The sequence below is a fragment of the Gemella bergeri ATCC 700627 genome (assembly GCF_000469465.1).
GTDB classification, from domain to species: domain Bacteria; phylum Bacillota; class Bacilli; order Staphylococcales; family Gemellaceae; genus Gemella; species Gemella bergeri.
Genome location: NZ_KI271855.1, coordinates 1 through 43,219 on the forward strand (window position 1 = coordinate 1; position 43,219 = coordinate 43,219).

A 43,219-nucleotide genomic window follows, 5' to 3' on the forward strand; every position below is an offset into this window, starting at 1 on the left:
AATAGTTTATAAAATACTGCTTTTTTACGCTTTTATTACATTAAATATATAATTTTATCCATTAGATTTAGATTAAAAAATTTATGAATATCTATATTGAAAAATTAAAGTAAAATATTAAAGTAAAATTAAGTTATTTTTATTAGAATAGAAAACAGGATCGATTCACCGGAAACGTAGTTATATAATTCTATGTTTTTAAATCTAGTTTAAGGAGGATAGTTAAATTTACTAAGTCTTAATTTATTGAAGTCATGGTATATAATTTGTGATTAATTATAATCAAATAAAAATTTCATAAATAAAAATTATTAAGAAAGGAACATATATATGTCAATTACAAAACGCGCATGGAATTATATCAGTAGAAAAAAAGTAAAAACTGTACTTATATTTCTGATATTAACATTAATTTCCACTGCATTATTAAGTAGTTTTTCTATTATGTTTGCTACTAATAAAATTGAAAAAAAAATATATGAAATATCTAATACAGGATTTACTGTAGTTAGCAAAAATGTTGAACAACCTATAACATTAGATGTAGCTAAAAAATTTTTAGAAAATAAAAAAATTTCTAAATACAATTTTAAATATGATACTTTGGCAAAGCTAACAGATAAAAAAGTTGTTGATGTTAAACAAAATGTAACAATAGATGAATCAAATTCTAAACTAAGCAATTTAGTATCTATATTTGGTTCAACAGATACAAGATTAGAAAAAGAATTTACAAGTGGAGTTTTTAAATTAGAAAAAGGTAATCCTATTACCGAAAAAGACAATTCAAAGGTTCTTATACATGAGAAATTAGCACAAAAAAATAATTTAAAAGTAGGAGATAAAATAAAACTACGTGGAGTTGCTTTAAAGGAAAAAAATACACAGGAGAGTAGTGAAGTTGAACTTGAAGTATCGGGAATTTTTTCAGGGCAAAAAAATGAAAAAAATACTGGTTTAAGTTCAGATGCTACGGAAAATACTATTTTTACAGATTATAATTCCAGTCAAAAATTATGGGGTTATAAAACCAATGACTACAAGGTAACAACGGCAGTATATTTTTTATCTAATCCTAATGAAATTGATAGTGCAATAGATATCGCTAAAAAAACACCAATAGATTGGAATGGTATTGATATTGTGAAAAATAATAAAGATTTTGAAGCAGTTTCTTCATCCATTACAAATTTTAAAAATATTATAGACGTATTAACATTGGGTATTATAATAGGAAGTGTTGTTGTTTTATCACTTATATTAATGTTTTGGCTGAGAGAACGAATTTATGAAATCGGAATTTTATTATCGTTGGGTATTTCAAAAATTAAAATTATTGCTCAGTTTATTATAGAGTTAATAATAATTTCAATATTTAGTATAATTTTATCCTTTGCCGGCGGTGATATTGTCGCAAAATATGTGTTTAAAGAATTTATTAACAACGGACAACTTGAAGATGGATCTACATCCATATTTGAAAGTGTTATACCGAAATTAGATTTTACAACTGTTATCTCAACGTATGGGATACTGATTCTTATTATACTACTATCAGTAATAGGTACTTCGTATATTATTTTACATAAAAAACCAAAAGATATTTTATCAAATATGAGTTAAGGAGATATTAGACATGACAATATTAAAAATTAATAATGTGAGTTATAACTATAATAATTCCAGAGAAAGTGTATTAAATCGTATTAATTATGAATTTGAAAGTGGGAAATTTTATGCAATTATCGGGAAATCCGGTGCAGGAAAATCAACATTATTATCACTTTTAGCCGGGTTAGATACTCCTACAAAAGGAGAAATATTATTCAACGATAAGGATATTGCCGAAAGTGGGTATAATCATCATAGAAGCAAACAAATTTCATTAGTTTTTCAAAATTATAATTTAATTGATTATTTAACACCACTTGAAAATATTAAATTAGTTAATAAAGAAGCCGGTAAAGATATATTATTACAATTAGGACTTGAAGAAAAAGAAATTAATCGTAATGTTTTAAAATTATCAGGTGGACAACAGCAACGTGTAGCAATAGCAAGAGCGTTAGTGTCAGAAGCACCTATTATCTTAGCCGACGAACCTACAGGAAACTTGGATGAAAATACGGCTATGGATATTATTGAAATTTTAATCAGATCAGCAAAAGAGAGAAACAAATGTGTTATAGTAGTAACTCATAGTAATCAACTAGCAAGTAAAGCAGATATTGTTTTAGAGTTAAAAAAACAAAAATTAGTAGAAATTAATAAATAAAAATTTTAATTTTATATATTTATTAAGCGTAAGGAGTAAAAATATGTCAATTATAAAAAATGCCATTGCATATGTATGGCGTAAAAAAATAAAAACACTTATTATTTTCTGTATTCTTTTATGTATGTCAACTCTAATATTGAGTAGTGTTTCTGTAAAGAATGCAACAGATACGGCTTCAAAGGAAACTTTAAAAAATATAACAAGCAGTTTTTCTATGCAAATCAACCGTAGAGTTAATCAAGGGACACCAAGAGGTGCCGGTAATCTTAAAGGAAAAGATATAGAGAAAATAAAAGGAACTGAAGGAATTACAGGTTATGTAAAAAGAACGAATATAGTAGCAGATCTGGTAGATCATAAAATTATAGAAGTGCCCGGCGGTTCTAACAATCAAAGTGAAGAACGAAAGAAAAATTTCGGTAGTGCGGTTATGGTAACGGGAATAAACGATTCATCTAAAGATGATAAATTTGTTGCCGAAACATTAAAATTAGTTGAAGGTCGCCATATTAATGAATCTGATAAAAATGTTACTTTAGTTCATAAAGATTTTGCACAAAAAAATAATATTAAAGTCGGCGATACTATAACATTAAAATCAAATGTTCATGATGCTGATAACGTTAATAAAGCAAATGAAACAACTAAGGTAAAAGTTGTAGGAATTTTTGATGGTAAAAATAAAACATCAGTAACTTATTCACAAGAATTATATGAAAACATTTTTGTGACAGATACAGAAACTACCAAAAAATTATATAATTTTACAGATGATACTGCAATTTATCAAGATGCCACTTTCTTTGTTAACGGTGGGCAAAACATAAACAAAGTAATGAACAGAGTAAGAGGAATATCTGATATTGATTGGCAATCATATACCCTTATAAAAAGTAGTAATAACTTCCCTGCACTTCAATCATCAATTAATGCTATTTATGGTGCAACAAACAATCTATTAGTTGGAGCACTTATATTCGGAGCATTGGTTCTTACCTTGGTTCTATTCTTATGGATCAACGGTAGAAGAAAAGAGATGGGAATTATGTTGGCATTAGGTATTAGTAAGACTAAAATACTTTTACAATTTATAACAGAAGTTATAATAATAAGTGTATTCAGTTTTATCGCAGCATATTTTACCGGAAATTATGTTAGTAAAATGGTAGGGGATAGCATACTTTCACAAGTAACTAAAAATATTACTAAAAAACTATCACTTGAAGGAAAAGGAGCAAATATAGGTGGAGGTGCAGAAGTAGATGGTTTTAATAAAACATTAACAAATCTATCTGTTCATGTTAGTCCTGAGGATATGACTAAAGTTGTAGGTTTCGGATTGATAATTATCATAGTTTCAGTGTTAATTGCTTCTATAACATTGCTTAGAAAACGTCCGAAAGATTTATTAATGGGTGATAAATAGTTTTCAATATATAATTAAAATAAAACACTAGCGAAAAAACGTTAGTGTTTTATTAATTCTTCAATAATTTTCTCAAGTTTCATTGAACGACTTGCTTTAAAAAGTATTACTTCGTTAGGGTGAGTATTTTGTTTTAAGTAATTTGTCACTTCTTCTGTTGTATTAAAGTGAAGTGTGGAAATATTATTTTTAATATTGTCAGTAATATTTTTTGATAAAACTCCAACACTAATTACAAGATTTACATTTTTTGTATTGTTAGTAATATGTTCTCCAACTGCACTATGATATGATATTTCGTTACCGCCAAGCTCAAACATATCTCCTAAAACCAACGTTTTATAACTGAAATCTGTTAATTCGTTTAAAACATCAATACTTGCCTTCATTGATGTCGGACTTGCATTATAGGCATCGTTAATTATTAGTGAATTTTTTTTGTAAGGTATGCTTTCAAGTCGCATTTTAGTAATCTCTTTAATATTGCTTATAGCATTTTTTATTTCGTTGTAACTAAGTCCTAATTTGTGGGAAATTGCTATTGCAAACATAATATTATAGAGATTATGTTTACCTTTTAATGATGTACTAAATGGTGTATCTGAAATATTTAGTTTAAAATTAATAGATTTACGTGTAATGTTATAGTTTTCTAAAATTATATCATTAGATTGTAACTCACCACATGAGATAGATGTTATATTGCTTTGACTTATTAAGTTTTTAATAAGTATTTCATCACCATTATAGATAAATATCCCATTTTTTTTCATACCATTAGTAATTTCAAATTTTGCTTTGGCGATCCCTTCACGGTTTTTGAAAAATTCAATATGACTTTCTCCTATATTGGTAATAACGGTAAAATCCGGTTCAACCAATTTTGAAAGATAATCCAGTTGTCCAAAATTGTCAGCCCCCATTTCAAGAACAAGTATTTCACTATCTTCCGGAGCAGAGAGAATAGTTAATGGAACTCCAAGTTCATTATTAAAATTCCCAGCCGTTTTGTGAACTTTATATTTAGTAGATAATATAAAGCTAATGATATCTTTTGTTGTAGTTTTTCCGTTACTTCCGGTAATAGCAACGATTTTAACATTTAAAGATTTTAAATAATGTTGTGCCAATGTTTGTAGTGCTTTTTCACTGTTTTCAACATAGATTATGTTTTGATCTAACTCGAAATTATCCTTTAAAGAAAGGGAAGCAACAGCTCCCTTTTTAAAGGCAGTTTCAATATAATTATGACCGTCAACATTTTCTCCTAAAAAAGGAATAAATAAATCTCCGGGTTGAACTTTTCTACTATCAATAGCTATACCGGTAATATATTCATCATTTATTAAGTTTACTTTTTTAGCATTTAGTATTTTTACCAGTTCAGTAATATTATATTTCATAAGTGGTATATCCTTATTCTTCAGTTAATAAATTTTGACGATCACTATAACGTTCTTTTGCTAAAGTAAACAATTCTTCAATTATTTCAGGATAACTTACTCCCATATTTGCCCAAAGCGATGGAAACATAGAAAATGGAGTGAAGCCCGGCATTGTATTTACTTCGTTTATAAATATTTCATTATCTTTTGTTAAGAAGAAATCGGCACGAACTAAACCGGAACCGCTAATAGCACGAAATGCTGTGGCTGCCATTTCTCTAAATTTAGGATAAAGAGCTGTATTGATTGGAGCAGGGATGTCCATTCTTGATTGACCGTCAGTATATTTAGTTTCATAATCATAGAATTCAGTTGTAGAGATATTGACTATTTCTCCGGGATCTGTTGTTTTGATTTCATTGTATCCCATAACTGCAACTTCAATTTCCTTGGCATCAACAGCACCTTGTTCAACAACAATTTTTTTATCAAATTTTAAGGCTTCTTCAATTCCTGCTATTAATTGTTGTTCATTACTACAACGACTAATTCCGACAGATGAACCAAGGTTGGCAGGTTTTACGAATACAGGATATTTTAGGTTAGAATTAATATTTTTCACGATTTGCTCTTTATCATTTTTCCATGTATATTCGATAAAGTGAACATATGGTAGTTGTTGTAAGTTATATGCTTCAAATAATTGTTTCATAATAACTTTATCCATTCCGGTTGCTGACGAAAGAACATTGTTACCAACGTAGGCAATATCCATAATTTCAAGAAGGCCTTGAATAGTACCGTCTTCTCCATTAGGTCCATGAAGAACAGGGAAAACTAAATCAAACTTATGCCCATTTTCGAACAGTAATCCGCTAATGTCATTATCAAAATTCGAAAATATTAATTCCTTTTGATTTTCAATTTGCTTTGTTATTTTTTTACCCTTAGCCCAAGCACCGTCCAGTGATATAAAAATAGGAAAGATGTTGTATTTTTCTTTATCAATTGCATTGATAATCGATTTTGCTGTTAGTAGTGATACAGAGTGTTCAGCACTTTTGCCGCCATAAATAATTCCGATATTTTCTTTTTTCATGATTAATCTCCTAACATTATTTTATACAATATTTATAGTCTAAATAAAAAGGGATATTTAAACTTTCCTTTTATTATATCATAAATTAATAGAGTATAGTAGTTATATGAAAACATTTTACTCATGTTAAAGTTTGTATTTTTCTTTTAGTTCAAAGATAGTATCTCTAAGTTTAGCTGCACGTTCAAAGTCAAATTTTTCAGCCGCAGCGAACATTTCTTGTTCCAGTTCAGTAAGATGTTCTTCGATATTATTGTCGTTAATATTAGTTTTATTTTCAAGTTCTTTAATTTCTTCATCAATATATTCTTTCTTAGCACTAATTGCATCCCTTATATCTTTAATAATTGTTTGTGGGATTATGCCATGTTGTTCATTATAAGCGGTTTGGATTTCACGTCGGCGATTTGTTTCTTCAATAGCTTTTTTCATGCTACGGGTAACATTATCAGCATACATAATTACACGACCGTTAGAATTACGTGCAGCACGCCCGATTGTTTGAAGAAGTGCTTTATCACCACGCAAAAATCCTTCTTTGTCAGCATCAAGTATGGCAACTAACGAAACTTCAGGAATGTCTAAACCTTCGCGAAGCAAGTTTATACCGACAAGAATATCAAATTTTCCAAGACGAAGATCACGTATAATTTCTGTTCTTTCTAGAGTTTTTATATCTGAGTGAAGATATTTTACTTTAAGACCATTTTCTTTAAGATAATCGGTAAGTGCTTCTGCCATTTTTTTAGTAAGGGTAGTTACGAGAATTCTCTCACCTTTTTCTATAATTTTTTGTGCTTCTTTTGTTAAATTAAATACTTGGTCACTAACGGGACGAACTTCAATAATAGGGTCTAATAATCCTGTAGGTCTAATAATTTGTTCTACAATTTTATTGCTGTGTTCTAATTCATAATCTCCAGGTGTTGCTGAAACAAAAATGGCTTGATTTAATTTACTTTCAAATTCATTATAATTAAGAGGTCTGTTGTCCAATGCAGTAGGAAGTCTAAATCCATAATCAACCAAAACCTGTTTTCTTGCTCTATCTCCATTAAACATTCCACGAACTTGAGGAAGGGTTACATGTGATTCATCAACTACAAGTAGCCAATCTTTAGGGAAATAATCCAATAGAGTATAGGGTGTAGATCCGGGTTCACGTAAAGTTAAATGTAATGAGTAGTTTTCAATACCGGAGCAAAATCCCATTTCTTCCATCATTTCTAAGTCATAGTTGGTTCTCTGTTCTAATCGTTGAACTTCAAGTAATTTATTTTCCATATTTAGAACTTTCAATCGTTCTTCTAATTCTTTACGAATACGTTTAATTGCCTCTTTAGTTTTTACTTCACCGGCTACAAAGTGACTGGCAGGATAGATAGAAATGTGTTCTAACTCATAAAGAACTTCTCCTGTTAATGAATTAATTTCACGAATTCTATCAATTTCATCTCCAAACATTTCAATACAAATAGAATGTTCGCTATGTGATGCCGGAAAGATTTCGATAACATCACCACGAACACGAAATGTTCCACGGCTGAATTCAACATCATTACGCATATATTGAATGTTAATAAGTTTTTCAAGAATCTTATTACGACTTATCTCCATACCGACACGGAGTGTTAAAACAAGAGATGCATATTCATCGGGAGAGCCTAAACCATAAATACAGCTAACACTTGAAACTATAATAACGTCATCTCGTTCTAAAAGTGATGATGTAGCACCATGACGTAGCATATCAATTTCATCATTAACAGAAGAATCTTTTTCTATATAGGTATCGGTAGAAGGTACATAGGCTTCCGGTTGAAAGTAATCGTAGTATGAAACAAAATATTCAACGCGATTGTTGGGAAAAAATTCTTTTAATTCATTATATAATTGTCCTGCAAGAGTTTTATTATGTGCAAGGACTAGTGTAGGTTTACCGATATTTTTAATAATATTTGCAATGGTAAAAGTTTTTCCGGTACCGGTAGCACCTAATAAAGTTTGATATTTTTCATTATTTTTAATACCGGCTGTTAATTCAGCAATTGCATTGACCTGATCGCCTTTAGGTTCATATTTACTCTGAAGGTCAAAATTAATATGTTGTCTTTTTATTTCCAAATTACTCAATCCTTTATTATTAATTTATTTTTAATAGAATGATAAACTAGTTTTTTATAAAATATTATTAGAAATATTATTTATATAAAATTTCCTTATAATTATATTAAAAATATAGTTTTTTATACAATTATAATATATAATTAAAATAAGTGAAAGAAGTTTAATTATAATTATGAAGAATTTGGGGGATAGTATGGAATTATCAGAGAAGATTTTAGCTTTATTTTTATTAAATGGACATATTATACTGTCAATAATACTATTGATAGTATTTATCGGTATGATACTTAGTAGAAAAAATAATAATTTAGATGTTATATTAACAATGCCATGGAAAAGATTTATCGTTATTTTATTGATAATTGAATTTCTTTTAATATTTCCATGGGCAATATTTGGATTTTATATGAGTATTTTTACTACTGATGCACCCGGAAGTAGTTTGTTTTATTTGAATTTTTCAATAGTGTCTGTTCTTGTTTCATTGCTAATTTTTATTATATTGTTTATATCTTGTCTAATTGGAGCATATAAAAAATATAAATTATATAAAAATTAATGTGAAAAGTGTATTTTCAAATCAATGAACTACCTATTTGTTATAAAAAGTATATATTTGTGTGCAAAATATTTTTTGTTGCTTATTTTATAGTGGTGAGGCAACCTTAAGAACTCTCTTTAATTCTTAGGTTTATGAGTGCATTAGCACATCATAAATCTTAGAAGTGACGTATGCAAAGACACTCGTATCATCAAAACCATAGGTTGCAGATGATACGTTAGTGTCGACTGCTGACCCGTGGCAGTAGCTACTTGCTAATCTTTTACTCGCTTTGTTCGTAAAGATTAGAGTAGCCTTACATACCCTACTTCTACGAATTTTTACGCATTATAGATTAAAAATTCTAGAATTAACCTAAGCTAGTTGTAGGTATCCATACCACTACTAACCATTGCTGAAATATTTGTAAAGTAATATATAATATTTTAGGTAATCACATTTATACTATTTCAATAGCGGTAAAACTTCTTGGTGCGATTACTATTCCAAATGGAGTGGAGTATGATTTGTTGTTTTCAAAAAGAATTTCTCCGCTAAATTTTTTTATAAAATGAGCATCATAGTCTAAATTTATTACGCATAGTATGTTATTTCTTAAATAAGCGATACAATTATTTTTAGTATAAACCAATTCAAAATTAGATTTAAATTTTTCTTTATTGTTATATCTAAAGTTAGATAATTTTTTATAATGAGATAACAAGTCTTCATCTTTATTGTCATGGGCAAAACCCAAACGGTTATAAGGATCTCTAAAACCATACATACCTATTTCATCTCCATAATAAATACAAGGAACACCGGGGAGAGTAAACTGAATGAAACTGGCAAATTTTAATAGTTCTTTTCCCTTATTATATTGTTCAAAATTTAATTTATAAGTAGGTCGTTCGTTAACGGGAATATCTTCAGGTTCATCAAAAGCTAAAACAGTTAAAACACGTTCAGTATCATGACTTGATAGTAAATTCATTAAGGAATCAAGAGCAGGTTTTGGGTAATTTTCTACCAATAAAGATATTTCATAAGCAAATTTTTCTGAATTACCATTTTTTACAAAATCAATAATCGCATTTCTCCATGGATAGTTCATCGCACTGTCCAACTGTTTACCTAAAAAATAACGACGACGTATATTATATGAGAATTTATTTGTAGCATCTTCCCAAACTTCACCAATAATAAGAGAATCTTCATCGTAATATTTAGTTGTTTCTCTTATTCTATCTAAAAATTCATCTGGAAATTCGTCCGCAACATCAAGACGCCACCCGGAAATTCCTAAATTTTGCCAAAAGTTAAGAACACCGGTATCTTTATTATTAATGAAATTACTATAATTTTTATTTTCTTTTATTACTGTTGGTAAATTATCAAAACCCCACCAAGAATTATACTCATAAGGAAAATTTGAAAAAGAAAACCAATCGTAGTAAGGAGAGTTTTGTGAATTAAATGCTCCAATACTGTCATAATGATTGTAGCGATTGAAGTAAATACTATCTGAACCGGTATGACTAAAAACACCATCTAAGATAATGCGGATATTATCATCTTTAAAATTAGTACAAAATAATTTGAACTGTTCATTAGTACCGAAATACGGATCAATTTTAAAATAGTCTGCCGTTGAATAACGATGATTTTCGGAACTTTCCATAATAGGATTTAGATAAATGCTTTCTATATTTAGCTGTTTAAAATAATTTTTTTCCTCTTCAATACCTAACAGATTGCCCATTAAGAAATCTGTTGCACTATAATTATTGTGAGTAATACTGGAATGAGGCACAGTATTCCAATCAATATGTCTTATTCTGTCATCTTCATTTTTTGCTATTGTTGCTTCGTAATTATCGCTTTTTTTAAATCTATCTGGAAAAATTTGATACATAATCGATCCTTTATACCAATTTGGAGTTTTATAGTTTTTATCATAAACTGTTAATTGCCAATCAGTATATGAATGTTCATCATGTACTAATTCGGCATTTAATAGATTATTTTTTAAATAGGCGACAATATTATCAAATTGAAATTCAAAGTGATAAAAATACAACCCAGTTTCCAATTTTTCAAATTCTACTGAATATTTGTTATAATTATTTTCTTCATTGTTGCTGAATGTTAAACTTTTAGAAATAATCTGTCCTGTAAAATCATTTTTTATGATAATTTTCAAATCATGAAAGAAAAAATTATCTTTTATTAAAACTTCAAATTTAATATTTTCATCATTAGTAACGGCTCCCTTAGGAAGTTTATTTTGAATAGGATTGTAAATAATCATTTTTATTCTCCATTTATAAATGTATTAAAATCATATCTATTGTATTACAAAAAACAAGTAAAGTAAATAAAGAAAAACTACTAAAAAATTTTTTATATTTGAAATTAATAAAATATAAAAAATAAAAAAAATTACTAAATTCTTTTGATAAAAATAAGATTTATGCTATAATGAAAATGTAAAAGTAAAAGTGAAATTTTTTTATAATTAATGCTAAAAAATAATATTTATTCTTGAAATATAGGTTTTATATTTTTTTAGCAAATTAAGAAAACGTTTCCTGAAAATATTATAATTAGGAAGTGGAGGTAATATAGTGGATAATGTGGCGGAATATTTATTTCATGAGGGAACAAATTATCATTCACACGATTTTTTAGGTTCCTTTCTGAGTGAAGATGGTTGCACATTTAGAGTATGGGCGCCAAACGCTAAAAAGGTTTATGTTACGGGAGAGTTTTGCGATTGGAAACCGAAAATTCATGAGATGAAACGAATTAGTAGTAAAGGCATTTATGAAATTAAATTACAGAATATAAAGCAATATGATAGTTATAAATATTTTATAGTAACCTCAAGTGGAAAAGAGTTATGGAAAGCGGATCCTTATGCAAGACACTCAGAAACAAGACCCGAAACCGCATCAAAGGTTTATAAAGATTTTTCTTATGAATGGCATGATGAAAAATGGATGAAAAAAAGAACGATACCTTATACGGAACCGATGAATATATATGAAGTTCACCTTGGTTCATGGAAACACGACGAAATTGGAAATGAATTAAGTTATCAAGTTTTAGCAGAAGAATTAGTTTCCTACGTAAAAGAAATGAATTATACCCATATAGAATTAATGCCAATAACCGAATATCCTTATGATAAATCTTGGGGGTATCAGGTAACAGGATATTTTGCTCCTACGTCAAGATACGGAATACCGGAAGATTTTATGTATTTTGTTGATAAGTGCCACCAAAATAATATAGGTGTTATTTTGGATTGGGTTCCCGGACATTTTACAAAAGATGAACATGGGTTATACGAATTTGACGGTACACAATGCTATGAATATTCAGATGTTAGAAAAATGGAACACGATGGTTGGGGTACAAGGGTTTTTGATTACGGTAAAAATGAAGTTAGATCTTTTTTAATATCAAGTGCTGTTTACTGGTTGGATAATTTTCATGTAGATGGGCTTAGGGTAGATGCGGTTAGTTCGATGATTTTTTTAAATTACTGTCGTGATGATGATGAGTCTGCTCGAAATATTTATGGAGGTTTTGAAAATTTAGAAGCTATAGATTTTTTAAAGACTTTGAATAATTATGTAAGAGAATATTATCCAAGCGTTATGATGATTGCCGAAGAATCAACGAGTTATCCAAAAATTACAGTACCGGTAGAACACGGTGGACTTGGTTTTAATTTTAAATGGAATATGGGTTGGATGAATGATAGCCTTAATTATCTCGAGATTGATCCTTTTTTTAGAAACGGTTCTCATGATAAATTTACATTTTCAATGTACTATGCTTTTTCAGAGAATTTTATACTACCACTCTCGCACGATGAGGTAGTGCATGGCAAAAAGTCCTTATTAGATAAAAGCCCTGTAGCTTATGATGATAAATTTAACAATTTTAGAGCGTTTTTAGGTTATATGTTTGCTCATCCCGGTAAAAAATTGACATTTATGGGAATAGATATTGCTCAATTTATTGAATGGGATGAGGTGAGAGAACTTGATTGGTTGCTTATGTTATATCCAAAACACGTAACCACACATCGCTACGTAAAAGAGTTAAATAAATATTATAGACAAACGCCAGCTTTTTGGCAAAATGATGGTGATTGGAGCGGTTTTAAGTGGCATATTGTTGATGATAAACAAAACGAAGTTTTTGTTTTTTCACGTAAAGATAATAATGGTAAAGAAGTGTTGGTAGTATCCAACTTTTCAGGACAAATTTTAAAAGGCTATGAAGTTGGTGTAGATGCTTGGGGAAGTTATAAAGTAGTACTCAATTCAGATGCAAAAAAATATGACGGAAGCGGATTACAAAACAGAAATTTGAAAACAATTAAAAAAGAAAAAAATAATTTTAAATATACTCTAAGTATAAATATTCCACCTTATGCAACATTATATATAGAAAAAAAATACTAAACTTTATAGATGGGAGATTATATAATGGTTCAAAAAAAAGAAATAGTAGCGATGTTATTAGCAGGCGGACAGGGAACAAGATTACAAGTATTAACAAAAGATATGGCAAAACCGGCGGTACCGTTTGGTGGAAAGTACCGAATTATAGATTTTCCATTATCTAATTGTGCAAACTCCAGTATTTCGACGGTAGGCGTATTGACTCAATTTATGCCACTGGAGTTAAATTCATATATGGGTAATGGACAGCCGTGGGATTTAGATAGAATGGATGGCGGTTTATCGATTTTACCACCATATACAGCAGGTAAAACGGGAGAATGGTATAAAGGAACTGCTAATGCAATTTATCAAAATATAAATTATATTGAACAGTATAATCCGGATTATGTACTTATCTTGTCGGGAGATCATATTTATAAAATGAATTATAAAGAAATGCTTGATTTTCACAAACAAAAAGATGCAGATTTAACTATTGCACATATTAATGTGTCAATAGAAGAGGCGAGTCGTTTCGGTATTTTAAATACGAATGAAGAATTACGTGTAACAGAATTTTTGGAAAAACCGGAGCATCCGATTTCAACTAAAGCATCTATGGGGATTTATATTTTCAGTTGGAAAGAATTGCGTAAATATTTAATTCGTGATGAAGAAAATAAATTTAGTGAAAAAGATTTCGGGAAAAACATTATACCAATGATGCTTAACGAAGGAAAGAGAATATACGCATTCCCATTTGCAGGATATTGGAAAGATGTGGGAACTATTGAAAGTTTATGGGAAGCTAATATGGACTTGATTAAAAACAAGGAAAACTTTAATATTGACGATAAACTTTGGCGTATTTATTATCGTCATGCAGGGGTTATGCCGCAGTATATTGGTAACACGGCACGAGTAAAAGAGTCTATGATTTCTGATGGAACATCTGTTTTAGGAAATGTCAATAGTTCAATTATTTCTTCAGGTGTTACAATAGAAGAAGGAGCAGAAGTAGTTGGCAGCATTATTATGGAAAATGCACGTATTGAACAAGGAGCAAAAGTTTATAATTCTATTGTAGCAGAAGGTGCTGTTATTAAAGCATACATAGAAGTAGGACATAGAGATATTGTTTTAGGTCAAGAGATGATTACCATTATAGGTAAGGATGAAATTGTATATGAAAATAGAAAGGCGGGGGAAATTTGATATGGTAAATGCCTTTTGTATATTATTCGCAGATAGTTATAAAAAAAGTAATGATTTGCAGGGATTGGTAAGGGACAGAACACTTGCGTCGTTACCGGTTGCATCAAGATATAGAATGGTGGATTTTATGTTGTCGTCATTAGTTAAGGCGGAAGTACCGAATATAGCAATCGTCAGTAATCAAAACTATAAATCATTAATGGATCATGTAGGTTGGGGAAAAGATTGGGATTTGAATCGTAAAAATCGTGGACTTAAATTTATTACCCCTTTATCTAATCATTTATCAACACGTGTGGCACGCAATAAAATAGAAGCATTGAGTAATACAATGGTATATGCAGATAGTTTATTAGAAGAATATTGTATTTTAGTGGATTCTAATATTGTCGGTAATATTGACTTTAAAGAAATGTTAAAATATCATTTAGCCACCAATGCAGATATAACTCTTGCATATACTTACAGACAACCTAATATTGGTGAGTCACAAATTATTTTTGATGAAAATAATCGTGTATATGACAGCTTATATCATTTTAACGGTTCGAATGAAATATGTGCAACTCAAGTTAAAATATATATTATGACTAAAGAGTTATTTAAAGAGGTTGTAAAAAAAGGGTTAACATTAGGCTGGGAAGATATATTGTTAGATTATGTAGCTAAAAACTTTCACCAGTTAAATGTTTATGCCTACGAAATAACAGGGTATAGTAAGACTATTAATACGGTAAAATCATATTTTGAATTTAACAGAGATTTATTAAATCGTGATAAGTTAAATGAAGTGTTTTTATCAGGAGCAGACATACTGACACGGGTTCAAGATAGTGTACCTACACGTTATGGAGAACATTCCGTAGTAAGTAATTCATTATTGGGAGATGGTTGTGTAATCAAAGGAACTGTTAAGAATAGTATTTTATTTAGAGACGTGGTGGTGGAAGAAGGAGCAATAGTAAAAAATTCAATTATTATGCAAAATGGAATAATTAATCGCAATGTGCATGTTAATTATATTATTTCGGATAAATTAGTTGAAATATCAGAAGATATGGAACTAAAAGGCGCAGAAAACAATCCTATAATTATTGAAAAAGGAAAAAGAGTATAATATATGAAGTTAGAGCATCGCTGGGATTATATAAAATTTTCGATTTTGGGGAGAAAATGGAGTTAATAAGGCTATATGGCGATGTTTTTAACTTTTTATATTAATTAATAACAACTAAGGAGATGTTATAATGAAAGTGTTATTTGTGGCGGCAGAGGCTGCACCTTTTGTTAAAGTTGGCGGATTGGGTGATGTAATAGGTTCGCTACCAAAAGCATTGCAGGATGAAGGTGTTGAAGCAAGAGTAATTTTACCGTTATATACTTCAATTGATAGAGAAAAATTTAATTTACAATATAAAAAACATATTTTTATTAATTTAGGTTGGAGAAAAGCATATTGCGGTATTTTTGAGACAGAAATTGATGGTGTGAAATTTTATTTTATTGATAATGAGCAATATTTTAATCGCTCCGGTATTTATGGACAAGATGATGATGGAGAGCGTTTTGCATTTTTCTCAAAAGCGGCATTGGAAATATTACCTCATATAGAGTATAAACCGGATGTCCTTAATGCTAACGATTGGCATACAGCATTATCAATTATATATTTAGATGATTTGAAATCACGTGGCGAAAATTTCTATAATAAAATAAAAAGTGTTATTTCAATTCATAATATAGAGTTCCAAGGGATATTCAATCCATATGATATGCGAGATTTATTCGGTTTGGATAATAAATATTTTGATGCATTAATTTACAACGGTAATTTAAATTTATTAAAAGGTGCTATACAATTGGCGGATCGTATTAATACAGTAAGTGAAACATATTCTCACGAAATTTTAGAGCCGTATTTTTCTTATGGTTTAGACAGTATATTAAGGGTCGAACAAGGAAAACTACATGGTATTGTTAATGGTATAGATATAGATAAATTTAATCCAAAAACGGATAAACAACTTTATAAGAATTACGATTTGGAAACTATTAAAAATAAAGTGCAAAATAAATTAAAATTACAAGAAGAAATGTCGTTGGAGATAAATGAAAATATACCGATGATAGGTATGGTAACCCGCCTTACACATCAAAAGGGGATTGACTTACTACTACATGTAGCCGATGAAATTTTAAAATGCGGAGCACAGCTAATTATTCTTGGTACAGGTGATAGTCATTACGAGGAGGCATTACATGCTTTAGAGTTTAGGCGCCATGATAAAGTTCGTAGTTTAATCATGTTTTCCGGTGAAATGTCAGCGAAGATATATGGAGCATGCGATATGTTTCTTATGCCGTCAAAAACAGAACCATGTGGGTTGTCGCAAATGATTTCAATGCGTTACGGTACTGTTCCAATCGTTCATCGTGTAGGAGGATTGAGAGATACTGTTGAGCCGTTTAACGGCTCTCAAGGAACAGGATTTACTTTTGAAACATTTGATGCTTACGATATGTTGGATGCAATTTATAGAGCAACGTATTGTTATTATCAAGAACGTTATAATTGGAATAAAATAATAAAAAACGCCATGCAACAAGATGTTAGTTGGAAAAAATCAGCAGTAAAATACTTAGATATGTACAAGTTTATAGTTTAATAATATTTAAAATGTAATACTAAATGTAGAAAAATATAATTTAGGAGAGATAGATGAGGGCAAAAAAATTTGAAATAAAAATAGAAAAATATTTAAAAAGACAATTTGGGATAACGATTGATGCAGCAAGTAAACGTCAAATATATGAAGCTGTTATGAGTACAGTGCGTGAAGAATTATCGGAGAAAAAATTTGTATATGAACAAGAATTAAAGAAAACTAAACAAAAACGTGCATATTATATGTCAATGGAGTTTTTAGTAGGACGCACATTGCGTAATAATTTATTTAATTTAGGGTTAGAACAAGAGGTTAAAGAATATTTAGCGAATAATAATTTTTCATTAGACGAAATTTATGATATTGAACCGGATCCGGGATTAGGTAACGGTGGACTTGGTAGGCTTGCTTCATGTTATTTAGATGCTTTGACAAGCAATGATTATCCGGTAACGGGATTTTCTATTTTGTATGAATATGGTATTTTTAAACAAGTTATCAATAATGGATGGCAAGAAGAATTTCCGGATTATTGGTTGGATCTTGGAAAATACGGATTGGTATATCGTAATGATGAAGAAGTCGAAGTGCGTTTTTATGGATATGTTGAAGAAAAATTAACCGAAAAAGGTTTTACTGTTGAACACAAGGATTACACGGCAATTCAAGCTGAACCATATGATTTATTAATATCCGGTTACAAAACAGATAGCGTCAATACTTTAAGACTATGGGAAGCAAAAGCAAAAACCGGTTTTAATATGAAACTGTTTGAAAAAGGTGAATATTCCAAATCGTCAGAAGCAGAAGCAATCGCTTCTTCAATTTCTAAATTATTATATCCTGCTGACAGTACAAATGAGGGTAAAGAATTGCGTATTAAGCAACAATATTTTTTCATTAGTGCATCACTTCAACAATTAGTAAAAAATTATTATAATGAATTTGGTACTTTAGAAAATTTATTTGAACATGTGGCGCTACATATTAATGATACCCATCCTGCAATGGGAGTACCGGAGTTAATGCGTCTTTTATTAGATGAATATGGATATTCATGGGAAAAAGCGTGGAAAATTACAACAAAAACATTTGCTTATACTAATCATACTATTATGTCAGAAGCCTTAGAAAAATGGTCGGTAGATTTGTTCAAGCCGTTATTACCGCGTATCTATTCAATTATTGAAGAAATTAATAAACGTTTTTGCGGTTGGGCACTGGAACAAGGTAAGGGGTATACTTTAGCCCAAACAGCTATTATTTACGATAATCAAATAAGAATGGCGAACTTATCTATAGTTGGCAGTCATAATGTGAATGGGGTATCTAAATTACATAGTGATATATTGGTAGAGTCAACATTTAAAGCATTTAATGAATTATATCCAACTAAATTTGGAAATGTAACGAACGGTATCGCTCATAGAAGATGGCTGGGTCAAGCAAACCCTGAATTAGCAGTCTATCTGGAAAAACTTATTGGTAATGATTTTATTAAAGATTTATCAAAAATTAATAAATTAAATAACTATGTTAACGACAAAAAAGTTATTGAACAATTAATGGATATCAAAAAAATCAAAAAAGAACAACTTGCTGAATATATTCAAAATACAACCGGTATAACAGTCAATCCAAATTCTATTTTTGATGTTCAGGTAAAACGTCTACATGAATATAAACGTCAACTATTAAATGCCTTACATATTGTTTATTTATATAAAGAAATTAAATATAATGGTTTAAGACCTGTACCAAGGACATTCATTTTTGCGGCGAAAGCATCATCAGGATACCAAATGGCAAAAAATATAATTAAATTTATTCATTCAATTTCACAAATGATTGAATCTGATGAATTAGTTAGAGAGTATATTAAAGTAGTATTCTTGCCGGATTATAAAGTTACATTAGCAGAAAAAATTATTCCTGCCGCTGATATAAGTGAGCAAATTTCACAAGCCGGAAAAGAAGCTAGTGGAACGGGAAATATGAAACTTATGTTAAACGGAGCAATAACTCTTGGAACATTAGATGGAGCAAACGTTGAAATTTGTGAGGCTGTCGGGTATGATAATATTTTTATCTTTGGTTTAGAAACATCACAAGTTAACGACTTAAATCTACGCGGGTATAAGTCATGGGAATACTACAGTGCTTCTCCACGTATTAAAGAAACGTTAGATTTTATTCGTACGATGACAGTTGGCGGAATGAATTTTAGCTTTATCGTAGATTATCTTTTAACACAAGATAATTTTATGTGTTTAGCAGATTTTGATAGTTATGTAGAAATGCAAGAAAAAGTTTCCAAAATTTATCAAAATAAAGAAAAATGGGGACGTATGAGTTTAATTAATACGGCAAATGCCGGTATTTTTTCAGCTGATAGATCGGTTGAAGAATATGCAAAAAATATTTGGAATATAAAAAAGGTAAAATAATAGACTTTGTGCCAAATATAAGGCAAGAGAAAAAATAAGGATAAAATGCTAAGTGGTAATAGACTGCTTAGTATTTTTATATGATAAGTTGTAAAATAACAAAAAGAAAAATTATAAGTATAATAAAAGAAGACGAGTAAACAATTTATAAAAATTTTATAATTAAGTCTTTATAAATTGAGTTGAAATATTTTAAAAAGATATTTATTTAATATTTTTATTTGACACAAAAGTATTCTAGTGCTAGAATAGTAATATGAAAATATCATTAACAGAACAAATAATACTGGGACTTTTGGCAGAGCAACCACAGCACGGTTATCATATAGAAAATTTAATCACTGAAAGAGGTATGAGAAAATGGGCAGAAATCGGTTTTTCGTCTATTTACTATGTACTTGAACGTCTGGAGAAAAAGCAATTAGCAACCAGTCTTTTAGCTAAGGGGAAGGAGAAAAAACAATACAAGATAACAGATTTGGGAATGACAGAGCTAAAAGAAAAAACAAAAAAGCAAATTTCAGAAAGAAAACCTGCTAATACACATCTTATGACAGGATTAGCAACCAGTCATTTAATCAATACATTAGAATTAATAACTGCTTTAGAAAATAGACAAGCTGTATTAATGACAGATTTAAAAGCTTTACAAGAAAAAATGGAAAAAGGTAGCGATGTTCAAGCAGCAAGACAATTATTTAGCTTAAGTGAAGTATTATTAAAAGCGGAGTTAAATTGGATAAAAAGTGAATTGGAGAGATTAAGAAAATGAAAATAACAACGAAATCATTTATTGGGCAACACTGTGAAAGTACCGCAACAGGAACTTTATTAAATCAACTAGGAATTGAATTAAGCGAACCGTTATTATTCGGTTTAGGAGAAGGACTTGGTTTTATTATATGGAATATGAAAAATATGGATTTCCCTTTTATAGGAGGACGTATTAAAACAGATTTACTAACAAAAAATATAGCACAAAATTTGAATCTCAAGTTAATCGTTAAAGAAACAACATCAAAAATAAAAGCATGGAAAGAGGTAAAACAACTACTTGATAGCGGGAAAGCGGTTGGCTTAAAATTAGATTGCTATTACTTGGAATATTTTAAAAATCCTCCTCATTTTGCAGGTCATTATGTTGCGATACTTGGATATGATGATAAAAATGCTTATTTAGTCGACACTGTTCAACAAGGTTCTGATGTAAAAACATCATTAGAAAGTTTAGCCATGGCACGAAGTGAAAAAGGACCTATGTCATCTAAAAATTTATATTATATACTTGAAAAAAATAATGATATAATACCGTTGAAAGAAGCAATTGTAACCGCAATCCGTAATAATGCACATACTTATCTGAATCCACCTATTAAGAATTTAAATTATAAAGGTATTGAAAAAGCAAGCGAAGAAATTATAAAATGGTTTGATAGATCAGCAAATAGAAAATTCGAGTTTTCAACTTCTGCAATGTTAATGGAGAGATCAGGAACCGGTGGAGCTTTATTTAGAAATATTTATCGTGATTTTTTACACGAAGCGTATCAAATAACAAATAATCAGGTTATTAAACACGCATATAATGAATTTATTGATATTGCTAAAAAATGGGCAGAGGTAATCTCTCTGTTTGAAAAAGTGGGAGAAACAGACGAACGTACCCACGTTTTGCAAGCTGCTGATGTATTAAAAATTATTTCAAAAAAAGAAAAAGAAACTATGGAATTACTAAAAGGTATTTAGATTATAATTTTATTTATCATGATAATGTTATGATGTAGAATAAAAGGAAATTTTTATAGTAAAATATAAAAATATCAGTTGAATAAAAATTAAACATATAAGGAGAGATTTAAAAGTTAAAAATTATAATATAATTTACTTATTAGTAGTTATATTTTATGGCACATTAATTTAGAGATATGTTTTAAAGAGCTTTTTCTAAATTTAATGAGCTGTGTGGGAGCGATCAGATAAAATCGATTTCTAACGAAATCATGATTTTGGGTCGTTCCTTATTTTTATTAATTTAATAAAGGACATGTTAACGCATAGCCAAAAATCGTACAATATGGTAAAATTAAACATAAGTGTATATGGAGATAATGATTTTTTGATTTTAAAAGTTATAATGATAAATTAAAAAGTAATTTTTATAATCAATAATTAAAGAAAATCTTACTGGATAAAGAGGTAGTTATGACAAAAGAACGTGCGGATGTCCTTTGCGTTAGTCAAGGGTTATTTGAATCAAGAGAAAAAGCTAAACGAGCTATTATGGCAGGTATAGTTTATAATGATAATATAAGAATAGATAAGGCGGGGGAAAAAGTGGATTTTACCGCTACACTTCGCATTAAAGGAAAACAGATGCCATATGTCAGTCGAGGCGGTCTTAAATTAGAAAAAGCAATTAGTGAATTAGGATTTGATGTAAAAGATAAAGTTATGCTTGATATTGGTTCATCAACTGGCGGTTTTACTGATTGTGCTTTACAACATGGTGCGAAATTTGTTTATGCCCTTGATGTAGGAACTAACCAGCTGGTTTGGAAACTTAGGAATAATGAACATGTTAAAGTTATGGAACAAACCAATTTTCGATATAGTGTTAAAGAAGACTTTAATATATATCCGATTGATATAGCATCTATTGATGTATCATTTATTTCATTGTCATTAATTTTACCTAATCTTGCTTCCGTAATTAATGATAACGGAATGGTGTGTGCATTAGTTAAACCACAGTTTGAAGCCGGACGTGATAAAGTCGGTAAAGGTGGAATTGTGAGAGATAAAAAAATTCAATCAGAAGTAATTGAAAAAGTATTATTATTTGCCAACAGTGTTGGGTTTAGTATGATAAACTTAGCATATTCTCCTATTACCGGTGGAGAAGGGAATATTGAATTTCTTATGATACTTAGTTATAATGCTAAAAAAGAGATAAATAACAGTAATATAAATATTGAGCATGTAGTAAATAATGCTCATAATCACTTCAAATAAATAGGAGGAAGGTACGTGTTATTACAATTAAATATTAAACAGTTTGGTATTATTGAACAAGCGACGATTGAATTAAAAAATGGATTGACTGTACTCAGCGGTGAAACCGGAGCGGGAAAATCTATGATACTCGCAGCTATATCCCAACTTTCAGGGCAAAGGACATCAACTTCTTATATAAGATACGGAGAAGATAAGGCAAGTGTAGAAGGAGTATTCGACTTTCCAAAAAGTAAAGAAGTAGTAAAAATATTTAGAGAGTTAGACCTTGGTGTAGAAGATGATGAGGTCATTATTATAAGACGTGATATATACAGTACAGGAAAAAGTATTTGTCGTATTAATGGTGTTGTTGTAAATCTGATGACATTGAAAAAAGTAACCGCTCATTTATTGGATATTCACGAACAGCACGATAATCAAGTATTGCTAATTGAAAAAAATCACTTAAATTTAATAGATACTTTTTCAAAAGAAACAATAATACCGATATTAGTGAAATATAAAGAAAAATATAGAGAGTATAAAATAATACAAGAAAAAATTTCTAATTTGAAGAAACAAGAAAGTGATGTTTTACAAAAGATAGATTTTTTAAAATATCAATATAATGAACTCGAATCGTTAAAATTAAAAAAAGATGAAGATTTTGAATTAGAAAAAGAGATTGATTACTTAGAAAATTTTGAGAAAGTGAATAATTTGGCATATAGTATTTCTGAAGATATAGATGGTGAGCGTGGAATTTTGTCGAAATTAGGAAGGATTCGTTCCAACTTAGGAGAATTAAGTCGTTATAATGATAATTTTGATGAAAAATATGAGGAAGTTACAAATTTATATTATATATTAGATGATTTAAGATATGAAATATCCAGCTATACAGATGACATAGAATATGATGAAGAAAAATTAAATAAACTTAATTTTAGATTAGATAAGATACGTATGCTGGAACGAAAATATTCACGTAAATTAAATGAACTGATTATTTTTAAAGAAGAAATAGCAGAGGAATTAGAAGAATTAGAAAACTATGAAGAAAACATAGAAAACTATTTAAAAAGAAGCGCAGTAATAGAAACAGATATAAAGAAATTAGCTAAAAAACTTACAGAAGTACGAAAAAAGACAGCAATTTATCTTGAAAGTTTAATACAAGAAGAGCTTAAATTTTTATATATGGAAAAAAGCATAATAAAAATTGATTTCAAAGAAAGAGATTTTTCACAAGATGGTTGTGATGATGTACGAATACTTATCAGCGCTAACTTAGGAGAACCGCTTAAATCATTGTCAAAAGTTGCTTCCGGTGGAGAACTTTCCCGTGTTATGTTAGCGTTGAAGATTATTTTTTCACGTAGTATTGAGGCAACGTCAATTATTTTTGATGAAATTGATACCGGAGTTAGTGGGCGTGTCTCACAACGTATGGCAGAAAAAATGTATCAGTTAGGGGTTAATTCTCAAGTATTGTGCATTTCACATTTACCACAAACAACGGCATTAGCTGATACAAATTTGTTAATTAGTAAAGTGATATTTGATAAAAGAACATTAACAAAAATAAAAGAGTTGAATGACCAAGAAAAAATAATGGAGGTAGCCAGAATGTTATCAGGAGATAATTTAACAAAATTATCAGAAGAACATGCGGTAGAAATGTTAGCGTTGGCTAAAAAAACACAAAAAAATATAATAAATAGTATTGTTAAAAATAATAAAGATATATAATATAAAAAGTGTAAAGGATGATTATGACAGAAAAAGGCAAAATTTTAAAAGCATTAAGTGGATTCTATTACGTACAAGTTGGAGAAAAGATGATTACTTGTCGAGCACGAGGGAATTTTCGCAATGACGGTATTGTACCGTTGGTTGGCGATAATGTCGTTATTCAAATGACTGATAATGACACAGGGTATGTGGTGGAAATACTAGATAGAAAAAATGAATTGTTGAGACCGAAAGTAGTAAATATAGATCACAACTTGATTATTATATCAGCGAAAGATCCTGATTTTTCCAGCAAGTTACTTAATAAGATTATTTGTTTAAATGAAAATAGTAATATTGATATTATCTTAATTTTTACCAAATTAGACTTGTTAAATGAAATTGAACAGGAATATATGTACAAAGTAATGAAGTATTATAAAAGTATAGGATATCAAGTATATACTAACGATGAAGAAGATATAAGTAAAATAAAATCACAATTATCCGGAGAGTACATAGCTATTTCAGGGCAATCCGGTGCAGGGAAATCATCATTTATTAATAAATTATCAGGTAATCTAAATATAGAAACAGCAGAAATTTCCAAACATTTAGGACGTGGTCGCCATACGACAAGGCATATAGAATTTTATAAACTTGATGATTTTTATATAGCGGATACACCAGGATTTTCTTCGATAGATATAACATTTATAGAAAAAGAAGATATTCAATATTTGTTTAGAGAATTTAGTGATTATACATGTAAATTCCAACCATGTAATCATGTGGAAGAAGTCAATTGCGGTGTAAAGGAAGCTGTCAAAACGGGAGAATTATTACAGAGTCGTTATGAAGATTATAAAATGTTTTTTAAAGAAAAAGAAACACAGAAGAAAAAATATTAAATTTTTCTGTTAAATATTACAGTGAAATTAGTAATTTTATTATATAAAATCCTAGCTTTAAAATATCAAAATAATATATTAAATAATTTAAAGGAGTTTGAAAATGAAAAAAATATTACCATCAATCTTATCGGCAGATTTTGCAAATTTAGAAAGAGATATAAAAGAATTGGAACAAGTTGGAATTGATATGCTACATATTGATGTAATGGACGGTAATTTTGTACCTAATATTTCATTTGGTTTCCCGATTATAGAGTCAATAAGAAAAAAAACAAAAGCACTCTTTGATTGTCACTTAATGATAGCTAATCCGGAAAATTATGTAGAGCGTTTTTGTCAGATTGGGTGTGATATGGTATCGTTTCATATTGAAGCTACTAACCATGCAGATAGAGTAATTCAAGTTATTAAGAATTTAGGTAAAAAAGCAGGAATAGTTCTTAATCCGCAAACTTCTGTCGAAAGTATAAAGTATTTATTACCAAAGGTAGATTATGTACTAATAATGACGGTAAATCCGGGATTCGGTGGTCAAAAATTTATAAATGAAATGCTTGATAAAATAGTAGAATTAAATAATATCAGAATAAACAAAAATTATAATTATTTAATTCAAGTAGATGGTGGAATAAATATTGAAACATCAAAATTATGCCGTGAACGTGGAGCTGATTTGTTAGTATGTGGTTCATTTTTGTTTGCGGCAGAAAATAAAAAACAAACTTTGGGAGAATTATTAAAATAATGGAACAAATAACACAGATAAATATAATGCTTGATGGAGAAAAACCGAACTCAATATCTTCGGGTCATTGGTGTGGTGTTGATGGTGGAGCAAAATATTTAGTGAATAAGGGAATTAAGCTATTAATTGGTTGTGGCGATTTTGATTCTGTTAATGATGATGAGCGACTTAGAATAGAAAATAATTCTAAATATTATTATAAGAAAAATAATGAAATAGAAACAGATGCAGATTTTGCATTGAGAAAAATACATAGTATATGTAAAAATATAAAAATCATAAATATTTATGGTGCAACCGGAAAAAGATTAGATCATTTTTTTGGGAATATACTATTACTTAATAGTGAAAAATACTCTAAAACGGTAATGAATATTGTTGATGATAATAACATTATTATGGTGGCAAAAGCAGGTAAGAATATATTTTTACCTAAAAAAGAATACAAGTATTTTTCAATAGTCCCCTTATATGAACATACTATTATGACAATAAAAAATGCCAAATATGAAGTGGAGAATTTAGAGTTAACTTTGACCAGACCAAATGCAACCAGCAATGAATTTTTTGATAATAAAAAAATAGAATTAGAGGTTGATAAAAATTGTTTGGTAATATATGCAAAAGATTAGTTAGGAGATATTATGACAGAAATAATTCAATTTGTTTTAATTGCTGTTTTTGCCGGATTTTTAGGATCGTTAGTCGGTCTTGGCGGGGGAATTATTATTACGCCGGCATTAACTATTTTATTTGGTATTGATATTAAATACGCCATAGGAGCAAGTATAGTAGCGGTAATAGCTACAAGCAGTGGATCTGCAATAGCTTTTGTTAAAGATCATATGAGTAATATGCGTGTAGGAATGTTACTTGAAATATTTACAACTGCGGGTGGGGTTGTCGGAGCCTTGATGGCAGGAGTTTTTTCATCAAAACTTCTATATATATTCTTTTCACTTATATTATTAAACTCATTTTATGGAATGTTGAAAAAAACGGGTATTATTACTAAAAAAAGAGTACAAGAAATTGTTAAAAATGATAAGTACGCAGATACTTTCAAATTAAATTCGTCTTATTATGACAAAGCAATAAAAAGAACGGTAAATTATAACGTAACAAATGTACCTCATGGTTCACTGATTATGTTTGGTGCGGGATTTGCCAGCGGTTTATTAGGCATTGGAAGTGGTGCTTTTAAAGTAATTGCCTTGGATAATTATATGAAATTGCCTATTAAAGTAAGTACAGCAACCAGTAATTTTATGATGGGGGTAACTGCAACAGCTAGTGCATTAATTTATTTTTTCAATGGAACAATTAATCCGACAATAGCGGCGCCGATAGCTATTGGAACTTTGATTGGTTCAAGAACAGGGGCGAAAGTAATGCAACGTTTAGAAGCAAAATATATACGATATATATTTTTACCGATACTATTATTTACCGTAGTCAACATGTTCTTAAAAGGACTGGGGGTGCTGTAAATGAATAAGAAGAAGGATATTAATATTATTATTTCAAATATACTAAAATTAGGTGTCTATACCAGCTCTTTATTTATTATTTTAGGTATTACTCTGGCTTTTACTACTCATAGTGACGGTAGGTTAGTTATAGAACATTATACATTTATAGAAATGTTAAAAGGTTTGCTGAAATTTGATTATTACGCATATTTAATGTGCGGTATTTTTGTTCTAATATTAACTCCGGTTTTAAGAATATTAGGATTATTAGTAATTTATTATACAGAAAAGGATTATAAATTTGTAAAAGTTTGTATTATAGTATTAATTATTTTGTGTATTAGTTTAACGTTAGGAGTTAAACATAACTAAATAAAACCCTTATTGATAGCTATTATCATTATTAATTAAAATTAAATTTGTCTAAACTGTGAACATAAAATGTTAAAATGTTGATATTATACAATATTTTAACATTTTTATTTTGACATCATAAAAATATGTTATACAATAGTATTGTAATATTTACTTTAAATATAATTTAAAACAATAAAGGAGGTATTTTTATGTTGGATCCACTATTACTTGCAAGGATACAATTCGCTGCAACAACAGTGTTCCACTTTTTCTTCGTACCAATTACAATAGGTATGGTATTCTTAATCGCGATATTTGAAAGTATTTATGTTAAAACTGGTGATGAACATTATAAAAGAATCACAAAGTTTTTTGGACATTTGTTCCTAATTAACTTCGCGGTAGGGGTCGTAACAGGTATTCTACAAGAGTTTCAATTTGGAATGAACTGGTCTGAATATTCATCTTTTGTTGGAGATGTATTTGGTCCATCATTGGCAATTGAAGCATTACTTGCGTTTTATCTTGAATCAACATTTATAGGTATTTGGATTTTTTCTTGGGATAAAATTAATAAAAAATTACATGCTATGTGTATTTGGTTGGTTAGTATCGGAACGATTATGTCAGCGTTTTGGATTTTATCAGCTAACTCATTTATGCAACATCCTGTTGGTGTTAAATATGTAGATAACGGAATTATTGGTAAAAAAGCAGAAATGATAGACTTCTTTGCGATTGTTAAAAATCCATATCTATGGAATCAATTCCCTCATATTCTTGCTACATCACTAACTGTAGGAGGATTTGTTATAGCAGGAATTGCAGCGTGGAAAATTGTTAGAGGTCATGAAGTTTCGATCTTCAGAAAAGCATTTAAGGTTTCTATTGTAGGTGCTTTAATAGGATCGTCAGCGCTACTTGTAACCGGTCACTCTCAAGCACAATATTTAGTAAGAGAATATCCGATGAAAATAGCAGCTGCTGAAGCGATGTATGAAGATTCGGGAAATGTTGCAGCATTTTCTGTTTTGGCAAAAATTGACCAAAAACAACAAAAAACAGAAGAAATAATTGAAATTCCGGGAATGTTAAGTTTCTTGGCATACAATAAATTTGAAGGTAGTTTAAAAGGAATGCATACTCTTCAAAAAGAAATGGATGAAAAATATTATCCGATTATTGGAAAACATTTAAATTATATTCCTAATGTGCATGTGATGTATTATACATTCAGAATTATGGGTGCTTCAGGCGGATTATTATTCTTAATGGCATTACTGGGAACAATATTCTCATTTAGAAAAAATGAAATTAAAAAACGTTGGTTTTTAAAAATTATGCCATGGATGCTGCTGATAGCTGAGATAGCAACTGCTTGTGGTTGGATTATGGCAGAAATGGGGCGTCAACCGTTTATAATTTTTGGTGTAATGCCTACAGAAACAGGGGTATCTTCTAACTCCGGAGCAGCAGTGCTATTTTCATTAGCGGTCTTCTGTATTTTATATACAGTATTAGGTGTAGCACAATATGTATTATTTAGACATATGATGAAGAAAAAAGAAACAACTGTAAGGGAGGTAGCATAGTATGGATTGGTCAGTAGCTTTACCAAATATATGGTTCTTACTAATTACAGTGTTATTTACAGGATTTTTCGTATTAGAAGGATATGATTTTGGTGTTGGTATATTAGCACAAATATTGGGTACTAATGATGTTGAAAAACGTGTGTACTTTAATACAATCGGTCCGTTTTGGGACGCCAATGAAGTTTGGTTGCTTACCGGTGGTGGAGCGATGTTTGCCGCATTTCCTATCTGGTATGGTAAATTATTTAGCGGATATTATATTGCATTTGTATTGATGCTTGTTGCTTTAATTTTACGAGGCGTTTCGTTTGAATTTAGAGGAAAATTAGGTAATAATAGAAAGTGGATTAAAGCATGTGACTTCGCAATGTTTATTGGTAGCTTTTTACCGCCGATTTTATGGGGAGTAGCCGTTGCTAATTTTATGACAGGGGCTAACCTTGATGATAATAAAAATCTGATTGATGGATTTTTAGGATTATTATCACCGTTTACTATTTTAGGTGGTATTATGATGTTATTACTAATGCTTGTTCATGGTGCACAATTCTTAGCACTTAAAACAACAGGTGAATTAAGAAATGCCGCACGTGGTGTTTCGGCACTATTATTCCCGTTTGCTGCAGTTGTTACACTGATATTTGCAGTTTGGGCGTTGTTTAAAACGGACATTTTTACAAATAATTACTATATAGGATTAATCTTGGCATTAATAGCTGTGGTATTCTTCGTAGTGTCGTTCGTTTTAAACTTCAAAGGAAAAGATTTATCAGCATTTTTATGTACATCCGGTACATTAGCATTCCTTACATTGAGTGTTTTTGTTGGAATGTTCCCAAGAGCTATCATAAACAGTAATGATGTTACACAATCACTATTTATATATGATGCTGCAAGCGGAATTTATACTCTAAGACTTATGACAATAGTAGCGTTATTCTTATTGCCATTCGTTCTTGGATACCAAGTATGGTCGTATTCTATTTTTAGAAAACGACTAACAAAAGAAGATGAATTGGAGTACTAATTGATGAAGAAAAAGGAAGCAAAGTTGAAACTTCCTGTTAAAAAAAGTCTTACATTGACATTATTAGTATTATCAACATTAGAAGCAGTTTGTATTATTATACAGGCTGCTTTTTTAGCTAAGGCTATCGTAGGATTGTTTGATAAAAAATTTGATAATGTATTAAGAGATAGTATATTTTTTTTAATGGGATATATATTTAGAACACTGTTTTTACATTTGGAGCAGTATGTGACGGAAAAACACGCTATTGAATTTGAAAAAAAACTGCGTAAAGAATTATTAAGCAGTTATTTTAATTTAGGACCTGAGTTTACAACAAGAGAGGGTTCGGGTAAATTAGTTACTTTAGCTATTGATGGGATCGGCAAAGTAAAACAATATTTTGAGCTTAATGTATCCAAAAAGTTACGTGGCAGTATTATACCTGCTCTTATAGTAATATTTATATTTTACACCGATTATGTATCTGCACTTATGATAATATCGGTAATACCGGTAATTGTAATCTTTATGATTTTGCTTGGTATTAATGCTCGAGATATGGCTAATAGACAATATAAAAAATATCGTGCTTTATCAAATAATTTTATAGATACTGTTAGAGGAATAGAAACTTTAAAATTTTTAGGTATTAGTAAAAATTATTTACCTATCATGGAGAAAAAAAATAGCGAATATCGTCAAAGTACGATGAAAACATTAACCGTGGCATTTTTAAATAGTTTTGCGTTGGATTTTTTAACCACTATTGCTATTGCGCTGCTTGCTGTAAGATTGGGAATACTTTTGCTTGATGGTAGTACAGTGTTATTGCCGTCGTTAACAGTTTTATTGATAGCACCGGAATTTTTTCTGCCGATGAAACAAGCTGCTACAGATTACCATGCAACATTAGATGGTCAAATGGCATATGAAGATATTCATCGTATGATAATAAAAAATATAGAAAATAAAGAAGAAAAAATTAATATTTCAAATGTTAAAAATATTTCATTGGAAAATATTAGTTTACAAAAAGATGACAAAGCTATTTTAAATAATATATCATTAACGATTAATAAAGGAGATAGGGTGTGCCTTGTAGGACAAAGCGGTAGTGGTAAGACATCTCTTATTTCTATTTTAGCCGGTTTTAATAGTCAAACTACGGGAGTACTTCGTATTAATAATGAGGAAATAAAACTTACCGATATACAATGGGCATCAAAAATTTCATATATTTCGCAATTTCCATATATTTTCCCTGATACAATACGTAACAATATTCTATTTTATACAGATGAAGATATAAGTGATAAACGCTTAGAACAGGTGTGCAATATAGTAGGATTGGATAGCTTTATTAATGCATTACCAGATAAATATGACACTTTAATCGGAGAAGCCGGACAAGAATTAAGCGGTGGACAAGCACAACGTGTAGCAATAGCACGTGCTTTAATTAGTGATAGAGAAATTATTATTCTTGATGAACCGACAAGTCATTTAGATATTGAAACCGAATTTGAGATAAAAGAAAAATTGCTTGAATTATTTAAAGAACGTACGGTTATTATAGCAACGCATAGATTGCATTGGTTAAATAATACAGATTATATCGTTCATTTAGATAGTGGAAAAGTGGCAGATTATGAAAAGATTTCTGATTTTAAAGCAAGTGATAGATATAATAAATTAAAAGAAAATTTAGTAGGAGGTGGCTATGGTGAAAAATAATTCTATTATTAGAGCTGAAATCAAACACAACAAAAAAATGATGAGCGCCGTAGTTCTACTAGGTATGTTTTCTGTGGTTAGTGGTGCAGCACTAATGTATGTATCAGGATTTCTTATCAGTAAGTCATCATTACGTTTAGGAAATATACTGATGTTACAAGTGCCAACAGTATTAACAAGAACCTTTTCACTATCACAATCTACATTTGCTTATGTGCAACGACTATTAAGTCATAACTTAGTGCTGGGTATTATTGAAAAAATGAGAAGTAGGGTATATAAAATATTAGAGCCACAAGCACTAAAATTAAAAAAAGAATATAAATCAGGTGATTTATTAGGAATTATATCGGAGGATATAGAACATTTACAAAATATTTATTTAAAGACTATTTTCCCCAGTGTTATCTCACTTATATTGTATGTGATTTTTGTGACAGTAATGTTTGGTTATGATATGAGTTATGCTATAATCGCTACACTATTCGGATTGTTTATCATCTTTGTTGTGCCATTTGTATCACTTATATTCACACGTAATAATTTCCACATAATGAAAAAAGCGAAATATGATTTATATCGTAATTTTACAAGTGCGGTATTTGGAATAAGTGACTGGATCTCATCAAATAAAATAAAAGATTTTATGATTGACTACCAAGAAAAAGAATCACGACTTCTTAAACGAGAAGCAAAGATAAAGGCGTTCGTTCATTTTAGAGAAAATATTGTTAACTTATTAGCGGGTTTTACTGTATTTTTTGTGATTTACAGTTGCTGGAACATGACATTAAATGATACGATAGAAAATGTTTACATAGCTTCATTTTGTATGATGGCACTATCTGTAATGAGTGTTGCTGTTATGACAGGTGAGGCGATCTCACATATGCCGGGATATGAAGTATCGATTAATCGAGTTAAAGAGTTCTACGCACAAGAAGAAAAAACATTAGATACAATAGCTACAAAAAATAATAAAGAAAATAATATTATCGATATTGAAAATGTAAGTTTTGAATATGAAAATGGAAAAACAATTTTAAATAATATTTCGCTTTCTATAAAAAAAGGAGAAAAAGTTGCAATATTAGGGCGAAGTGGTGTAGGAAAATCAACACTTATTAAATTGTTGACAGGAACATATACGGATTATACAGGAAATATTTCAATATTGAATAAAGTACCAAGTGAAAAATTATTAGGTACAGAAATTTCGCTTTTAAATCAAAAACCATATTTGTTCGATATGACAATTAAAGAAAATTTAAAGTTATCATTACTTGATAATGATGATATTGTATTAAGCGATAAGGAAGTTAACGAAAAAATAATTGAGAGTTTGGACAAAGCACAATTAACATCATTAATTGATAGCCTATCGGAAGGTATTGATACAAATGTTTTTGAAACGGGTAGTAGATTTTCAGGCGGGGAAAGACAACGTATAGCTTTTGCACGTAGTATTATTCAAAATAATGAATTACTATTACTTGATGAACCTACTGTTGGACTTGATCCAAAAACAGAACATGAATTATTAAAAACAATTTTTGAAACAAGTAAAGATAAAACAATAGTGTGGATTACACATCATCTAAATTCTATTGAATACATGGATAGAATAATATTTATTAAAGATGGATGTGTAGAAATGGATGGTACACATGAAAAGCTATATAGCACGAATGAAAAATATCGTAAATTGTACGATATGGATAATATAAAATAGATATATAGACCTTTAAATTAAATAGTTCTGTAGTAATACGAAGTACAAGAATATAATGAAATTGGTTTAAAAATAAAGAAAATTCAAGAAAAAGTTGTAAAAAACTTATTTCTTGGATTTTTTAATATTTTGTTTAAAAATATTAAAAAATTTTAAAAATTATATAGGATAAGAGACCATTATTATGGCAATAGAAAAAGTTTGTCATATAAGATTATTGATAGAAATAAAAATAAATATCATTATATATTTAATTAAAAAATATGTCATTTCAACAGTTGATACTATTCAAGAAATAACAAAAAATTTGTTCAATGAAACGATAAAATTTATAATGAAAAAAGCTTAATATTCAAGTTATAAAAACTGTGGATACAAAGTTAGTTATTACAGTGAAACTTGAATTTGCTTTGAAAATTAATTAAGAAAACTTGGGACTATACGAATATAAAAAAAGTTGATTTTTTATTGAAATTATGATACAATGCTTTTAGTTAAATATTCTGAATTTTTTGCCTTTTTGCTTAGATTTTTAAAGAGAATTTTTTAGAAATTCTGTAGCAAGTAAAGTCTGAGTTTATAATTATTACATAGTCCGATAGGGTTATAAACTTAAAACTGACTGGATAGAAGTTATTAGGGGTAACTTCTAAAGGCGAAAGATAATATAAAAAACAAAAGAGGAGATGTTAAAATGAGAAAAATTAAAAAAGGTATTGTAGCTTTTATTATTGCAGTAATGTGTTTATCTATCATTACAGGATGTGGAAAATCGGGTAGTGATTCAAATAAAAGTTCATCGGGAGGAGCAGAACAAGTAGAAACATATAGAGTGGATAGTTCCAGAATTTCCGTACTTACCAACAAAGGGAATGCGTATTACATAGGTGGAGGATTGGCCTTTAGCAAAGAAACTGTTGATGTTGATAAACCGACTAAGTTTTTAGAAAATGTAAAAGATCTTGTTTCTGGACATGCTTGGATTGACAAAAACAACGATTTATATATAGAGGGTGTTGACAGTATAAATGGTGGTCACTTAAATGAACCTAAAAAACTGGGAGGGAATATTGTAAGTTCAACTCCATATAATTTAGGTATTGTTGCTGTGGATAAAGACGGTAATTTATATTCATTTGGTAAAGAAAAATTCAACGGTTTTGATAAAACATATAAAGAATTTACTAAAATTGATGATATAAAAGATGTAGTTAAGGTTTCATCTAGCATATCTAATTATTGGTTTTTAGCTCTTACAAAAGATGGTACAGTTTATAATAAGAAATTTGATAAAAAATTTGAAAAGGTAATAGATAACGCTAAAGATATTCAAGGAAGTTATATTATCGCAAAAGACGATGAAGTTTATTATATGGGAAATGAATTAACAAAAATTGGTAAATCATTAAAGATAGGTGGATATATTGATCCGGGTGCTGTAAAATTTGTAGAAGATAAAACAATTGCTCGTGTTTTATGGGATGGTAAAAAACCTAAAAATGATAAAGAAACAGATGTACTTTATCAACAATATCCTAAAGATATAAAAGAATTAATATATCATAATATTTCAAGTGATAAGAACAAAGATGGAAAACACATCCTTAAAATGGTATATGAAAATATGGATGGAGATATAGTTTTATACAACGTGTATGATTGTTATAATATAAATGGAAAAACAGAAAAAAATACTTCCAAAGTAAATAAGAGTGTAGATGATATAGCTAAAATTTGGGATTTTGTAAAAGTAGAAAAAAAGAATTAAGATAAAAGAAATGAGAAAATAGGCTCTGTGTCAAATACGAGGTATGAGAAAAATAATGATAAAATGCTAAGCAACGCAGTGTTGCTTGGCATTTTATCATTCATATAATTTATTATATAACCAATTAAATTATATTAAATCAAAGATTTTATGATTAAAATTTGGTTCGGTTTTGTAAAGTGAATAAAAATTTTATTGATTATTTTTTAAAAGTTTATAACACACTCTTTGAATTTCTTAATTAAATCGGGAATAATCTCTTTATCCAAACAAGAAAACGCAATACGAATATGTCTATCATCCATTGAATAAACTCCGTACTTATACTCATGTAAAAATTTCAATCTAAATTCATGGGCGTTAATATTATCCGGCATTTTTATAGTGAAAAAATAACCGGAATTAAAAGGTAGAATAGTTACCTCATTTTCTAGTTTTTGATCCGCTATTGTTTCTTTTAGTATATTGTAACGTTCTTCAATAAGTTTATCGTTTTTTATTTTTTGGTCTATAGCTGCTGAACTTGTTAATAAACGAATAGCTATTTGCTGTGATAAATTAGTAGGGGATGAAGTTGTGCTACGTAAATATCCTTGAGTTTTTTCTAAAATAATATTTTTCAGATTGGAATCTTTTGTATAATAAGTGATAAATCCTATACGTAGCCCCCAGCTATAAAATTCTTTAGTTATTCCGTCTAATTTTATAACAAGACAGTTTTCATTATCAGAAAGTTTAGCAGTAAAGCTTAATGAAGAATTTTTGTGATTTTTTTCAAAAAATAAACCAAAATAAGCATCATCAGAAATAATTATAAGTTGTTTAGTAGGATTTTTTTTAGCAAAAGAATCTATAATATTAACCAATGAATATAATTCATTAATGGAAGGGGTATATCCCGTTGGATTATTAGGAAAATTTAAAATTATTGAAATTTTATTTTCTTTTATAGAATATAAAATTTCCTCAAAATTTTCCAGATTAAAATTGTTTTTATTATTGAATTGGGTGTATCTATAGATTTTATTTTCTAATTTTACGGAATATATTTGTGCATAGTTTTGCCAGAATAGATTTGGCAGCAAAAGAGCATCACCTTTTTCGCTAAAAAGATTGGCGACTGTATCAATACCCTGGGTAATCCCGGTTGTTACCATTGGAAGTGATAAATACTTTTCATCTAAAGTATTATTATCTTTTAAGATTTTTTTCTTCCAAAGCTCTCGAAGCTTAGGAAGCCCCGATGTGGGAGAGTATGGTAGGTATTCAGTTTTATTTATTTCACTAATAATTTCATCTATTTTATCTAATCCAATAGCTTTTTTATTTTTGGTAGCTATCCCTATAGTAGCATTAACAGCACCTTTAACTGCTGCTGTTTCTTTTGATTGAATAAGTACGTCTTTGGGTAAAATTAAATTTTGACCCAGTGTGGAAAAAAATGACATAAAAAACCTCCTAAATTAATATAATCATTATATCATATTTATTAATAAAACGTTAAAGTAAAATTATAAAATTTAAAAAGTTTAATTACAAATATTTTAATTCTTTAATACTTAAAAAAATAATGGTTTTTCTTACAAGAAAAATTAATTTGCTTTTTGTGATAATTATACTGTTTTTGTTATTTTTCATTATTTTTTCCATATTTTAATATTTTAAATAGAAAATTTCATTTTTCAATATATTATATAATTAAAAATCATCAAAAAAAGTTATATTTCTTAGTAAAATGACTTGATTTTTTTAGAAGGATTATTTATAATAAATAGGTATGTGATTAACTCACTTAAAAATAACTCTGTTCATATTCAAAGTGTTCAGGGCAGAAGGAGAAGATAATAATGAGAGAAGGAATTCATCCGGATTACCGTAAAGTTGTATTCATGGACACTACTAGTGGTTTCAAATTTTTAAGCGGTTCAACAAAACCATCTAAAGAAACTATAGAGTGGGAAGATGGAAATACGTACCCATTATTGAAAGTTGAGATTAGTTCAGATACACATCCATTTTATACAGGACGTCAACGTTTTGCTCAAGCAGATGGTCGTATCGAACGTTTCAACAAAAAATACGGTATCAAGTAAGATTAAAAAACAGGCATTTCTTTTTGGATTGTCTGTTTTTATTCTATGTATATGATTAGCTAAACTACTTTTATATTATGCAATAAAATATATTGCAGTAGGAGATTATAATATGGTGGAAAATAGAAAATTTGGTTGGATAGAATGTATTTGTGGAAGTATGTTTTCAGGAAAATCTGAAGAATTGTTAAGAAGAATAAAACGAGGAGTTATAGCTAAGCAAAAAGTTTTATTATTTAAACCTAGCATTGACAACAGATATGAAGAAAATAAGGTATCTACTCATAATGGAAATAGCTATAAATCAATCAGCATTGATAAAGCAGAAGAAATTTTTGACTACATAAAAGATGAAAAATATGATATTATAGGTGTTGATGAAATACAATTTTTTGATAAATCAATAGTAGAAATAATAAATAAATTAGCTGATGACGGTATTAGGGTTATTGTAGCCGGTCTTGATATGGACTTTAAAGCAGAACCTTTTTATCCAATGCCGGAAATTATGGCTATAAGCGAAATGGTGACAAAATTACATGCTGTGTGTAATAAATGCGGGAAAGAAGCTAGCCGAAGTCAACGTTTGATAAACGGTAAACCGGCACGTTACGATGATCCGGTTGTAGTAATTGGTGCTAGTGAATCATATGAGGCTAGATGTCGTCATTGTCACGAGATAGAAAAATAATAAGGAGAAAATGATGGAAATATTAAGTCAATTAGAGATAGTAGAAGAACGCTATGAAAAACTTAATGAATTGTTAAGTGATCCTGATATTGTAAGTGATACAAAAAAATTAATGGAATATTCAAAAGAACAACGCTCTATTGAAAAAACAGTATCGGTATTTAGAGAATATAAAAATATAGTTCAACAAATTGCTGATACGAAAGAGCTACTTGAAATTGAAGCAGATGAAGAAATGAAAGAAATGATGCAAGAAGAAATCAAAGAATTGGAACCAACGCTTGCACCAATGGAAGAAGAGTTAAAAATATTATTATTACCAAAAGATCCAAATGATGGTAAAAATGTTGTCGTGGAGGTTCGGGGTGCAGCAGGTGGAGATGAAGCACAATTATTTGCTGGAGATTTGCTACGTATGTACACACGTTTTGCGGAATCGCAAGGTTGGAAAGTTGATATTTTAGAACGTTCTGAAACAGGTATTGGCGGTATTAAAGAGGCGATTTTTATTATTTCCGGTGAAGATGTATATTCTAAGATGAAATTCGAGAGTGGTGCACATCGTGTACAACGTGTTCCAACAACAGAATCAAGCGGACGTATTCATACATCAACTGCTACAGTAGTAGTATTACCGGAAGCAGAGGAAGTTGAAGTAGAAATTAATGAAAATGATATTCGTGTTGATACATTTGCTTCGAGCGGAGCGGGGGGACAATCTGTTAATACAACAATGTCAGCCGTACGTTTAACACATATTCCAACCGGTGTTGTAGTATCCATGCAAGATGAGCGTTCACAGATTAAAAATAAAGAAAAAGCAATGAAAGTTTTGCGTGCTCGTGTTTACGATAAATATCAACAAGAAGAACAAGCGAAATTTGATGCTGAACGAAAATCTAAAGTTGGAACGGGAGATCGTTCAGAACGTATTAGAACATATAATTATCCACAAAATAGAGTTACAGATCATAGAATAGGTTTAACTATTCAAAAACTTGATCAAATAATGGAAGGTAAGCTTGATGAAATATTAGAAGCACTTCGAATAGCAGAACAAGCTGAAAAAATGGCAGAATTAAATAAAGGTGAAGAACTATAATGAAAAGAAGACAAGCTATGACGAAGGCTTGTTTTCTTTTAAGAAAGCATGCCAAAGAAGAAAGTTTAGCGCGATTTTTATTAATGTATTTAGTAGATGAGAATAGTAGTACATTTAATAAAGAAATATCAAGTGAATTAGATAAAAAAACTGAAGAAGAATATTTTAATCTTATTAATAAACACATAGCGGAAGATACACCACTAAGCCATTTAACCGGTTTTGAATATTTTTATAATAGAAAATTTAAAGTTACTAGCGATGTCCTTTCACCTCGAATGGAAACAGAAGAACTGGTGGAGAAAGTTATAGACTATGTGAAAAAACAAAAATTATATAATATAAAAATATTAGATCTTTGTACCGGAAGTGGCATTATAGCAATAACTTTACAAAAAGAAATATCTGAACGCATAATAAGTGTAATAGGAAGTGATATAAGTAGTGAAGCACTTAGTGTTGCACGGTTAAATTCTACAAACTTAAAAAGCGATGTTAAATTTATTAATTCTGATTTGTTTGAAAAAATAAAGGATAAGTTTGATATTATTGTATCAAATCCACCATATATAGCATATTCAGACAAAATAACACTAAAAAAAGATGTATTAAATTTTGATCCACATTTAGCACTATTTGCAGAAGAAGATGGAATGTATTTTTATAGAAAAATTATTGAGCAGGCAAGCCAATATTTAACGGATCAAGGGGTAATATTTTTTGAAATAGGTTATAATCAAAAAGATAAGATAACGCACTTAGCAAAACGGGATAATTATCGCATTCAGATACTAAAAGATATTAACGGACGTGATCGTATAGCGATATTGTATAAATAAAAGTAAATAGGAATTAACTTTATAAATTAGAACTAAAGTTAATTCCTATTTATTTATAATTCTCGATAAACACCAACACATTCACCGATAATTTCAACATTACGTGTAACTATAGGTTCATATGAAGAATTACAAGGTTGTAAAATTACATTTTCAGATGTAATAAATACTTTTTTTAACGATGCTTCATTCCATTCTTTTAGCAAAACAGCGGCAATCTTACCATTTCTTACAGTAGGAGTTTTTTTTATAAAAACTATATCACCATCTAAGATACCGGCTTCAATCATGCTGTCACCTTCAACACGAAGAGCAAAATCTGCACGCATACTTTGATCAATAAAGATATGATCATCATATTCTTCGTCTGCATATATACCGCTTCCGGCACAAATAGAACCAAGTATAGGCAGTTTTAAAGTATTATCTATAATATCTTCATATTCTTCATCAAAATTCTCAATTTCAATTTTTGTATCTTCAGAATCACCAATCAACCAATCAGGATTTACATTAAGATAGTCAGCTATAATTATAAGTTTATCACGTTTAGGTATATATTTTCCCTTTTTCCAATCACTAATAGAAGAGGGGGTGATTTGTGTATCACGTGCGAGCGCAGCCTGCTTTATATTTTTTTCTTTAAGACATTGTTTAAATCGTTTGCTAAATATTGTAGTCATAAAAATCTATCCATTCTTTATAATACTTTACTTAATTATAAAGTAAACCGTATCTAAAATCAAGGATATTAAGAAAATTTTTTCTAAAAAAATAAAGAAATATGAATTTTATAGTTGAAATTTGGTTTTCCGTATGATATTATATATATGCAAGGGAAAATTAAGTTTTACGTATTTAAGAAAAGAGGTAATATTATGTTTTTATATTGGTTGATTATATTGGTTATGTTGGCAAAAGTATTTACTTTTTTTGAAAAAAATAAATTAAAAATAGTTAAAAGAAAGAAATATACACATAGATAGAATATAAGGAAAACTTTATTTATAATTACGGAAAAATGAATAAATTTTATAAATTTATAAAAAAGTGAATTTATTGTTTTAAATATCTTATTTACTATGAATAAATCATTTGAAACCCTGTTACAACGTTTACACATATTTTTTACATTTTAAAGTATGTACTAATTATTTAAAGTGTTGTATAATGTGAATATAAATTATAACTAGGAGGTTTCTTAATGAAATTAGTATTAACAAGACACGGTGAAAGCCAGTGGAATCTTGAAAATAAATTTACGGGCTGGGTTGATGTAGATATTACAGAAAAAGGTAGACAAGAGGCTATAAAAGGTGGTCAAACATTAAAAAAATTAGGTTTAACTTTTGATGTAGCGTATACTTCATATCAGAAACGTGCAATTAAAACGTTAAACTTATTTTTAGAAGAATTGGATTTATTATGGATTCCGGTGTATAAAAGTTGGCGTTTAAATGAAAGACATTACGGTGCTTTACAAGGATTAAATAAAGCGGAAACAGCAGAAAAATATGGTGCTGAGCAGGTTCATATTTGGAGAAGAAGTTTTGATGTAGCTCCACCACAAGTAGATAAAACTAGTGAAATGTATCCCGGCAATATTGATAGATATAAAGATATTCCGGTTGATGAAATCCCAACAGGCGAAAGTTTAAAACTTACTATTGATCGCGTATTGCCATATTGGGAGAGTGATATTTCTAAACAGATTAAAGATGGAAAAAATGTTCTTATTTCAGCACATGGTAACAGTCTAAGAGCATTAATTAAATATTTATTAAATATTTCAGATGAGAAAATATTAGATTTGAATTTACCAACTGGAACACCTTTGATATTTGAAATTGACGAAAATCTCAACATTATATCAGCACCGGAATTGTTCTAATTTCAAAAATAAGTTATGAAAAAATATATATTAATATTAATAGCAGTTGCATTTACTTTGCAAGGTTGCACTAATAAGGGAAACTTTTCAAAAGAACAATTAGAAAATATTACAAATTCTGTAACTATATCAGATTTAGAAAAAGTGGAATTTAATGTTAATGATAATAAGCTAATAATTTATTCTAATGAAGAAATTATTAATAATGAAGGATTCAATACAATTATTAAATCTTTAAAACTTAATTCACTTTCAGGAAAACAAATTTCCGGAGATAAATTATCAGCTAATGAATTTGATGGTAAAGATTTTAATGTGGAAATTATTTCAAAAAATGGCAATATGGTATCATTTAACACTAAAAATGCTACGGATAAGAATTATTCAATTTATAAAACAAAATACTCTGAATCTTTTATGAAAGGTAAAATTTTAAATTTTTCGAAAAATTTAATTAGATTTGATGAGTTGGCAGGTACTATTGAAACAGATCTGAATAATAATCGTGATATCAGCGAAAAAATAAAGCAATTTAATACTATAAAAGAGAATGTAAATTCAGAAATTTCTTATTTTAAAAATTTATCGGCAGAAATTACAGATTATTCTAAGATAGATGAAGTTAAAAATAAAGTAACTAGAGTTAAAATTTTTACGGATTTAATGACTAATGCTGTTATGCGTTCTATAGAAGAAAAAAAAGGAACTTATATAGCAAATAATTTTTTAAATATCAATGAAATAGATAGAATAGCTAGAGAATTAGAAAAAATGTAATAACCTAAAGAGGTATATAATTATATGAAGCATGAAAAAATCGTGCTTTGTATAAATTTTTGTTGTATAATAAATACGAGCATGAAAAAAATGAGGCTCTGTGTCAAATACGGGGCATGAGA

General features: G+C 29.2%; 36 protein-coding genes. 30 read left to right on the forward strand and 6 right to left on the reverse strand.

Features of this window, described 5'->3' with window-relative positions; genetic code table 11:
• Positions 1-330: 330 nt before the first annotated feature.
• From HMPREF1983_RS05235 to HMPREF1983_RS05245, 3 genes are read left to right on the forward strand one after another with little or no spacing between them, the layout of a single operon-like run.
• Positions 331-1,623 carry an ABC transporter permease gene (locus tag HMPREF1983_RS05235; protein ID WP_021753248.1) on the forward strand — a complete coding sequence of 431 codons (1,293 nt, stop codon included), beginning with the start codon at positions 331-333 and terminating at the stop codon, positions 1,621-1,623.
• A gap of 13 nt (positions 1,624-1,636) precedes the next feature.
• The gene (locus HMPREF1983_RS05240) at positions 1,637-2,275 is read left to right on the forward strand and encodes an ABC transporter ATP-binding protein (protein WP_021753249.1); all 639 of its coding nucleotides are present in this window, start codon (positions 1,637-1,639) and stop codon (positions 2,273-2,275) included.
• Between the two features lie 43 nt (positions 2,276-2,318).
• Entirely contained in the window at positions 2,319-3,704 is a 1,386-nt protein-coding gene (locus HMPREF1983_RS05245; RefSeq protein WP_021753250.1) for an ABC transporter permease, read from the forward strand.
• A 41-nt stretch (positions 3,705-3,745) separates the two neighbouring features.
• Here the strand turns inward: HMPREF1983_RS05245 and HMPREF1983_RS05250 are convergent, their stop codons facing one another.
• The 3 genes from HMPREF1983_RS05250 to uvrB all read right to left on the reverse strand — a co-directional run bounded on the left by HMPREF1983_RS05250 (position 3,746) and on the right by uvrB (position 8,312).
• Complete coding sequence (locus tag HMPREF1983_RS05250; protein WP_021753251.1) at positions 3,746-5,107, reverse strand: UDP-N-acetylmuramoyl-tripeptide--D-alanyl-D-alanine ligase; 1,362 nt, start codon at positions 5,105-5,107, stop codon at positions 3,746-3,748.
• A gap of 13 nt (positions 5,108-5,120) precedes the next feature.
• On the reverse strand, positions 5,121-6,188 hold the full coding sequence (locus tag HMPREF1983_RS05255) for a D-alanine--D-alanine ligase (RefSeq protein WP_021753252.1): 1,068 nt from the start codon (positions 6,186-6,188) through the stop codon (positions 5,121-5,123).
• Positions 6,189-6,314: 126 nt separating this feature from the next.
• Entirely contained in the window at positions 6,315-8,312 is a 1,998-nt protein-coding gene (uvrB, locus tag HMPREF1983_RS05260) for an excinuclease ABC subunit UvrB (protein ID WP_021753253.1), read from the reverse strand.
• Positions 8,313-8,508: 196 nt separating this feature from the next.
• Between uvrB and HMPREF1983_RS05265 the strand changes: the two genes are divergently transcribed.
• The gene (locus HMPREF1983_RS05265) at positions 8,509-8,874 is read left to right on the forward strand and encodes a hypothetical protein (RefSeq protein WP_040461100.1); all 366 of its coding nucleotides are present in this window, start codon (positions 8,509-8,511) and stop codon (positions 8,872-8,874) included.
• A gap of 442 nt (positions 8,875-9,316) precedes the next feature.
• Here the strand turns inward: HMPREF1983_RS05265 and HMPREF1983_RS05270 are convergent, their stop codons facing one another.
• Positions 9,317-11,167, reverse strand: coding sequence for a glycoside hydrolase family 13 protein (locus tag HMPREF1983_RS05270; protein WP_021753255.1), 1,851 nt, complete (start codon positions 11,165-11,167; stop codon positions 9,317-9,319).
• A gap of 316 nt (positions 11,168-11,483) precedes the next feature.
• Between HMPREF1983_RS05270 and glgB the strand changes: the two genes are divergently transcribed.
• The 20 genes from glgB to HMPREF1983_RS05365 all read left to right on the forward strand — a co-directional run bounded on the left by glgB (position 11,484) and on the right by HMPREF1983_RS05365 (position 35,704).
• Complete coding sequence (glgB, locus tag HMPREF1983_RS05275) at positions 11,484-13,337, forward strand: 1,4-alpha-glucan branching protein GlgB (RefSeq protein ID WP_021753256.1); 1,854 nt, start codon at positions 11,484-11,486, stop codon at positions 13,335-13,337.
• A 24-nt stretch (positions 13,338-13,361) separates the two neighbouring features.
• The gene (locus tag HMPREF1983_RS05280) at positions 13,362-14,534 is read left to right on the forward strand and encodes a glucose-1-phosphate adenylyltransferase (protein ID WP_040461102.1); all 1,173 of its coding nucleotides are present in this window, start codon (positions 13,362-13,364) and stop codon (positions 14,532-14,534) included.
• The gene (gene glgD, locus HMPREF1983_RS05285) at positions 14,506-15,651 is read left to right on the forward strand and encodes a glucose-1-phosphate adenylyltransferase subunit GlgD (RefSeq protein ID WP_245576430.1); all 1,146 of its coding nucleotides are present in this window, start codon (positions 14,506-14,508) and stop codon (positions 15,649-15,651) included. The genes HMPREF1983_RS05280 and glgD overlap by 29 nt, the downstream gene beginning before the upstream one ends.
• A 130-nt stretch (positions 15,652-15,781) precedes the next feature.
• Positions 15,782-17,200: a glycogen synthase GlgA gene (gene glgA, locus HMPREF1983_RS05290; protein ID WP_021753259.1), complete on the forward strand. Its 1,419-nt coding sequence runs from the start codon at positions 15,782-15,784 to the stop codon at positions 17,198-17,200.
• A gap of 53 nt (positions 17,201-17,253) precedes the next feature.
• The gene (locus HMPREF1983_RS05295) at positions 17,254-19,647 is read left to right on the forward strand and encodes a glycogen/starch/alpha-glucan phosphorylase (RefSeq protein WP_021753260.1); all 2,394 of its coding nucleotides are present in this window, start codon (positions 17,254-17,256) and stop codon (positions 19,645-19,647) included.
• A gap of 256 nt (positions 19,648-19,903) precedes the next feature.
• Positions 19,904-20,419: a PadR family transcriptional regulator gene (locus tag HMPREF1983_RS05300; protein ID WP_021753261.1), complete on the forward strand. Its 516-nt coding sequence runs from the start codon at positions 19,904-19,906 to the stop codon at positions 20,417-20,419.
• Positions 20,416-21,393 (forward strand): BtrH N-terminal domain-containing protein, encoded by a 978-nt coding sequence (locus tag HMPREF1983_RS05305; protein WP_021753262.1) that lies wholly within the window; start codon positions 20,416-20,418, stop codon positions 21,391-21,393. The genes HMPREF1983_RS05300 and HMPREF1983_RS05305 overlap by 4 nt, the downstream gene beginning before the upstream one ends.
• 456 nt (positions 21,394-21,849) lie before the next feature.
• Positions 21,850-22,659 carry a TlyA family RNA methyltransferase gene (locus HMPREF1983_RS05310; RefSeq protein WP_021753263.1) on the forward strand — a complete coding sequence of 270 codons (810 nt, stop codon included), beginning with the start codon at positions 21,850-21,852 and terminating at the stop codon, positions 22,657-22,659.
• 15 nt (positions 22,660-22,674) lie between these two features.
• The gene (recN, locus tag HMPREF1983_RS05315) at positions 22,675-24,393 is read left to right on the forward strand and encodes a DNA repair protein RecN (protein WP_021753264.1); all 1,719 of its coding nucleotides are present in this window, start codon (positions 22,675-22,677) and stop codon (positions 24,391-24,393) included.
• A gap of 23 nt (positions 24,394-24,416) precedes the next feature.
• A complete protein-coding gene (gene rsgA, locus HMPREF1983_RS05320; protein WP_040461107.1) occupies positions 24,417-25,286 on the forward strand; it encodes a ribosome small subunit-dependent GTPase A in 870 nt (289 codons plus the stop codon).
• A 103-nt stretch (positions 25,287-25,389) separates the two neighbouring features.
• Complete coding sequence (gene rpe / locus HMPREF1983_RS05325) at positions 25,390-26,034, forward strand: ribulose-phosphate 3-epimerase (protein ID WP_021753266.1); 645 nt, start codon at positions 25,390-25,392, stop codon at positions 26,032-26,034.
• Positions 26,034-26,666, forward strand: coding sequence for a thiamine diphosphokinase (locus HMPREF1983_RS05330; protein WP_021753267.1), 633 nt, complete (start codon positions 26,034-26,036; stop codon positions 26,664-26,666). The genes rpe and HMPREF1983_RS05330 overlap by 1 nt, the downstream gene beginning before the upstream one ends.
• A 12-nt stretch (positions 26,667-26,678) precedes the next feature.
• Positions 26,679-27,524, forward strand: coding sequence for a sulfite exporter TauE/SafE family protein (locus HMPREF1983_RS05335; RefSeq protein ID WP_021753268.1), 846 nt, complete (start codon positions 26,679-26,681; stop codon positions 27,522-27,524).
• A complete protein-coding gene (locus HMPREF1983_RS05340) occupies positions 27,525-27,878 on the forward strand; it encodes a DUF1634 domain-containing protein (RefSeq protein WP_021753269.1) in 354 nt (117 codons plus the stop codon).
• A 194-nt stretch (positions 27,879-28,072) separates the two neighbouring features.
• Positions 28,073-29,455, forward strand: coding sequence for a cytochrome ubiquinol oxidase subunit I (locus HMPREF1983_RS05345; protein ID WP_021753270.1), 1,383 nt, complete (start codon positions 28,073-28,075; stop codon positions 29,453-29,455).
• A gap of 1 nt (position 29,456) precedes the next feature.
• Positions 29,457-30,485, forward strand: a complete 1,029-nt coding sequence (gene cydB, locus HMPREF1983_RS05350; protein ID WP_021753271.1) for a cytochrome d ubiquinol oxidase subunit II — start codon at positions 29,457-29,459, stop codon at positions 30,483-30,485.
• A 3-nt stretch (positions 30,486-30,488) separates the two neighbouring features.
• Positions 30,489-32,204: a thiol reductant ABC exporter subunit CydD gene (cydD, locus tag HMPREF1983_RS05355; RefSeq protein WP_021753272.1), complete on the forward strand. Its 1,716-nt coding sequence runs from the start codon at positions 30,489-30,491 to the stop codon at positions 32,202-32,204.
• Complete coding sequence (gene cydC / locus HMPREF1983_RS05360) at positions 32,191-33,936, forward strand: thiol reductant ABC exporter subunit CydC (protein ID WP_021753273.1); 1,746 nt, start codon at positions 32,191-32,193, stop codon at positions 33,934-33,936. Before cydD ends, cydC begins: the two co-directional genes overlap by 14 nt.
• Before the next feature lie 184 nt (positions 33,937-34,120).
• Positions 34,121-34,285: a hypothetical protein gene (locus HMPREF1983_RS07810; protein WP_021753274.1), complete on the forward strand. Its 165-nt coding sequence runs from the start codon at positions 34,121-34,123 to the stop codon at positions 34,283-34,285.
• Positions 34,286-34,630: 345 nt separating this feature from the next.
• Positions 34,631-35,704, forward strand: coding sequence for a hypothetical protein (locus tag HMPREF1983_RS05365; RefSeq protein ID WP_021753275.1), 1,074 nt, complete (start codon positions 34,631-34,633; stop codon positions 35,702-35,704).
• A 206-nt stretch (positions 35,705-35,910) separates the two neighbouring features.
• Here the strand turns inward: HMPREF1983_RS05365 and HMPREF1983_RS05370 are convergent, their stop codons facing one another.
• Entirely contained in the window at positions 35,911-37,152 is a 1,242-nt protein-coding gene (locus HMPREF1983_RS05370) for an aminotransferase class I/II-fold pyridoxal phosphate-dependent enzyme (RefSeq protein ID WP_021753276.1), read from the reverse strand.
• A 399-nt stretch (positions 37,153-37,551) separates the two neighbouring features.
• Between HMPREF1983_RS05370 and HMPREF1983_RS05375 the strand changes: the two genes are divergently transcribed.
• From HMPREF1983_RS05375 to prmC, 4 genes are all read left to right on the forward strand, one after another.
• Positions 37,552-37,797 (forward strand): type B 50S ribosomal protein L31, encoded by a 246-nt coding sequence (locus HMPREF1983_RS05375; protein ID WP_003145327.1) that lies wholly within the window; start codon positions 37,552-37,554, stop codon positions 37,795-37,797.
• A 112-nt stretch (positions 37,798-37,909) separates the two neighbouring features.
• Entirely contained in the window at positions 37,910-38,488 is a 579-nt protein-coding gene (locus HMPREF1983_RS05380; protein WP_021753277.1) for a thymidine kinase, read from the forward strand.
• A 13-nt stretch (positions 38,489-38,501) separates the two neighbouring features.
• Entirely contained in the window at positions 38,502-39,590 is a 1,089-nt protein-coding gene (gene prfA / locus HMPREF1983_RS05385) for a peptide chain release factor 1 (protein WP_040461112.1), read from the forward strand.
• Entirely contained in the window at positions 39,590-40,429 is an 840-nt protein-coding gene (gene prmC, locus HMPREF1983_RS05390) for a peptide chain release factor N(5)-glutamine methyltransferase (protein ID WP_021753279.1), read from the forward strand. Before prfA ends, prmC begins: the two co-directional genes overlap by 1 nt.
• A gap of 53 nt (positions 40,430-40,482) precedes the next feature.
• Here the strand turns inward: prmC and HMPREF1983_RS05395 are convergent, their stop codons facing one another.
• Positions 40,483-41,112 carry a helix-turn-helix domain-containing protein gene (locus HMPREF1983_RS05395; RefSeq protein WP_021753280.1) on the reverse strand — a complete coding sequence of 210 codons (630 nt, stop codon included), beginning with the start codon at positions 41,110-41,112 and terminating at the stop codon, positions 40,483-40,485.
• A gap of 521 nt (positions 41,113-41,633) precedes the next feature.
• Here HMPREF1983_RS05395 and gpmA point away from each other — a divergent pair.
• Together gpmA and HMPREF1983_RS05405 are read left to right on the forward strand one after the other, a co-directional pair.
• Positions 41,634-42,320 (forward strand): 2,3-diphosphoglycerate-dependent phosphoglycerate mutase, encoded by a 687-nt coding sequence (gene gpmA / locus HMPREF1983_RS05400; RefSeq protein WP_021753282.1) that lies wholly within the window; start codon positions 41,634-41,636, stop codon positions 42,318-42,320.
• Between the two features lie 15 nt (positions 42,321-42,335).
• The gene (locus tag HMPREF1983_RS05405) at positions 42,336-43,097 is read left to right on the forward strand and encodes a hypothetical protein (RefSeq protein WP_021753283.1); all 762 of its coding nucleotides are present in this window, start codon (positions 42,336-42,338) and stop codon (positions 43,095-43,097) included.
• Positions 43,098-43,219: the final 122 nt, after the last annotated feature.

What these genes read in the sequence shown, in the direction of transcription:
- HMPREF1983_RS05235 (WP_021753248.1), top strand. Translation starts at nt 331, where the DNA reads ATGTCAATTACAAAACGCGCATGGAATTATATCAGTAGAAAAAAAGTA.
- HMPREF1983_RS05240 (WP_021753249.1), top strand. Translation starts at nt 1,637, where the DNA reads ATGACAATATTAAAAATTAATAATGTGAGTTATAACTATAATAATTCC.
- HMPREF1983_RS05245 (WP_021753250.1), top strand. Translation starts at nt 2,319, where the DNA reads ATGTCAATTATAAAAAATGCCATTGCATATGTATGGCGTAAAAAAATA.
- HMPREF1983_RS05250 (WP_021753251.1), bottom strand. Translation starts at nt 5,107, where the DNA reads ATGAAATATAATATTACTGAACTGGTAAAAATACTAAATGCTAAAAAA.
- HMPREF1983_RS05255 (WP_021753252.1), bottom strand. Translation starts at nt 6,188, where the DNA reads ATGAAAAAAGAAAATATCGGAATTATTTATGGCGGCAAAAGTGCTGAA.
- HMPREF1983_RS05265 (WP_040461100.1), top strand. Translation starts at nt 8,509, where the DNA reads ATGGAATTATCAGAGAAGATTTTAGCTTTATTTTTATTAAATGGACAT.
- HMPREF1983_RS05270 (WP_021753255.1), bottom strand. Translation starts at nt 11,167, where the DNA reads ATGATTATTTACAATCCTATTCAAAATAAACTTCCTAAGGGAGCCGTT.
- HMPREF1983_RS05280 (WP_040461102.1), top strand. Translation starts at nt 13,362, where the DNA reads ATGGTTCAAAAAAAAGAAATAGTAGCGATGTTATTAGCAGGCGGACAG.
- glgD (WP_245576430.1), top strand. Translation starts at nt 14,506, where the DNA reads ATGAAAATAGAAAGGCGGGGGAAATTTGATATGGTAAATGCCTTTTGT.
- glgA (WP_021753259.1), top strand. Translation starts at nt 15,782, where the DNA reads ATGAAAGTGTTATTTGTGGCGGCAGAGGCTGCACCTTTTGTTAAAGTT.
- HMPREF1983_RS05295 (WP_021753260.1), top strand. Translation starts at nt 17,254, where the DNA reads ATGAGGGCAAAAAAATTTGAAATAAAAATAGAAAAATATTTAAAAAGA.
- HMPREF1983_RS05300 (WP_021753261.1), top strand. Translation starts at nt 19,904, where the DNA reads ATGAAAATATCATTAACAGAACAAATAATACTGGGACTTTTGGCAGAG.
- HMPREF1983_RS05305 (WP_021753262.1), top strand. Translation starts at nt 20,416, where the DNA reads ATGAAAATAACAACGAAATCATTTATTGGGCAACACTGTGAAAGTACC.
- HMPREF1983_RS05310 (WP_021753263.1), top strand. Translation starts at nt 21,850, where the DNA reads ATGACAAAAGAACGTGCGGATGTCCTTTGCGTTAGTCAAGGGTTATTT.
- rsgA (WP_040461107.1), top strand. Translation starts at nt 24,417, where the DNA reads ATGACAGAAAAAGGCAAAATTTTAAAAGCATTAAGTGGATTCTATTAC.
- rpe (WP_021753266.1), top strand. Translation starts at nt 25,390, where the DNA reads ATGAAAAAAATATTACCATCAATCTTATCGGCAGATTTTGCAAATTTA.
- HMPREF1983_RS05330 (WP_021753267.1), top strand. Translation starts at nt 26,034, where the DNA reads ATGGAACAAATAACACAGATAAATATAATGCTTGATGGAGAAAAACCG.
- HMPREF1983_RS05335 (WP_021753268.1), top strand. Translation starts at nt 26,679, where the DNA reads ATGACAGAAATAATTCAATTTGTTTTAATTGCTGTTTTTGCCGGATTT.
- HMPREF1983_RS05340 (WP_021753269.1), top strand. Translation starts at nt 27,525, where the DNA reads ATGAATAAGAAGAAGGATATTAATATTATTATTTCAAATATACTAAAA.
- HMPREF1983_RS05345 (WP_021753270.1), top strand. Translation starts at nt 28,073, where the DNA reads ATGTTGGATCCACTATTACTTGCAAGGATACAATTCGCTGCAACAACA.
- cydB (WP_021753271.1), top strand. Translation starts at nt 29,457, where the DNA reads ATGGATTGGTCAGTAGCTTTACCAAATATATGGTTCTTACTAATTACA.
- cydD (WP_021753272.1), top strand. Translation starts at nt 30,489, where the DNA reads ATGAAGAAAAAGGAAGCAAAGTTGAAACTTCCTGTTAAAAAAAGTCTT.
- cydC (WP_021753273.1), top strand. Translation starts at nt 32,191, where the DNA reads ATGGTGAAAAATAATTCTATTATTAGAGCTGAAATCAAACACAACAAA.
- HMPREF1983_RS07810 (WP_021753274.1), top strand. Translation starts at nt 34,121, where the DNA reads ATGGCAATAGAAAAAGTTTGTCATATAAGATTATTGATAGAAATAAAA.
- HMPREF1983_RS05365 (WP_021753275.1), top strand. Translation starts at nt 34,631, where the DNA reads ATGAGAAAAATTAAAAAAGGTATTGTAGCTTTTATTATTGCAGTAATG.
- HMPREF1983_RS05370 (WP_021753276.1), bottom strand. Translation starts at nt 37,152, where the DNA reads ATGTCATTTTTTTCCACACTGGGTCAAAATTTAATTTTACCCAAAGAC.
- HMPREF1983_RS05375 (WP_003145327.1), top strand. Translation starts at nt 37,552, where the DNA reads ATGAGAGAAGGAATTCATCCGGATTACCGTAAAGTTGTATTCATGGAC.
- HMPREF1983_RS05380 (WP_021753277.1), top strand. Translation starts at nt 37,910, where the DNA reads ATGGTGGAAAATAGAAAATTTGGTTGGATAGAATGTATTTGTGGAAGT.
- prfA (WP_040461112.1), top strand. Translation starts at nt 38,502, where the DNA reads ATGGAAATATTAAGTCAATTAGAGATAGTAGAAGAACGCTATGAAAAA.
- prmC (WP_021753279.1), top strand. Translation starts at nt 39,590, where the DNA reads ATGAAAAGAAGACAAGCTATGACGAAGGCTTGTTTTCTTTTAAGAAAG.
- HMPREF1983_RS05395 (WP_021753280.1), bottom strand. Translation starts at nt 41,112, where the DNA reads ATGACTACAATATTTAGCAAACGATTTAAACAATGTCTTAAAGAAAAA.
- gpmA (WP_021753282.1), top strand. Translation starts at nt 41,634, where the DNA reads ATGAAATTAGTATTAACAAGACACGGTGAAAGCCAGTGGAATCTTGAA.
- HMPREF1983_RS05405 (WP_021753283.1), top strand. Translation starts at nt 42,336, where the DNA reads ATGAAAAAATATATATTAATATTAATAGCAGTTGCATTTACTTTGCAA.